The sequence below is a fragment of the Massilia sp. P1_C10 genome (assembly GCF_056406475.1).
Map to the genome: position 1 here is coordinate 342144 of NZ_JBFUAC010000003.1, position 56366 is coordinate 398509.

Below are 56366 nucleotides of genomic sequence, written 5' to 3' on the forward strand. Positions count from 1 at the left end.
AGTGATCCCAAAGTGGGGACGCCTGGTCCCCATCTTTATCTGACCGGTGGCGTTTCCGTGCTTTCGACGCCGCCGCCCGAGGCCTGGGGTCAGGTCCGACGGACCTGACCCCGGGTTGGCGCAGCCGCATGCCTCCCAATCCCATCCCCCCATTCCGGCCGCTTCGGCAATCGCTAACGAATTCACACCGCGATGCGCGTCTCGAACTTGCTGCGGAAGGTGGAGAAGTAAGTTTTCACATTGCGCACGTTGGCGTGGGTGGCGAACATCCGGTGCGCCAGTGCATGGTAGGCCGGCATGTCGGCCACTTGCACCACCAGCACGAAGTCGGGGCCGGGCGCGACCCGATAGCACTGCAAGACCGCGTCTTCGGCGGCGACCAGCGCCTCGAACTGCGCCATCCGCTCGGCCGCCTGGATATCCAGCGAGATCTCGACGATGGCGCACAGGCCGGCGCCCACCTTGGCCGGCGCGACGATGGCGACCTGGCGCTCGATGACCCCGGCCTCGGTCAGGTGCTTGACCCGGCGCAGGCAGGTGGGCGCCGAGACGTGCACAAGTTCCGCCAGCTCGGCGTTGGTGTGCGATGCGTCAAGCTGAAGCGCATTCAGGATGCGACGATCGACATCGTCTAGCTGCGTGGTCAGGTTTTCCATGCCGTTTCTTTCTGTTTCGTTCATTTTGTACGCAAATATGAAACAATATTTCAGTCATATTGCTTCATGAAATAATATAACGAAAAGGCCGTTATTTAGAAAGCTTATTTCATAGTAGTTCATCTAGGATACTTCCATTGCAAATTATTCAAATGAGGCTCCCATGTGCGGCATCGTCGGCGCAGTAGCGCAGCGTAATATCACCCCTATCCTGATCGAAGGACTGAAGCGCCTCGAGTACCGGGGCTACGATTCCTGCGGAGTCGCACTGCACGTGGACGGCCGCCTGCAGCGTTCGCGCAGCACCGCGCGTGTGGCCGAGCTGGAATCGCAGATGGCGACGGCGCACCTGGAAGGCTTCACCGGCATCGCCCACACCCGCTGGGCTACGCACGGCGCGCCGGCTTCGCACAACGCGCACCCGCACTTTTCGCCGACCGAAGAATCGGCGCGCATCGCGCTGGTCCACAACGGCATCATCGAAAACCACGACCAGCTGCGCGCCGAGCTGCAGGCGGCCGGCTACCACTTCACCAGCCAGACCGACACCGAAGTGATCGCCCACCTGGTCGACCAGATGTACAACGGCGACCTGTTCGACACGGTGCAGCAGGCAGTCAAGCGCCTGCACGGCGCCTACGCCATCGCCGTATTCTGCCGCGAGGAGCCGCACCGCGTGGTGGCCGCGCGCCAGGGTTCGCCGCTGATCGTCGGCGTCGGCCAGGGCGAGAATTTCGTCGCCTCGGACGCGATGGCGCTGGCCGGCACCACCGACCAGATCATCTACCTGGAAGAAGGCGACGTGGTCGACCTGCAGCTGGGCCGCTACTGGATCGCCGACGTCGACGGCCGTCCCGTCACGCGCGAAGTCAAGACCGTGCACGCGCACACCGGCGCGGCCGAGCTGGGCCCGTACCGCCACTACATGCAGAAGGAAATCTTCGAGCAGCCGCGCGTGATCGGCGACACGCTCGAAGGCGTCACCGGCATCATGCCGGAGCTGTTCGGCGACAACGCCTATAAAGTATTCAAGCAGATCGACCGCGTGCTGATCCTGGCCTGCGGCACCAGCTACTATGCCGGCCTGACCGCCAAGTACTGGATCGAATCGGTGGCCAAGGTGCCGGTCGCCGTCGAGATCGCCAGCGAATACCGCTACCGCGACAGCGTGCCGCATCCGAACACGCTGGTTGTGACGATCACGCAATCGGGCGAAACGGCCGACACGCTGGCCGCGCTCAAGCACGCGCGCAGCCTCGGCATGCAGCACACCCTGACCATCTGCAACGTGGCCACCAGCGCCATGGTGCGAGAGTGTGCGCTCGCTTACATCACCCGCGCCGGGGTCGAAGTGGGCGTCGCGTCGACCAAGGCCTTCACCACCCAGCTGGCCGCGCTGTTCCTGCTGACCTTGACGCTGGCGCAGGTGAACGAGCGTCTAAGCGACGAGGAAGAGGCGACCTACCTGAAGCAGATGCGCCACCTGCCGGTCGCGCTGGCGGCGGTGCTGGCGCTCGAGCCGCAGATCATGGCCTGGGCCGACGATTTCGCGCGCAAGGAAAACGCGCTGTTCCTGGGCCGCGGCATCCACTACCCGATCGCGCTGGAAGGCGCGTTGAAGCTGAAGGAAATCTCGTACATCCACGCCGAGGCCTATCCGGCGGGCGAGCTGAAACACGGCCCGCTGGCGCTGGTGACCGAAGAGATGCCGGTGGTGACGATCGCGCCGAACGACGCGCTGCTGGAAAAGCTGAAGTCGAACATGCAGGAAGTGCGCGCGCGCGGCGGCCAGCTGTACGTGTTCGCCGACGTCGACTCGCGCATCACCTCGGGCGATGGGCTGCACGTGATCCGCCTGCCGGAGCACTACGGCCTGCTGTCGCCGATCCTGCACGTGGCGGCGCTGCAGCTGCTGGCGTATCACACGGCGCTGGCACGCGGCACCGACGTCGACAAGCCGCGCAACCTGGCGAAGTCGGTAACGGTGGAGTAAATCTCCCTCCAGGCCGCAATGTTGAGCGGATCGCGTGCCAGTTGACGGGCGCGATCCACTCCGACATCTACCGATTCGCCGCTTCTGTCGCCTCCGCAATTACGCTGAGCATTCCTGCGAGGCTGGCGGGCTTCACCATGAACTCATCGAAGCCCGCATCCTTCGCTTTCTGCCGATCCTCTGGCTGGCCATAGCCGGTCAGCGCCACCAGGCAGGAATTGCTGGTTGCCGCCATCTCGCGCATTTCGCGCGCGAGCATGTGGCCGTCCATGTCGGGCAGGCCAATGTCCACGAACAGCACCGTCGGCGACAGCCGCTGTCCCGCCTCGAGCGCTTCCTTGGCCGTATGGGCGACAGCCACCTTGTAGCCTTCCGACTCCAGCAGCATGGCCAGCGTTTGCGCGGCATCGACGTTGTCGTCGACCACCAGCAGCGAGTGCTCCATAGGACGGCGCACGACGTCGGGTTCGACGATATCCGCTACCGGCTCCGTCCGCGCGCGCGGCAAGTCCACGGTGAATGTGCTGCCGAGCCCCTTGCCGGCGCTGGCCGCCGACACGGTTCCGCCGTGCAGTTCGACCAGCCGCTTGACCAGCGACAGCCCGAGACCGAGGCCGCCCTGCGCGCGATCCGGCAACCGTTCGCCCTGCGTAAATAGTTCGAAGATATGCGGCAGCAGCGTCGTGGTGATCCCCGCGCCACTGTCTTGCACCGTCACCTGCACGCGTTCCGCGTTCGCCGCCAGGCGCAACGCGATGGCGCCGCCGTTCGGCGTGTACTTCGCGGCGTTGTTCAGGATGTTGGCGAAAATTTGAATGAGCCTGGTCTTGTCGCCATAGACGATGTAGTCGGCGCCCGCCGTGTCTGCGACGAACACCTGGCCTTTGGTTTCGACCAGCGGGCGGGTCTGCTCGATCGCCTCCTGCAGCACGTCGTTGATGCGCAGGTTTTCGTTGCGCAACGCGATGTGCCCGCGCGTGACGCGCGACACGTCGACCAGGTCTTCCACCAGCTTCGACATGTGGTCGACCTGGCGCGCGATCACCCGGCTGGTTTTCTGCACCAGCGCCGCATTGCCCGACGCGTGCTGCAGCAGTTCCGCGGCGCTGGCGATCGGCGCCAGCGGATTGCGCAACTCGTGGGCGAGCATGGCCAAAAATTCGTCCTTGCGGCGGTCGGCCGCGCGCAGCTTGTCCTGCGCGGTGTGCAAGGGCGTGACATCGGTATTGGTGCCGAACCAGCGCACGATGTCGCCGGCCTCGTCGCGCAAAGGCGCCGCGCGGATGAAGAAGGTGTGATACGCGCCGCTGCGCGCGCGCAGGCGGCCGGTGGCTTCGTACAGTTCGCCCGAGTCGGCCGCAAGCCGCCACAGGCTGGTCAGCGCGTCGACGTCGTCGGGGTGGACAATCGACATCCAGCCGCTCTCCATCATTTCATCGTGCGAGGTGCCGGCGAATTCAAGCCAGCGATCGTTGTACCAATGGACGATGCCGTCGGTCTCGGCCATCCACGCCAGCTGGGGAATGGTGTTGGCCAGCTGGCGCAGGCGCAGCTCGCTGTCGCGCACAGCCTTCTGCGCCCTGACCGCGTCGGTCACGTCGCTGCCTTCGACAAAAATACCGGTCACCTGGCCGCGATGGTCGAAGGTGGGCTGGTAGATGAAGTTGACGAACCTCTCTTCCAATTCCTGGTCCGTGCCGCGCTTCAGCATCACCGGCACCTCATGCCCGAGAAAAGCCTCGCCGGTCTGGTAGACCTTGTCGAGCAGTTCATGGAAGCCCTGGCCCTCCAGCTCGGGGATCGCCTGCCGCACCGTGAGGCCGACGACTTCCGTTTTGCCGAGCAGCGTCAGGTAGGCGTCGTTGGCCAGCTCGAACGTGTGCTCGGGGCCGACCAGCGAGGCGATGATGCCGGGCGCCTGCTGGAACAGGTGGCGCAGTCGCCGGTTTTCTTCGACGCGATGGCGCTCGCCGAGCACTTGGTCGGTCGTTTCCGCAACCGCGCAAAACATGCCGCCGACCGAACCGGTTTCGTCCCGCACCGGCGAATAGGAAAAGGTAAACCACGCTTCTTCGGGCCGGCCGTTGCGTTGTATGGTCAGCGGCATGTTCGTGAAGAAGCTCGATCTGCCCTCCATCGCGTCAGCGACGATTGGTTGAATGTCACTCCAGATCTCCTGCCAGATTTCCTGAAAAAGGCCGCCGGCCGCAGTCGGATGCTTGGCGCCGAGAATCTCCCCGTAGGCATCGTTGTAGAGGAACACCAGTTCCGGGCCCCAGGCGACGAACATCGGAAATTTGGAGCTCAGCATGAGTGCGACCATGGTGCACAAAGGCTGCGGCCAGCTGGCCGGCACGCCGAGCGGCGATGCGGGCCAGTCAAGCGCGCGCAGGATTTCACCTGCCTGTCCTCCACCGGCCAGACACGGAGACATATCACTTGCTTGAACAGTCATCGATTTTCCAAAGTCAGCTACATTTTTCTGCGATTCAAACTAATAGCACGAACACGCGTGCGGTTCCGTTCGAAATCCGACAGATGGGATGACTTCGTGAGAAATAGTTTTGCGCGGCAACAGGCCGCCGGCGCGATCCAGGAACAGCGCCGAGGCAAACAAGGTTCAGACGGTCGCCAGGAAATCCGACAGCATCTTCGGATCGGTGATCATCGGATCGTGGTGCGTGTCGAGCTCGACCCAGTTCCAGCCGGCCTGGCCGCGCAGGGTTTTCTTCACCTCCACCAGCGGCTCGAACGGCGACGCGACGCAATCGACGTAGATGCGCGGCCGGCCGTTGCCCAGCGGATTGGCCAGCACCAGCTTCTCCTCATAGGTGCCGACCGGATGCGGCGTCAGGCGCGCGCTGACCCATTCCAGCGTGGCCTTGTCGCGGATGCCGTAGGAACTCGGCGGCGGCACTGGAATCGCCACGCCCTTGCCGGCGCTGGCGACCTGCTCGAGCCGCTTGCGCGTCACCGCCGCCGGCTGCGCTTCGAACACCGACAGGCCGCTCGCCAGCACCATCGCGTCGACGTACACCATCTGCTTGATCAGGTGCGGAATGCGGTCGGCCACGCCGCTGATCACCACGCCGCCGAAGCCGCTGCCGACCAGGATCACGTCGCTGACGTTTTCGAACAGGATGTGGTTGGTGATGCTGGTGATGAAGGTGGTCAGCGAGATGTCCTTCGACAGCAGGTGCGACTGCTCGCCCAGGCCCGGGCAGGTCGGCGTGGTGACGGCATGGCCTTGCGCGCGCAGCGCCTGCGCCACTTTCTCCCAGCACCAGCCGCCGTACCAGGCGCCGTGCACCAGCACGAAGGTCTTCGGCCTCGCGGGCGCCGGCGACGCGATGGCCGCCGCACCGGCCGGCGCCATCGCGCCCAGCAGCATGCCGAGCGCGGCGGCGTGGAAGGAGCGGCGTTGCAGTTTCGGTGAGTCCATGTCGGTTGCCTCGTTGGGTAAGAGAGTTTCCGTGTGGAAACGACAGTTGCATTGTGGTGAGAATCGGCGCGGCGGTTTTTGATTTTGTGCAGACAAAACAAGTGCTTTCCCGGCAGCTTATCGGCGCGGCAACGCGACCCTTGGTTTTGTGTTGATCCGGGAATATGATTGCGTGTCAACTCAACAAGGGAACAATATGTCCACGAATGAATTCACGCGGGTCACCGGCATCGGTGGGGTCTTTTTCAAGGCGAAAGATCCGGAAAAGCTGCGCGAGTGGTACCGGGTGCACCTGGGCATATCGCTCGAGGTGTGGGGCGGTGCGGTGTTCCGGTGGCAGTCGCCGGCCAATCCGAGCGGCGCCGGCACCACCGTGTGGAGCCCGTTCGAAGCCGACAGCGATCACTTCAAGGGACCGTCGCAATTCATGATCAATTACCGCGTCGCCGACCTCGACGCGCTGCTGGGCGCACTGCGCGCTGAAGGCTGCCAGGTGGACGACAAGACGGACGTGTCGGAGGAAATGGGCAAGTTCGGCTGGGTCACCGATCCGGAGGGCGTGCGCGTGGAGTTGTGGGAGCCGCCGGCCGGCAAATAGCCCGATCGTCGTGCCAGCGAAGGCTGGCACCCATGCTGAGCGAGCCAAAAAGTCAGTGCGTGCTCAGCATGGGTCCCTGCCTTCGCAGGGACGACAGCTATCTTGGCTAAAACTCGTAGCGGGCGGTCATGCGCACCGAGCGCGGCGCCTGGAACGACGTCGGCTGCAGGTAATTCAGGCTGGCCCGCCCTTCCGACTCGCTCGTCGTCGACCGGCTGAAGTCGCCCGTTTCGTTCACTTCGGTCACGCGCTGCTGGTTGAACACGTTGAACACGTCGAGCTGGATCGTCAGCTTGCGCCCGTTGAACTTCGGGATGTAGGCCAGGCTCAAGTCCAGCGACGAAGTCCACGGCGTGCGTCCAAACGTGCCGCGCTGGTGCAGTTCGCTCACGCCTTGCGCGTTGACGCAGTAGAACGACGACGCCACCGAATAGCCGGCTGCATCCGAATAATCCGGCGCGGTGAACGGCACAAAGCCGATGCAGCTCCGCGGCCGGCCCGAGGCGACGGTCGCGTTGAAGCCGATCCGCATCCGGTCGTTGAGCATGTAGTTGCCGTAGGCTTTGATCACGTGGCGCCTGTCGTTGGCCAGGTAGCCGTCGCTGCCCCTTGTGAGCGACGGGAAATCGAAGTCCTGCGACACGCCGGCGTCTTCCTGGTTGATGATCGAGTTCACATACCCCTCGGCCGTGCCCTGGCTCTTCGACAGCACGTACGATGCGCTGAGCCCCCACTTGCCGTCGAACGGGCGCTCCAGCGTGAATTCCAGCGCCTTGTAAGTGCGCCGGTACTTTTCCAGCCCGATGTAGCTGGCGGGCAAAGTGGTCCGGGTCAGCTGGCCATTGTTATCCAGGTCGACATTGAGCGTGACGTCGTTGCCCGGATTGACGATCGCGCACCCCGCCATCGTGCTCGAATCGAAGTTCGGATGGCCGTTGTCCGCGGCCCAGCGTTCGAAGGCCAGGTGCGAGCAGTAGTCGTCCATCCCGTTCCGCAGCTTGCGGTAGATGCCCTTCACCCCGAAGGTCCAGTCTTTTGCAAACGCGCGCTGGAACGCGAGGATGAATTCGTCCTGCGACATCGGCTTCAGGTTGGCGTCGGCGATCTTCTCCGGCTGCGTCACTTCGGCATTGCTGATTACCAGCGCGTCGCCGATTTCGGCGCTCAGCCCCAGCGGCGCGCCGGTGACCGGATCGCGGCTGGTGAAATTGTAGAAGCGGATGTCGGACAGCTCGGCGCGGGTCGAGCGGATGTTGGTGTTCGACGCCACCGGGATGTAATAGCGCCCCGCATTGCCGTACACCTTGGTCGTGGCGTCGCCGCCGACATCCCACGAAAAGCCGAGCCGCGGCGCGCGCAGTCGATCGGCCCTGACGAAGCTGGCGCCGTTGCGGTTCTTGTTGTCGAACGATTCGAAACGCAGGCCGCCATACAGCAGCAGGTTCGTGGTCGCCTGCCAGCTGTCCTCGAGGTACCAGGCCTTGTTCGCCACCTCGTAGGTCCCCGACGTCGTGCGGTTCAGGTTCCGGCTCACATACACGCCGCCGGGCGTGGTGGCGCCGACCACGCCGTTGACCGTGCCTTCCTCGTTCGCCTGTTCGTACAGCCACAGGACATCGCCCGAAAAGGTGCTGCCGGCCGCCGAGGAGGTGAACTTCTGCGAATCGATCCCGGCGCGCAGCGCGTGCGCGCCGAGCACATAGTCGGCGTCGATGCGGAACGCCTTGCGGGCATCCTTGTCGTCGGGCGCCGCCGGATCGCGCGCGCGCGTGCCTTCCTTCCAGCAGCCAAGCCGCGAGAAGTCGACATCGAGGACCATCGGACAGCCAAGCGACGATACCCGCGCGCCGGTGGTCTTCTGCGCCATGTCCTCCACCCGGCCGCCCAGCACCGACAAGGTGAGCCTGTCGGTCAGGTAGCCGGTGTACTTGGCGATCAGCGTGTGGCCGCCCGACGCCAGCGTGCTGCGTTCGGCCGTGCCGACATGGCTGGTCGGGTAGTCGGCGCCGGGCAGCGCAAGGTAGTCGAAGACCTCCGTTTCGCGCTTGTGCGTGATGCCGGTAAATTCCACGCGGTGCTCGCCGGCCGGCGTGAAATCGATCTTCACCATGCCGTTCGGGTGATGCGAACGCGTCGCCACGCTGCCGTTCTGGCCGAAGCGGTCCGACTTGTCGCCGCGGCCCTCGGCCAGCGCGAAGATGAACAGCTTATCCTTGACGACCGGCCCGCCCGCGTACACGTTGTAGCTCAATTCGCGGTCGCGGCTCTCGCGCTCGAACACGGTGTAGGTGCCGACGAATTCCGGGTCGAGGTTGGCGACGTTCTTGCCGCGCGCTTGCAGCGAGGCGGGCGACCAGTACAGCGCGCCGCCGCCCTTCCAGCTGTTGGCGCCGCGCCTGGTGACGATGCTGATCACGCCGCCCAGCGAGCGCCCGAACTCGGCGCCGTAGCCGCCGCTCTTGATCTGCTCGGCGCCGATGGCGTCGAACGGCAGGTTGGCGTACGAGAGGAAGTTGCGGATGTTGGTGACGTCGAAGCCGTTGATGTAGTAGCCGTTTTCCGCTACCGACGCGCCGCCGAAGGCCGGCAGGCCGCCGCCGCCGAGGTCGGGATCGCCCTTCACTGCGCCCGGCGCCAGCAAGGCGATCGCGTTGACGTCGCGCGCCACCGGCAGTGCGGCCATCTGCTCGGCGTTGAACACCGTGTTCGATTCGACACTGGCGACGTCGATGGCGGCGCGCCGCCGCGCGACGCGGACGACGATGGTCTCCGGACCGGCGATCAGCGATACCGCGGTGCCCGAGCCGATCGCGACCTCGACGTCCTGGCTGGCGACGCCGTCGCTGCTCACGCGGTAGGCGCCGGGCGGCAGTTTCGCGGCGCTGAAGGCGCCGTCCGCGCCGACGGTGACCTGGCGCGTGCTGCCGGTGTCGGTGCTGGTGATGGTGACCTTGGCGCCGGGCCTGGCGCGGCCGTAGATCGATCCTTCGGAACTTTGCGCGCAGGCGGCGGAGGAAATCGACAGGCCGAAGGCGACGCCCATGGCGCCGCTTCGCCAGCGCGCGGTGTGGAAATTCATGCGGTGTCCCCCTCTCGGTGAGTGAAGTCGACCCGTGCGCACGCCGAACAATTCATGCGAACCAAATGTCACATTCATTTTTACCGCGAGGGTGCAACCATCGCCACTAGCACTTCTGAGCGTTGACAAAAAAAAGCCACCCGAAGGTGGCTTGAGGAGTCAGGGTCAGGTCCCATGGACCTGACCCCGGTTTTGTCGGCGCCAGTGCTGCAGCCGTGCCGTGACCAGCAACGTGTAAGGTGCAAAACGAGGTCAGGTCCGACGGACCTGACCCCGCCTTCCCGTTAGAAGTTGTAATTCACCCGGGCGTACACGAAGCGTCCGGAACGACCGAACGGCGAGTAGTTCGAAAACATCGCCGCGCCGGTGGTGTTCAGGTTTGGCGGGAAGCGGTCCGGATACACGTCGAACACGTTGTCCGCACCGACCGCCAGCATGGCCTTCGCGTTGAGCGCATAACGCGCCTCGAGGTCGACCAGCGTTTTGGCCGACAGCCACAGGTCGCCGGCGGCGGTGACGCCAGGATTGAGCGCCTCGCCGTAGCGGGTGGCGCGCGCGGTCGCGCCCCACTCGCCCATCTTCCAGTTCAGGTTGGCCGACAGCTTGTTCTTCGGCGTGCCCTTCTCGAACGTCAGCGTGTTGACGCGGCCGAACAGGATCGGCGCCGGCGTGAACCCGGACAGCTCGGCCACGGCCGGCAGCTTGGTCACTTCGGTGCTGTTGATGTTGGCCGCCAGGGTCAGGTCGAACTTGCCCGCGTTGTCAGCATTGAACGGCACGTTGAACACCACGTCGACGCCGTCGGTGGTGGTGTCGACGCCGTTGATGAAGAAGCGTCCGCCGCCCGAGCCGGCGAAGCCGCGCGCCTTGACGAAGTTGTTGATGCCCGGGACGGTCGACTCGATCAGGTTCTCCGACAGCACGATGCGGTCGCGGATCTTGATGCGGTAGGCGTCGACCGTCAGGCTGGCTTTACCGAAGCGCATCACGCCGCCGAGCGACAGGTTGAGCGACTTCTCGGCGTGCAGCGGCTTGGCGCCCAGCACCGCCGCCACCGGGTCGGTCGGACGGAAAGTGGTGATGTCGAACGGGACGCCGCCGATGAAGTTGGTCGACGTCGCCGAGAAGTTCTGCTGCTGCGGCGACGGCGCGCGGAAGCCGTTCTGCACCGAGCCGCGCAGCGCGAACATCGGGCTGAAGTCGAAGCGCCCGCCCAGCTTGCCCGCCAGGCTGTTGCCGTAATCCGAGTAATGCTCGCCGCGCACCGCGAACGATGCCAGCAGCTGCTTGGTCACGTTTGCCTCGAAGTCGGCGAACACGCCCGACGCGGTGCGGTGCGACTTGCTGGCGTCGCTCGGACGGTAGCCCGGGAAGCCCTGCGCGCCGGCCAGGAACACGCCGCCGGCGGACAGCACGCCGCCGTTGCGGTACGAGTCCGGCTCGCCCGCCACCAGCTCATAGCCTTCGCGCCGCACTTCGGCGCCGACCGCCACGTTCAGCGGCGAGGCCAGGCTGTCCACCGCCACCGAGCGCACCGCCGACAGGTTGAACACCAGCTGGTCATACCAGAAGCTGCCGGCGTCGAACGCGGTCTTGCTGGTCGGGCCGATCGAGCGGTTCAGGGTGTTTTCCAGATCGAACTGCATGTCGTTCTTGCCGTAGCCGACCGAGGCGTCGACGTCCCAGTCGCCCATCACGGTGGTGATGCCGCCGGTCGCGGCGTAGTCCTGCACGTTCGGCTTGATGAACGGGATGAAGCCGTCCGGGTAGATCGAGGCGATGTTCTGGTCCTGCACCGCGCGCCGGATGTTGGCCGCCGACTTGGCGTCGCGGTTCTGATAGCTGGCCCAGCCGTAGAGCTTGACTCCGCCGCCCAGCGGATTGGCGGCGTTGGCGAACAGCGTGGCCTGGCGCATTTCCGGTTCGCCGTACCAGGTGTCGAAGCGGTTGAAGGTCGCTTCGCGGCCGTCGAACGCGCCGTTGACCTTGGCGTAGGCCGGGCGCATGTCGTAGCCGCTGCGCTCGGTGTGGGCTTGCAGCTTGTACTCGGCGGCGATGGTCACGAAGCCGCTGTCGCCCCAGGGCAGGCCCTTCCACAGGCTGACCGTGCCGGTCTTGCCGTCGGTCAGCTTGCGCGAGGCGGGCGCGGCGCCGTAGTTGGCGCCGGCAGGCGGCACGTCGGCCGTGACGTCGTAATCGGTGATCCGGGCGCCGTAGGTCACGGAGGCGCCGCCGCCGTCGCGATCGGTGCGCAGGCGCACGTTGATCACGCCCGCGATCGCGTCCGAACCGTACTGCGCCGAGGCGCCGTCGCGCAGCACCTCGATGTTGCGCACGATCGCGGTCGGGATGGTGTTCATATCGACCGAGGCCGAGCCGCGGCCGATGGTGCCGTTGACGTTGACCAGCGCCGACGAGTGGCGCCGCTTCGAGTTCACCAGCACCAGGGTCTGGTCGGGCGCGAGGCCGCGCAGCGTGGCAGGGCGCACGGTGTCGGTGCCGTCGGTCAGGCCGGGACGCGGGAAGTTCAGCGACGGCAGGGCGACCGACAGCGCCTGGTTGATTTCGGTGGTGCCGGCGTTTTTCAACTGGTCGGCGGAGATGACGTCGACCGGAGCGGCGGTGTCGAGCGCGGTGCGGTTGGCCACGCGGGTGCCGGTGACGACGACGGTGGCGCTGGTGTCGGTGGCCGGCGCGGTCTGGGCGAAGGCGCCGCCGGCGAACAGCGACGCGATGGCGACGGCGATTACTTGTTTCCTGGGCACGAACTGATTCTGCATTTGTTATCTTCCCTTGTTGATAATGAATGAAGGAGCCCTCTATTGAACACGGAGCTCTTATAGCGAAAACACGTTCTCAATTGATACTCTTACACGTGTTTACTAAAGTCAATTCATGACAACATTTCTGGGCTTCAATAACAACAATTACAACAGGCGCGTCAGTTCCGCGTAAGGTTGCGCGGAGCCGCGGCCCAACACCTGGGGTCAGGCCCGCCGGAGCGACGGGGACGCCTGGTCCCCGGTGTCAGCGCCGCTTGAAAATCTTCATCGCGATCGTCACCACCAGCAGCGCCGCGGCGCCCGCGATGACGCCGGCCACTCCGTCGATCGCCGCCGGCGTGACGAATCTGAGCACCGGCCCGACGCCGGCCACACTGCCGGCGCCCGCCGCCGCGCTGTCGACGAAGTGGTGCAGCGCCGGCACCCCGTGCATCAGGATGCCGCCGCCCACCATGAACATGGCCGCCGTGCCCACCACCGACAAGGTCTTCATCAGCAGCGGCGCGCCCACCAGCAACGCCTGGCCGATGCGGCGCAGCGCGCCATTGCGCTTCTGCGTCAGGTACAGGCCGGCGTCGTCGAGCTTGACGATGCCCGCCACCAGGCCGTACACGCCGACCGTCATCACCACCGCGATCGCGGCCAGCACGGCGACCTGCTGGCTGAACGGCGCGCCGGCGACCGTGCCCAGCGAAATCACGATGATCTCGGCCGACAGGATGAAATCGGTGCGCACCGCGCCCTTGATCTTGTCCTTCTCCAGCGCCACCAGGTCGACCGAGTCGTCGCACACTGCCTGCACCAGGTCGGCGTGGTGCTGCTTGTCCTCTTCGGGACTGTGCAGGTACTTGTGCGCCAGCTTTTCGAAGCCTTCGTAGCACAGGAAGGTCCCGCCCAGCATCAGCAGCGGCGTGATCGCCCACGGCGCGAAGGCGCTGATCGCCAGCGCGGCCGGCACCAGGATCGCCTTGTTCTTGAGCGAGCCGAGCGCCACCGCGAACACCACCGGCAGCTCGCGGTCGGCGTCGACGCCGGACACCTGCTGCGCGTTGAGCGCCAGGTCGTCGCCCAGCACGCCGGCGGTTTTCTTGGCCGCGACCTTGCTCATCAGCGCGACGTCGTCGAGGATCGCCGCGATGTCGTCGATCAATGCCAGCAAACTGCCTGAAGCCATCTGCCTGCTCCTCATCCATTAAAAAAATACCATCTTACCCGACGTTGCCGCGCGCACCGGCCAGCCGCGAAATCTGCCATTCATTCCCCGAAAACCGCAACTCGTCGCTTTCCGTCCCAGCGCCGCGCCGGGATACGTATAGTTGTCTCACTGGCCCGCTGCGCTACGGCAGCAGGCCACCACCCAGGGGGAACCATGATGAATACCGACTGCCAGCCATCCACTCAAACCGCGCGCCCGGTGCGCCAGGTCAAGCGCAAAACCCGCATCACCATCTACCTCGACGACGAGGTGCTGTCGCAGTTCCGCTCGCTGTCCGAGCAGAGCGGCAAGGGCTACCAGACCCTGATCAACGCGGCGCTGCGCACCCGCCTGGCCAATCCCGCGGCAGCCGCCTGACGCCTTTGAGGGTCAGGTCCGCCGGACCTGACCCTGGTGTTGTCGCCGCTCGTCGATTGGTCGAAATCGCGTCGCAGCGAAGGCGCAAAATCGTCGCGATCCAGTCACAGCCGGGCTTACTTTCGCGTGGTCGTTCGAGAAATTGTTGCACAGAGCAATATTTATGCTAATCTTCCCGCTCTTTCAACTTGGAGGTTAGTTATGAAAAAAGGCGAACTGATTGCAGAATTTGCGAAGCGCACCGAGATGTCCGGCGCCGCAGCCAACAGCGCGATCAACACGGTCATCGATATCATCACCGAGCGTCTGAAAAAGGGCGACACGGTTGGTATCACCGGCTTCGGCACCTTCTCGGTCGCCAAGCGCGCCGCACGCAAGGGCCGCAATCCATCGACCGGCGAAGCGATCAAGATCGCCGCTTCGAAGTCGCCAAAATTCTCGGCTGGCGCGACCCTGAAGGCCGCGGTCAACCCAAAGAAGAAGTAAGCGTCACCCCGGCGGACGCGGCTGGCCTGGCGCCAGACCGCGCCCGCCTTGCCGCGCCACGCGGCGTCCCTTTCCTCCCTGAAGTTCCCCATTCCCTGTCCCCCGCATGACTTTTGCCACCTGGATTACGTTCGTCTTCGCCGGTACGCTGATCGCGATTTCTCCCGGCTCCGGCGCCGTGATGGCGATGTCGCACGGCCTCGCTTACGGCCTGCGCAAGGCCAGCGCCACCGTGCTCGGCCTGCAAATCGGGCTGCTGCTGGTGTTCGCGATCGCCGGCGCCGGCGTCGGCTCGCTGCTGCTGGCCTCCGAGCTGGCCTTCGGCGTGGTCAAGACGGTCGGCGCGCTGTACCTGATCTACTGCGGCGTGAGCCAGTGGCGCGCCGCGCCGCAGCCGCTGTCCGGCCCCGCCGCGAGCGGCCATCCGCCGTTCGGCCGGCGCGTGCTGACCGGCTTCCTGACCAACGCGACCAACCCGAAGGGCATCATCTTCATGGTCGCCGTGCTGCCCCAGTTTATTTCGCAGAACGCGCCGCTGCTGCCGCAGCTGGCGATCCTCGGCGCCACCATGGTCACCATCGATACGCTGGTCATGCACGGCTACGCCGGCCTGGCCGCCGCCATGCAGCGCTACTTCCGCGATCCGCGCGCGGTGAAGAAGCAGAACCGCTTCTTCGGCGCCGTGCTGGTGCTGGTCGGCGCCGCGCTGTTCTTCGTGAAACGTAACGCGGGCTGATGTAATTGCAACGCTTTGTAATTCGTGTGCACAATTTGGGTGCACGCGCGTTTAATTCCAACGACGACCCTCGTCCACTTTTTTGGAGTTCCAAATGACTACTCGCTTCATCAAGGCCGCGGCGCTGGTGGCGTGCGCGATGTTCTCGACGCTGGCGCTGGCCCAGGACGGCCCGCCCGCGCGCGTCGGCCGCATCGCGCTGTCGCAGGGCCAGGTCAGCATCAGCGGCGAGGCCGGCGGCGACGTCAACGCCGCGCTGGTGAACTGGCCGGTGACGTCGCACAACCGGATCGTCACCGCGCCCGGCGCGCGCACCGAGATCCGCATCGGCTCGACCTCGCTGCGCCTTGACGGCGACACGTCGCTCGACGTCGATGAACTCGACGACGAGCGCCTGCGTGTGCGGCTCGACCACGGCAGCATGAACGTCCGCATCCGCAACGCCGAGGCGCTGCCCGGCTTCGAGCTGAGCACCCCGAATGGGCGCGTGCGCATGCAGGAACCGGGACGCATGCGCGTCGACGCCGGCAACCTGAGCGTGGTCAACGTGTTCGACGGCGTCGCGCTGGTCGAGGACCGCGGCTCGCAGCTGATCGTGCGCGCCGGCAAGCGCGCCGAAATCGGCGACGACTCGGTGCGCACCGGCGTCGCGCGCCGCGACGGCTTCGACGACTGGGCCTTCCAGCGCGACCAGTACGACGACCGTTCCACCTCGGCGCGCTACGTGACGAGCGAAATGACCGGCTACGAAGACCTCGACCGCAACGGCGTCTGGCGCGACGATCCAGAGTACGGCCCGCTGTGGACGCCGACCGTCGTGAGCGCCGACTGGGCGCCGTACCGCGACGGCAGCTGGACCTGGATTTCCCCGTGGGGCTGGACCTGGGTCGACAACGCGCCGTGGGGCTACGCGCCGTTCCACTACGGCCGCTGGGTGCAGGTCGGCCAGCGCTGGGCATGGGCGCCGGGCCGCGACATCGGCCGTCCGGTGTGGTCGCCGGCGCTGGTGGGCTGGGTCGGCGGCTCGGGCTGGAACTTCGGCATCGGCCGCAGCGCGCTGCCGTCGCCCAGCTGGTATCCGCTGTCCCCGCGCGAGTCGTACTCGCCTTACTACCGCCTGTCGCAGCAGCACCTGCAGCAGCTGAACCGCCATTCGCGTCCGGACGAGCGCCGTCATGACTGGCGCGACCATCGCAGCGGCGTGACGGAAGTGCCGCACCAGGGGGCCGGTCCGCGCGGCACGATCACCGTGCGCAGCGTGCCGGGCCAGGCGGTACCGCAGATCACGCTGCGCGACCGCCAGCCGCCAGCGCCGCGCCAGGAAGAGCATCGCGGACGCGATCGGATGGACCGCGACGAGATCGAACGCAATCGCCAGCATCGCCCGGAGATGGTCGGCATGCCGGCGCCGCAGGCGGCTCCGGCCCAGCAGCAGGGCCCGTCGCCGTCGCCGTTCTCGCGCCGCGACGGCCGGCCAGGCTTCGAAGAGCAGCGTCCGCGTCCCCAGGCGCCGGTAGCAGCGCCAGCGCCAGCACCGGCCCCGGCCCCGCAGGCGGCAGCGCAGCAGGCGGTCGACCAGGTGCTGCGCGGATCGCGCCACGAAGAACGGCGCCAGCGCGAGCCGGAGCCGATGCAGCAGCCGCGCCAGATGGCGCAGCCGCCGGTATTCCAGCAGCCAGGCGCCCCGGCGCCCGCACCGGCAGCGCCGCCGCCGGCCCGCGAGCGTGCCGCGCCGGCGCCTGCCCCTGCGCCGGTTCGCGAACGCCCTGCTCCTTCGGCCGCCGCCGAACGCAAGCGCGGCAACGAGGTCGAACGCTAGCGGCACACCGGGGTCTGACCCCGCTGGGTCAGACCCTTTCACCCGGCGCCGGCGCTTCCATGCGGCTCGCCCCACCGTTTGAGTAAGTCAGCCCGCGAATTGTGCAGTTCGTCGCATCCCGATGGCGGGTGGCGGGTCAGGACGGTACAGTGATATCACTCCCGCACACGTAGTCGTGCAGGAGGGTGATCTCTCCGTTTTGTCCCGCTACTTCCTTACAATGGAAATAGTTTTGGCCGGCCCCAGCGCCGGCCTCTTTTTTGTCCGCACTGTTCAAAACGCCAACTTTGACTACAATGAGAGCAGGCAAGCCCCGTCGGGCTGAGCCGTTTTGCGTTCACTACAGACTGGATTTGCCATGCAACCGACCCCACCCGTTGATTCCCTGATCGAATACCCGAGCGACTTTCCGATCAAGGTGATGGGTCCCACGCACGAGGATTTCGCCGCGACCATCGTCGACGTCGTGCTCGAGCACGATCCGACCTTCCACATCGGCCGCATGGAAGTGCGTCCTTCGGCCAAGGGCAATTACACCGGCCTGACGGTGATGGTGCGCGCCACCAGCCGCGCCCAGCTCGACGACCTGTACCGCGCGTTGTCGGGACACCACATGGTCAAGATCGTCATGTGAGGCAAAACGGGGCCAGCCAGGCTCCGCCGAGCATCCGAATCGCTGCTGACTTATAATGGCGGGGCTCCATAACCCTGTCAGCGACCGCCTTCCATGTCCCCCAAGCGCCCCGAGCCGGCCATCATCCGCGATCTCGGCCGCGCCGAGTACGAGTCCGTATTTGCCGCGATGCGCGCGTTTACCGACGCGCGCGACACCGATACGCGCGACGAACTGTGGATCGTCGAGCACCCGCCGGTGTACACGCTGGGCCTGGGCGCCGACCGCGGCCACGTGCTGGCGCCGCACGAAATCCCGGTGGTGCAGACCGACCGCGGCGGCGAAGTGACCTACCATGGGCCCGGACAGGTGGTGATCTACCTGCTGATCGACCTGCGCCGCAACAAGCCGGGCGGCAAACTGTATGCGCGCCAGTTCGTCACCAAAATCGAGCAGGCGATCATCGAAGTGCTGGGCGCGTATAATCTTGGCGGTGAGCGCATCGCCGGCGCGCCGGGCATCTACATCGCCGGCGGCGCCAGACAGGGCGCCAAAATCGCCGCGCTGGGACTGAAGGTGCGCGGCAACGGCTGCACTTACCACGGCGTGTCGCTGAACGTGGCGATGGACCTGGCGCCGTTTTCCTGGATCAACCCGTGCGGCTACGCCGGCCTCGAAACGGTCGACATGCGCACCATGGGCGTCGACGCGCCGCTGGCCGATGTCCAGCAGGCGCTGGCGCTCGAACTGGTGCGCCAGCTGGCCACGATGGACCTCGCCGCAACAACCGAACAACCAAACCACAGCCCGATTGGGCTCGCAGCCAAATGACTTCTGACACCGATACCAGCATCGCCCCCGCCTACAACGCCAGCGACAAGCAAAAAGGCGCCAGCAAGACCTCGCGCATTCCGATCAAGATCGTGCCGATCGCCGAAGTCGAGCGCCTGAAGAAGCCGGACTGGATCCGCGTCAAGGCGGCATCGGCGTCGACCCGCTTCTACGAGATCAAGGACATCCTGCGAGCCAACAACCTGGTGACGGTGTGCGAAGAGGCGAGCTGTCCGAACATCGGCGAATGCTTCGGCAAGGGCACCGCGACCTTCATGATCATGGGCGACAAGTGCACGCGCCGCTGCCCGTTCTGCGACGTCGGCCACGGCCGCCCGGACCCGCTGGACGTCAACGAGCCGCGCAACCTGTCGAAGACCATCGCCGACCTGCGCCTGTCCTACGTCGTGATCACCTCGGTGGACCGCGACGACCTGCGTGACGGCGGCGCCGGCCACTTCGTCGAGTGCATCCAGCAGACCCGCGCACTGTCGCCGAAGACGCGCATCGAAGTGCTGGTGCCGGACTTCCGCGGCCGCCTCGAAAAGGCGCTGGCGATCTTCAAGGAGGGCCTGCCGGACGTCATGAACCACAACCTGGAAACGGTGCCGCGCCTGTACAAGGAAGCGCGTCCTGGCGCCGACTACAAGCACTCGCTCGAGTTGCTGCGCGACTTCAAGGCGCTGTACCCAAGCGCGGTGACCAAGTCCGGCATCATGGTCGGCCTGGGGGAGACCGACGAAGAGATCCTGCAAACGATGCGCGACATGCGCGAGCACAACGTCGAGATGCTGACCATCGGCCAGTACCTGGCGCCGTCGAATTCGCACCTGCCGGTGCGCCGCTACGTTCACCCGGACGTCTTCAAGATGTTCGAAGAAGAAGCGTACAAGATGGGCTTCGTGCACGCGGCGGTTGGCGCGATGGTGCGCAGCTCGTACCACGCCGACGAGCAGGCGCACAGCGCCGGCGTCGAGTAAGCCCGCAGTCCGGGGTCTGGTCCTGCTGGGCCTGACCCCATCTTCAATATCCCCTGCGCCCCGTAGCGGCGACTTGCAAATCCTCCAGGCTGATTCCAATAGGCGCTTTGCCGTCGGAAGCGCTGTATAGGTTAGTATATAGCGATGAAAAGCCGTCAATTCCCGGAGATCGTCGTGCGTCCGTTTGCCCGCCACATAGCCACCGCTGTCGCCCTGATCGCAGCGGGCGCCACCGCCAGCGCCGCCGAACTGGTCGTCTCGGCCGCCTCCAGCCTGACAAATGCATTCAACGACATCGCGCGCGGCTACGAAGCGCAGCACGCCGGTACAAAGGTCCTGCTGAACTACGGCGCGTCCGGCGCGCTGCTCCAGCAGATCGCCAAGGGCGCCCCGGCCAACGTCTTCGCCTCGGCCGACCAGGAAACCATGGACCGGGCGGTCGCGCGGAACCTGGTGATCGCCGCGGACCGCCGCAACTTCGTGCAGAACGCCTTGGTGCTGGTGGTGCCGATGGACGCCAAGGTGAGCGTCGCCCAGCTTTCCGATCTCGCCGCCGCCCCGGTCGCTCGCGTCGCCATCGGCATGCCGGCCAGCGTCCCGGTCGGGCGCTACACCAGGCACGCTCTCGAAGCGGCCAGGCTATGGCCGGCCGTCGAGCCGAAAGCCATCTACACGCAGAACGTGCGCCAAGCGCTCGATTACGTCGCGCGCGGCGAGGTCGACGCCGGCTTCGTCTACACTACCGATGCCGCCCTCATGAAAGGCAAAGTGAAAGTCGCCTTCACGGTGCCGCTCGACGTGCCGATCGCTTACCCGATCGCCCGCACCAGGGTCGGCGCCAACGCTGCCGAGGCGCAGCGCTTTGTCGACTACGTGTTGTCGCCAGCCGGGCAGGCGATCCTCGCCAAATACGGCTTTCTGAAGCCCTGACATGACGCCCGCCTGGACCGCCCTCCTGCTTTCGCTGAAAGTGGCCGGCTGCGCCACCTTGCTCAATTTGTTCTTCGGCGTGGGCACCGGTTTCGTGCTGGCGCGCCTGCGCTTCGCCGGCCGCGACCTGCTCGACAGCGTGCTGACCCTGCCGATGGTGATGCCGCCCACGGTGCTCGGCTACTATCTGCTGGTGCTGCTGGGACGGCGCGGTGCGCTCGGCGCCTGGCTGCAGGACACCTTCGGTTTCTCCTTCATCTTCACATGGCAGGGCGCCGTGATCGCGTCCGCCATCGCGTCCTTTCCGCTGGTGTTCAAGCCTGCCCGCGCCGCGTTCGAGTCGGTCGACAGCCAGCTCGAACAGGCGTCGCGCGTGCTCGGCGTGTCCGGCGTCGCGCTGTTCCTGCGCGTGACGCTGCCGCTGGCGTGGCGCGGCGTGCTGGCCGGCCTGCTGCTCGCCTTCGCGCGCGCAATGGGCGAATTCGGCGCCACGCTGATGGTCGCCGGCAGCATCCCGGGCAAAACGCAGACCCTGTCCATCGCGGTGTATGAAGCGGTGCAAGCCGGCCAGGACGACACCGCCAACGCGCTGGTGGTGCTGACTTCCCTGGTCTGCATCACCGTGCTGCTGTTGGCCGGGCGGCTGTCGCCAGCGCGCGTGGCACGGGACTGACGATCATGGAACTCGAATTCGACATTCGCAAGACGCTCCGCTCCGGCAAGCGGACCTTCGAACTGGACGTGGCGATGCGCGCCAGCGGCCAGCGCATCGTGCTGCTCGGGCCTTCGGGGGCAGGCAAGAGCCTCACGCTGAAAGCGATCGCCGGCCTGATCGAGCCCGACGCCGGTGTCATCCGCCTGAACGGCCGCACGCTGTTCGATGCACACGCCCGGATCGATGTCGCCCCGCAGGACCGCAACGTCGCCTACGTGTTCCAGGAATACGCGCTGTTCCCGCATCTGAACGTGCGCCAGAACGTCGGCTTCGGCCTGCGCCGCGGCTGGTTGAATCCCGCGCGCACCGGTCGCAGCGAGGCGGTCGATTACTGGCTGGACGCGTTGGAGCTGACACCGATGGCGCACCAGCTGCCGACCGAGCTGTCCGGCGGCCAGCGACAGCGCACGGCGATGGCGCGCGCGCTGGTGTCGCAGCCGTCCGCGCTGCTGCTCGACGAGCCATTCAGCGCCCTCGATCACACGCTGCGCGCGGCCATGCGCGTCGAACTCGACGGCCTGCAGCGCCGCCTGAACATCCCGATGATCCTGATCACGCACGATCCGGCCGACGCCGCGATGTTCGGCGATGTCGTGCTGCGCATGGACGAAGGCTCGGTCGCGAAGGAGCCGGCGTGAGCGATTCGCTCGAACTGCACGGCCAGGTCTGGCTGACCCTGCGTGAGCAGAATTTCGGCAGTCCGGCGCGCATCGCGCTGCTTGCGAAGATCGCCGAATGCGGATCCATCACCGCCGCGGCCAAGGCGGCCGGCATGAGCTACAAGGCGGCGTGGGACGCGATCGACGCGATGAACAATCTGTCGGGCGAGCCGCTGGTCGAGCGCCTGGCCGGCGGCAAAGGCGGCGGCGGCACCCGGCTCACCGCGCGCGGCCAGAAGTTGGTGGATAATTTTCACGTGATCGAACGCGAACACCGGCAGTTCATCGAGCAGCTGAACCGGCAGGCCGGCAGCATCGCAGACGATCTGTTATTGATCAGGAGGATCGGCATGAAAACCAGCGCACGCAACCAGTTCTTCGCCCGCGTAGTCCAGGTAAAGCCCGGCGCCGTCAACGACGAGATCGATCTGGAGATGGCCGGCGGCCAGAAGCTCTCCGCCATCGTCACCCACGAAAGCACCGGAACCCTGGGCCTCGCCCCTGGGGCCGAAACGTTCGCGCTGGTGAAGGCGTCGTCGGTAATGCTGGTCACCGAGCCAGGCGACGCCAAATTCTCGGCGCGCAACCAGCTTGCGGGCACCGTGTCGCGCGTGTCGCCCGGCGCGGTCAACACCGAAGTGATCCTCGACCTTTCGGGCGGCGCCTCGGTGGTGGCAATCATCACCAACGAAAGCTGCACGGAGATGGGCCTGGCGCCCGGCGTCGACGCGACCGCCATGTTCAAGGCGTCCTGCGTCATACTCTGCATGCAGGCCTAGCCGGCATCGCCACTCTCCAATCAAACAGGGCAAACATGCATCCGACTTCCGACGACGACAACGACGACACCATCCTCTCCGCTGAACTGGACAAGGTCGGCGCGCGCCTGGTCAAGATGGAGGGGCGCGTGTTCGTGCGCTTTTCTGGCGTGGTCAGGTTCGAAGATTTGCGCGTGCCATGGCAGCTGGTGCCGGCGCAGGGCGTGCTTGCCAAACCGAGCAAGTGGCGCAAGATGGATCCGGAAGCGCAGCGCGCGCTGGTGCTGGAACGCGCCAGTGCGCCGGCGGTGGCGGAGCTGACCGCAAGCGTGGCGAAGTTCGTCCAGGAGATATCGGAGCTGGCCGACGATTGCGAATTCGACGCGATGACTTTCCTCGGCACGCTGGCCGATCTGGAAACTTCGGATCCGGCAGAGTATGTGTTCGACCGCATCCGCCAGCGCATCATCCACGCCGTCGAGCGCGAGCAGGAAGAGCGCTACGCCGCCCGCACCAAGGAAAGCATCAACCTGGCCGAGTATCCGCAGTCGTTCGAAGCGGCGCGCATGCCGCGCAAGTTCATCGCTCTGCTCGGGCCGACCAACTCCGGCAAGACCCACCGCGCGATGGAAGCGCTGATGAAGGCGCCCAGCGGCATTTACCTGGCGCCGCTGCGCCTGTTGGCGCTGGAGAACTTCGAGCGCATGCAGGCCGCGCGCCCGCAGGGCAAGGAGCTCAAGGTCAGCCTGGTCACCGGCGAAGAGCGCCGGCTGGCCGAAGGCGCCACCCACGTCGCCAGCACTGTCGAAATGCTCGACACCCGCACGCGCGTCGACGTGGCGGTGATCGACGAGATCCAGATGCTGTCCGACCGCGACCGCGGCTCTGCCTGGACCGCGGCCGTGTGCGGCGCGCCGGCGTCGGTGGTCTACCTGGTCGGCGCGCCGGAAGCGCGGCGCGCGATCGAGGCGCTGGCCGAACGCCTCGAATGCCCACTCGAGGTGCATGTGCTCAAGCGCATGGCGCCGCTGGCGATGGAGCCGTCGCCGGTGCGCAAGCTGCGCGGCCTGCGCCGCGGCGACGCCGTGATCGCTTTCTCGCGCCGCGAGGTGCTGAAGTGGCGCGACATGATCACCGAGATCGGCCTGTCGGTGGCCACCGTGTACGGCAACCTGTCGCCCGAAGTGCGGCGCGCGCAGGCCGAGCGCTTCCGCGACGGTTCGGCCGACATCGTGGTCGGCACCGACGCGCTGGCGATGGGGCTGAACATGCCGATCGCGCGCATCGTGATGACCACGGCGGTGAAATACAACGGCGTCGAGGAAGAGGAAATTTCGGCGGCGCTGGCCCGGCAGATTGCCGGCCGGGCCGGCCGCTACGGCGTTCACGAAGAAGGCTGGGTGGCCGGCTACGACGACGACACCCACGAAGTCATGCGCGCGCTGCTGAAGGAAAAGCTGGCCGCGATTCCATCGAGCGGCTTCGCGGTCGCACCGTCGATCGAGCAGCTGCACCGCATCGCCGCCGTCACCCACGAGACCTCGCTGGTCAAGCTGCTCAAGCGCTTCGTGCACAACATCGACGTGCCGGACGGCTTCTTCTACCCGCGCATCACCGAGGACCAGTCCGAGCGCGCTATCTGGCTCGACACGCTGCAGTTGACGGTCGCCGAAAAATTCATGCTGTCGCTTGTGCCGATTTCGAGCAAGGTGCCATCGCTGCAGAACGCCTGGGAATATTGGGCCACGTGCCTGGCGAAGAAAAAGGTCTGCGCGCTCGAACCGGAAGGCCGTTCGCTGCGCTGGCTGAACCTTCAGGAGGTGGAGGACGCATGCCGGCGCTATTCGGCGTATGCGTGGATCGCCTACCGCGAGCCGGACATTTTCCCCAGCGTCGAACTGGCGCAGGAGCTGTCGCGCGAGGCGTCCGAACGGGTCGACTCCATCCTGCAGCAGCAGAATGCGGCGGCGCGCCAGCGCGGTGGCAGCGCCAGGCGCCGCTGATCAGGCCACGCTGAGCATGAGGATCAGCAGCAGGTAGAGGATCATGACCAGCAGCGACGACAGCACCAGGAAGGCGGTGCGCCACAGTGTGCCGCGCAGGCCGAGGCCATAGGCGCCGCGCAGCTGGACGAACATGTGGATGGGCGGAACGACAAACAGCATCGCCACCACCAGCGGCTTCATGCCGGCCATTTTCAGCAGCGACAGCACCACCACCAGCAGCGCCATGAACGACAGCGAATACAGCGAGAACACGGCGTGATCGTACATCGTCACGCCGCGCTTCCAGAAGAACATCAGCCACAGGAACGGCAGCGAAATCGGCACCAGCAGGAATGAATATTTGGATGCGGCGTTCTTCAGTTTGTAGATCGTGAGTTCCGGATTTTTTACAGCGTGCCGGATCGCTTCATCCATTTTTGGAAAGCCGGTATCGACGCTGAATTCGTCGCTTCCCGATTGCGAGACGACCGATCCGATCTTGTCGGTCCCCTTGTTCACAAGCTTGAGCGCCTCTTCTTCTTCCTCAAGGCTGGTACGCGCGGCCTCGACGCCGGCCTCCGCGGCTTCGACATCCTTGCCGCTCGCGCGTGCTGCGGCGAGGCTCGCTTCGGCCGCGGCCAGCGTGGTTTTCGTCGTTGCGATTTCTTTTTCGAGGCCGCTGGCGGGCGCCGAGATCGAACCCTTGATCTTCGCGCCCTCGAAACCGGTTTTGCTCACGCTCGAAACGACGAAGAACATGAAGAACACCATGAACAGGAACAGCGCCAGCGGCGAAACGTAGCGCGTGCGCTTGCCGTCGATGTAGTCGCGCGTCAGCTTGCCGGGCTTTGCGATCAGCAGCGGCAAGGTGCGCCAGCCCTTGGCGTCGAAGTGCAGCAGGCCATGCGCCAGCTCTTCGCCGAAGTGCAGCAGCGAGCGGTGCACGTGCGCGCGCTGGCCGCAGGTGTGGCAGAAGCTGCCGGCCAGCGGCGTCTGGCAATTGGCGCAGTTGCCGTGATGGGCATCCCGGTGGTCGGTTTCACGGTCGATTTCGCTCGCGACGATCGATGCGTTGGCCAATTCGGCGGCGGATCCGAGTTCGAGGTTCATAGGCAAATGATACACTTTTCGATGTTGCTGTAAATAAATAGTATCATTATTTTACTGGCGATGAAACGTCGGCCGCGGCCGACCTGTACTTTTGTGGCGCCATCGCGGTAAATGTCATCGACACCCTTCACGTCCCGGGGCGAATTCCCCTAAGATGACAGGTTCAGAACACGGAACGCACAAGGAATTTGCATCATGAGCGCAAGAGAAACGACGGCCGAACAGTTGAACAGCATCGGCGAGGGCCATTTTCCGGGATACCTCGGGATTGAAATCACGCGCGTGGAAAACGGCGAAGTGTCGGCGCGCATGGCCGTGCAGCCGCACCACCTGGCGCCGAACGGATTCCTGCACGCCGGCAGCGTGGTGACGCTGGCCGATACCGCGTGCGGCTACGCTTGCCGCGTCAACCTGCCCGACGGGGCCGAGAACTTCACGACGATCGAGCTCAAATCGAACCACCTCGGCACCGCGCGCGAAGGCGGCATCGAGGTGGTCGCCAAGCCCGCGCACCTGGGCCGCACCACGCAGGTGTGGGACGCCGTCGTCACCAACGCCGCCAACGGCAAAACCATCGCGATCTTCCGCTGCACGCAGATGATCCTGTACCCGAAAACGAACTGAAAACCATGCACATGAAATCCATCGCCGCCGCTGCATTGCTGGCGCTTGCCTCCATCGCCCCGGTCCACGCGTCCGACGACGCCACCTACGTCGGCCTCGGCGGCCAGCAGGGCATCAAGAACATCGTGGCGACGTTCGTTCCGCTGGTGCTGGCAGACCCGCGCATCAGGGACTCGTTTGCCGATTCGGACATGAAGCACGTCGGCATGCGGCTGGAAGAGCAGTTCTGCATGCTGGCCGGCGGTCCGTGCGAGTACAAGGGCGAACCGATGAAGGAACTTCACGGCGGCCTGAAGATCACCAACGCGCAGTTCAACGCGCTGGCGGAAGACCTGCAGCTCGCGATGGAGCGCAACGGCGTGGCGTCGCATGTGCAAAACAAGCTGGTGGCCAAGCTGGCGCCGATGCAGCGCGAGATCGTCACCAAGTAAGCGACCCGTGCAAATCCGGTGTCAGGTCCGCCGGACCTGACACCCCTGAACCATCACAGGCGCATCCACGGGCCCTTGTAGACGATTGGGCCGGTCGGTCCGTTCGGGTCCGGCGAGCCGCCCTTCGGCTCGAGCGTCACCGCAAGCAGCGCGACGTCGGCGCCGATCGCCTTGTCGGTCAGCGGGAAGCTGCCGCGATTGCCGGCCAAAACGCCGAGCGAGCGCGGACGGCCGGACTTCGGCACCGCCCACAGGTGCAGGCTCTTGTCCGCCGCGACCGGCGCATCCGACAGCAAGCGCACTTCGAGCTCGCGATGGCGCGCGTCGGCGGTGACCAGCATCGCGGTCTGCGACTTCTCGTCGGCCAGCGTGGCCACGTACGAAATGGCCGGCACGTCGGCGGTCCGGGTCAGCACGACCACCAACAGCATCGCCGCCAGGCCGGTCGAGACCATGCCCAGGCTGCGCCAGAACGCCAGGTTCTCGTTCAGCCAGAACTTCCAGGCGCTGGCGCGTTGATTCAATCCGAGCCGCCGTTCGATGGCGGACCAGACGCTGCGCGGCGGCGTGACGGCGCCGGCGAATTCGGCCATCGGCGCGAGCCGCTGCTGCCACTCGGCGACGATGTTGCGCAGGTCTGCATCCTGGTGCAGCCAGCCTTCGAAGCGCCGGCGCGCGCCTCCGCGCAAGGTGCCCAGCGCGTATTCCGCAGCCAGCTTCTGGCGCAGCACGAGGTTGTGGCGGATATTCATGCCTGCTCCTTTCGCGCCAGGCAGGTGCGCAGTTTTTCGAGGCTGCGGCGGATCCAGGTCTTGACCGTCCCGATCGGCAGCGTCATGCGTTCCGCCACCTCGCTGTGCGACAGGTCGTGGTAATAGGCCAGCGCCACCACCTGGCGATGCGCGCCTTCGAGCGCAGACATGCACCACGCGAGCGCTTTGGCGTCACCACTCATTTGCAGCGCCTCGATGGGCGTGGCTTGCGGGTCCTGTAGGGCATTCATCACTTCGCGATCGAATTGTTCGGCGTCGATTTCGACCGCGGCGTCGGTGCGCCGCAAATGGTCGAAAGCCTTGTTCCGGACAATCGTCGCCATCCAGGTCATCGGCGCCGCGAGATGGCTCTGGTAGTTGGCGGCATTGTTCCAGATCGCGACGAAGCTCTCCTGCAGCACTTCTTCGGCGAGTTCGCGCTTGTGCAATATACGCAGCGCAAAGCCGAACAGTTTCGACGAACTGGCGTCGTACAGCGCGCGAAAGGCCGCGGCGTCGTGCTGGGCGGCCGCCGTCAGCCAGGCTTTCAGTTGCTGCGGGTCGGGTTGTCGGGCGTCGATGGACACTGCGGGCCTTGGTTGAGGTGGTGGCGAGTTGGCGTGTTCATAATACCCAAATACAACACAGGATAGCCAAAATTAACAAAAAGCAGCGCATCGGAGACACAGCCCTTGTCTTGGACATCTTGGCGGTCGGCAATTTGTATAAAATCACCGATTACCCTCAGGAGATGTCATGCAATTCAGAATTAGTCACGCAAGCGGGCGCCTCGCGCTGCTGCTGGCAGCGATCATGGGCAGCGGCGCCGCGCTCGCGCAAGTGCCCGACATGGGCAAGCTGACCGCCACCGGCGGCGTCAGCACGGTCGAAGGCGCGGGCGGCGGCGGCCTGGCGCCGTGGGCGCTGATCACCGGCTACGGCACGCGCGACAGCTGGGGCGCCAACGCCCACGTCACCCGCGTGGCGACCCAGGACTACTCGCTCGACACCTACGGCGTCGCGGTGGGCGTGGCCGACCGCGTCGAAGTGTCGCTGGCGACCCAGGACTTTCGCGGCAGCCTTGCGCCGCTGAACGACCTGCGCATCAAGCAGGACATCGTCGGCCTGAAGGTCAAGCTGCTCGGCGACGCCGTGTACGACCAGGACCGCATGCTGCCGCAGGTCGCGGTGGGCGTGATGGCGAAGCGGAACAAGGGCATCGGCGGCCTCGGCGCGCTGGGAGTGACCAAGGTAACGCAGCTGGGCGCCAAGGACGAAAACGGGATCGACTACTACGTCGCGGCGACCAAGATCCTGCTGGACCAGAGCCTGCTGCTCAATGGGACGGTGCGCGCCACGAAGGCCAATCAAATGGGCCTGCTCGGCTTCGGCGGCGACAAGGGCGACAGCTACCAGGCCAGGCTGGAAGTGTCGGCGGCCTACCTGATCACCCGCAAGCTGGTGGCGGGCGTGGAGTACCGCATGAAGCCGCGCAACCTCGGTGTGGACAACGAGAAGGACTACTACGACGCGTTCATCGCGTGGTTCCCGACCAAGAACGTGTCGGTGACGGCGGCTTATGCGGTGCTGGGGGATATCACGGTGTTCAACCCGACCAGGCAGCGCGGCGCTTACCTGTCGGTGCAGGCAGGCTTTTAACGCTTGTCGTGCCTAAGAGGCCGACAAGGCCTTCTGCAGCAGCGCGTGCAGTTCGCCGAACTCCGGCTCGCCGACGTAGCGCTTGAGGATCTTGCCGTCCTTGCCGATCACGAAAGTGGTCGGCGTCAGCGACACGTCGCCGAAGGACCTGGCCACGTCGCCGCCCGAATCGAGGGCCACCGTGAACGGCAGCTTGCGCGTCTCGGTGTAGTTGATGACGTAGTTGGGCGGATCGTACTTCATCGCCACGGCGACGAATTCCAGCCCCTGGCCCTTGAACTTGTTGTACGTCTCGACCATCTGCGGCATCTCCTTGACGCAGGTGGCGCAGGACGTCGCCCAGAAATTGACCATCACGACCTTGCCGCGCAGGCTTTGCGTGCTGACCCTCTCGCCGGCGAGGCTGATGAAGGTGACGTCGGGAGCGGGCGTGCCGCGGCCGAGCATCGCATAGGTAGCGACGCCGGCCAGCAGCAGCGCGCACACGGCGGCCGGCTTGATCCAGGAGCGGGACGAAGGCGCGGTCATGATCGGCCGATTACAGGCCCGGCTTCGGCGGGTCGATCGCGCGCAGCTCGTCTTCGGTGATGTAATCGAAGATCTTGACGACGCGCTGGACGCCCGAGACACCGCGCGCCACGTCGGCTGCGACCTGGCCCTCGCGCTGCGTCACGCGGCCCATCATGTAGACGGTGCCGTTTTCGGTGACGACCTTGAACGAGGTGGCCGAAATGGTCTTCATGTCGACCAGGCTGGCCTTGACCTTGGTGGTAATCAGCGCATCCGACGAGCGCGAGGTGTAGCTCGACGGGCCGGCAATCTGGATTTCGTTGGCGACCGACTGCACGCCTTCGATGGAGCGCACTTCGCGCTCGACCGCGGCCTTGGCCGCTTCGTCGCGCACTTCACCGGTCAGCAGCACCTTGCGGTTGAAACTGGCGATGTTCACGTGCGCATCCGGGCCGGCGATCTTCGGCACGCGCAGTTCGGCCTTGACGGTGATCGTTTTGTCTTCGGTCTGCGCGCCCAGGGTGCGGCGGTCCGCGCCGGCGACTGCGCCCATCACGGCGCCACCGACCATCATTTCGACGCAACCGGAAAGACTGGTCAGCATGGCTGCGCACAGGATCGCTTTCGCGAGCGGACGCATAAGGGGCTGGCCGGTTTTAATCATTCACATCTCCTCCAAACAGGGCGACGTCGATGCCGTCGCAGATACAGTGGATCGTCACCAGGTGAACTTCCTGGATGCGGGCGGTACGGGTGTGCGGTACGCAGATGTGGACGTCGGCGTCGGTGAGCATCTTGCCGAGCTCTCCGCCGTCCTTGCCGGTCAGCGCGACGACGCGCATCTCGCGCTCGAGCGCCGCTTCCACGGCCGCCAGCACGTTGGCGGAGTTACCGGAGGTCGACAGCGCCAGCAGCACGTCGCCGGCCTGGCCGAAAGCCTGCACCTGTTTCGAGAAGATCTCGCGGTAGCTGTAGTCGTTGCCGACCGCGGTCATGATCGACGTGTCCGTGGTCAGCGCCAGCGCCGGCAGCGGGAAACGCTCGCGCTCGAAACGGCCGACCAGCTCCGCGGCGAAATGCTGGCAGTCGGCGGCCGATCCGCCATTGCCGCAGGCGAGGATCTTGTTGCCGTTCGAGAGCGCGCCGAACATCAGGTCGATGGCTTCGGAGATGGGTTGGGACAGGACGGTGGCCGACTTGAGCTTCAGGTCGGCGCTTTCCTGGAAGTGAGCGAGGATGCGTTGAGTATTCATAGTGTGGCGATTATAGTGCAGCCGCCGCCGGGACCGGGCAAGCGGTGTTAAAAATGCTTACACTTCGATCACGTTGCGCAGCCATTCGAGCCGGCCGGCGTCGATCGCGACCACGTCGAACCGGCATTCCGGCAGGGCGTCGAAGCGCAGCAGGTAGACCTGGGCGGCGCGCACCAGGCGCCGTATCTTGGCCGGCCCGATGCTGGCGGCTGCCCCGCCGTGCGCCATGTCCTGGCGCTTGCGCACTTCGACGAACACCAGGGCGGGCCCGTCGCGCATGACCAGGTCGATCTCGCCGCCCCTGCAGCTGAAATTGGCCTCGACCAGCACCAGTCCATGCCCCTGCAGGTGGGCCAGCGCGGCATGCTCGCCGGCCTGGCCCTGCTGCTGCTTCTCGCTGAGGCGCTTGCCCCACATGGTCAGCGCCCGGCCGGCACCAGCGTGAATACGCCGCCGTTGTACACCGATGCCGGCTGCACCCGCTCGAAGCGCGCCGGCCCGTTGCCGAAGCCGATCGACAGCCTGCCGGTGACGCCGTCGACCTCGATGTCGGCGCCCGGATGCAGCGTGATCTCGCGCGCGACACGGAAGGCGTCGATGCCGAGCGCGTACAGGCGGTCCATGTCGAGCGTGCGGGCGCCGCCGGTCCAGCGCGGGTAGGCCATCACCGCCTGGTGCGCCGGCTGCACTTCCCAAGGCATGTCGAGCATGCGCACGCCATCGAGGTCGGCGATCGCCGCATTCGGGTCGGCGCCCGGGTTGACCGACGAGGTGCCGTAGAACGGCAGCCCCGCGCCGATCGCGCCGCGGACCTGGCCGGCCTGGCTCGGATCGAGCGCGGTGAACACCAGCGCCGGCTGGGCGCTGTCGACCTGGGAGCGCAGCTGGCCCAGCGCCGCTTCGCTCAGGTAGCCGTTGGTATCGGACAGCACCAGCAGCTGCGACTCGTGGCCCAGCTGCTTCCAGCGCGCGGCGAAGCTGCTGGCGATGCGGCGCTGCCAGGCGCCCGAGCCGGAGATGATCATCGCCGAGCCGCCCGGATGTTCGGCGCCGGCCCATTCGGCGACCTGGCGCGCCTCGTCCTCGATCGACAGGCCGATCGCCAGCATCTGCGGCGGCAGGGGCGCGCGGCTGCCCGACTCGGGCCGGTTCAGCGCGATGGTCGGCTTTTGCACCAGGCTGCTGGCGGCGAGCGCGCCGACCGCGGAGCGCGCCAGCGGGCCGACGATGACGTCGTTCTGCTCCAGCGCGGCGGCATAGGCGTCCAGCGTGTCCTGCGGGCTGTCGCCGGTTTCGATCAGGTTGACGGTGAAGCCGTCGCGGTCGCGTTCGTAGGCCGCCATGAAGCCGGCGCGCAGCGCCTCCGCGGGAGCGCCCAGGGCTGCGGAGCGCAGCGGCAGCATCAGGCCGATGCGGGTGACGCTCATGCGCGGCGCGAGGCCCGGCGCGTCGATCGGCAACGTCTTCAGTTCGGAAGGAGGTTCGGCGCGCGGAGCAATGGGCTCGACCGCTTGCTGGGGTGGCGGTGCTGGCGGCTGGCCGCGCGTGTACCATGCCGGCAGCGTGCTTGTATTTGAGTCGTTAGGCGCGCACAATCGCCCCGGCGCGTCGCAGGGCGTGCTGCAGCCGGCCAGCGCGAGCATCGCGGCGCCGGCGATTGCCGCAAGCAGGCCATTCAGACTATTAATCGGCATCACATTTCCTATGACAGAAATCCAGTCCAGCCAGATCGCGCAGCTTCCCGTTGTCGGAGAAACGGCCCACCAGTCCTATCCTACCGCAACCCTGTACATTGTCGCCACACCCATCGGCAACGTGACCGACATCACCCTGCGCGCGCTGCAGGTGCTGGCGCTGGTTGACGCGGTGGCTTGCGAGGACACCCGCAATACCGGCAACCTTCTGACGCGCTTCGGGCTGTCCAAGCCGATGATCGCGGCGCACCAGCACAACGAGCGCGAAGTGGCCGAGAAGCTGATAACGCGCCTGCTGGGCGGCGAGCGCATCGCGCTGGTGTCGGACGCCGGCACGCCGGGCGTGTCCGACCCGGGCGCACGGATCGTCGACGCGGTGCGCGCGGCCGGCATTCGCGTGCTGCCGTTGCCGGGCGCCTCGGCGGCGGTGACGGCGCTGTCGGCCAGTGGACTGGTCAATGACCGCTTTTACTTTGTCGGCTTCCTGCCGGCCAAGGCGAAGCAGCGCGAAAGCGCCCTGCGGGAGCTGCTTGCGGTGCCGGCCACGCTGGTATTCTACGAAGCGCCGCACCGCATCGTCGATTGTGTCGAAGCGCTTGCCGCGGTATTCGAACCGGGGCGGCAAATTGTGTTCGCGCGCGAGCTGACCAAGCTGTTCGAAGAAATTCACCGCTGCCCTTTGGACGAGGCGCTGGCATGGGTCAAGGCCGACCCGCACCGGGAAAAAGGCGAGTTCGTCGTGCTGGTCGAAGGCGCGGCGGCGGGCGCGGATGCCGATGATGTCGAAGCTGAACGCATTCTCAACATTCTGCTGGCCGAGTGCTCGGTCAAGCAGGCGGCCAGCTTGGCGGCGCAGATCACGGGCCGCAAGAAAAATGCGCTGTACGAGCGCGCGCTGGCGATCAAGGGCGAGCAGGCCTGATGCCATCTACCATTTGCAGCCGCTGTCCTTCTTGTCCATCATGAGATAGAGAGGCGCCAGCAGGCCGCCCGGAATGCCATCCTTGCAGTCGCGCCGCTTGGCCTGCGAGATCGCGCGCGCCGCCCTGGTTTCGGTCTCCAGCGGCTTCGCGGGAAATTGCGCCAGCGCCGTGTCGGCCTTCGCGGGGTCCGGCTCATTGGCCACCTTGCGTGCGGTCCTGCGCGCCGCCTCCAGGTCGAAATGCGGCGCTTCCGGCTGCGGCGGCTCGACGCTGAAGGCATCGGGCCGCACCTGTTCGCGGGCGGGCAGCGCGATCACGTTGGCCGGCAGATGGCGCCGAGGCGCGGCACGCACTGTTTTTGCCGACGACGACGGCGGCGTTGCGGGCGCCGGCTCGACTTTTGGCGGCGGCGGTGGACGCAGCCGCACCGCGATCGACGCCGGCGCGGGCACATCGGGCGCGCGCGCCGACTGGCGCCATGCCAGCAGCAGCGCCGCGTGCAAGGCAATGGAGACGGCAACTGCCGTCATCAGGCGTGTCGGGCGTGGTTCTGTCGTCAAGATTGCGTTCATGAAGGCGCCCATGGTCGCACAACTTAGGAGATTGATAAGCTCCGATCCCGGATGTTCATAAAAATCTCCCGCCGACCCTTGACCGTTCGGATCCCAGCCGTTATAGTTCTGGTCCTCGGAGTGTGGCGCAGTCCGGTAGCGCACCTGGTTTGGGACCAGGGGGTCCAAGGTTCGAATCCTTGTACTCCGACCAGCATTAAATGAAAAAGCCGACGAATTCGTTCGTCGGCTTTTTCATTTCCGCGATGATTTTCTATCGCGTCAAACCCGGGGACTCGGCGTCCCCGTCGCTCCGGCGGACCAGACCCCAAGCCTTAGCCGGCGCGTTTCGCGGCAATCGCGTTGCCCGCGCGGCTCACCGCCTTGCGGCCCAGGTGCTGCGAGATGAATTGTCCCGCGTCGACCACCAGGTCGAGGTCGATGCCGGTGTCGATGCCAAGCCCATTCAACATGTAGACCACGTCTTCGGTCGCGATATTCCCGGTCGCGCCCTTCGCGTACGGGCAGCCGCCCAGCCCCGCCACCGACGAATGGAAAATCGCCACGCCGACTTCCAGGCTGGCGTAGATGTTCGCCAGCGCCTGGCCGTAGGTGTCGTGGAAGTGGCCGGCGATGCCGTCGACGCGGAATTCGCCGGCAGCGCGCAGCATCACCGCCTGGGTCTTGCGCGGCGTCGATACGCCGATGGTGTCGGCGATGTCGATCTCGTCGCAGCCCAGGTCGCGCATACGGCCCACAACGTCGGCCACGGCGTCCAGCGGCACTTCGCCCTGGTACGGGCAGCCGAACGCGCAGCTGATCGACGCGCGCAGGCGCAGGCCGTTGGCTTTGGCCGCTTTCGCAACCGGTTCGAAGCGCGCGATCGATTCGGCGATCGAGCAGTTGATGTTCTTTTGCGAGAACGCTTCCGACGCCGATCCGAAGATCACCACTTCATCGGCTTTGGCGGCCAGCGCGGCCTCGAAGCCCTGCATGTTCGGCGTCAGCGCAGAATAGATGGTGCCCCCGCGGCGCGCGATCTGCGCCATCACCTCGGCGCTGGTAGCCATCTGCGGCACCCATTTCGGCGAGACGAACGACGCCGCTTCGATGTTGAGGAAACCGGCCCGCGACAGGCGGTCGACCAGCTCGATCTTGACCGACGCCGGCACCGATTCCTTCTCGTTTTGCAGGCCGTCGCGCGGACCGACTTCGACGATTTTGACCTTGCGCGGCAAATCAGCTTGTGTGTTCATGTCAGTACCCCAGGGTGCGGTCGACGACGTCAGCCACCGGCTCGCCCCGTTCCAATGCGTTGATCTTCCCGGCGATCTGGCGAACGCTGTCGTGCCGGACGGTGAGTGCCGAAATATGCGGCGTCATGGTGATGCGCGGCTCTTCCCAGAACGGATGGGGCGCCGGCAGCGGTTCGTTGCGGAATACGTCGAGCGTGGCGCCGGCAAGGTGGCCGCTGCGGATCAGCGTGAGCAGGTCCGGCTCGGCCACGTGGGCGCCGCGCGCCACGTTGATCAGGTAGGCGCCCTGCGGCAGCAGCGACAGCGTGGCGCGGTCCAGCAGGTTAGCCGTATCGGGCGTCAGCGGCAGCATGCACACCAGCACCCGGGTGCCGGCCAGGAACTCGGCCAGCGATTCGGCGCCCGAATAGCAGGCGACGCCTGGCAGCTGCTTCGGCATGCGGCTCCAGCCGCGCAGCGGAAAACCGAAATGCGCCATCGTGTCGATCACGCGCCGGCCCAGCATGCCCATGCCCAGCACGCCGATGGTGAATTCGCTCTTGTCTGGCAGCGCGAGCGGCGTCCAGATGCCGCGCCGCGCCTGCTTTTCGTACTCGTCGAAACGGCGGAAGTAGCGCAGCACCGCGTGCGCCACGTATTCGGCCATCTGCACGCCCATGCCGGCGTCGCCGAGGCGGATGATAGGCACGTCCGGCAAGGCGTCGCCAAACTTGAGAACCGCATCGACGCCGGCGCCGGCCAGGAAGATCGCCTTCACGTTGGTCAGCTGGCCGAGCAGCGCGGCGGGTGCTCCCCACAGGACTGCGTAGTCGCACACTGCCTCTGGGGCGCCTTCCTGCCACACCACCATCGCGGCGCCGGGAAGCGCTTCGGCAAAATCGTGCACCCAGGGCTCGGTGTTGCCATCGGCGCGGTACAGGAGTATTCGCATGCGGGTCTCCTCGTGCTGTTTTTTACGCGGCGGCGAAAGCGAGCAGCGGCGCGCCGTCCGTCACCTGGTCGCCGACCTGGTACAGGATTTCCTCGACCTGTCCATCGCTCGGCGCGGCGATCGTGTGCTCCATCTTCATCGCTTCCATGATCACCAGCGGATCGCCCTTCTTGACCTGCTGGCCTTTCGAGGCGAGCACCGCGACCACCTTGCCGGGCATCGGCGCGGTCAGGCGCCCGCCCGCAGCTTCCGCTTCGCCGGCGTGCGCCATCGGGTCGTTGTAGGCCAGGACGAAATGGCGGCCACCGGTGAACACGTGGAAGCTGTCGCCGTCGCAGCGCACCGCGCCGTGCATCGACGTGGCGCCCAGGTTGATCGACAGCTCGGCGCCGTCCCGCTTGAGCAGCGACACGGGCGCTTCCATGCCGCCGAAGTCGAGCTCCCAGCCATGCGGGTGGTACGTCACGCCGACCTGATAGGCCTTGGTGTCGGTGCCGGCGCTGTAGTCGTCGGCGAACGAGAACTGGCGCTTGTAGGCGCCGTTCAGGCGCCAGCCGAGCGCATTGCCGAACGGGTCGGCACTGTTCTTCGACACCGCCGCCGAAGCATCCTTCTCGGCCTCGATCAGCGCAACCACCGCGAATGCGAGCGCGCCGGCCGGGACCGCGCGCGGCGCCGGGAACAGCGTCTCGGAATTGCGCTCGATCAGGCCGGTGTCCAGGTCCGCATTCGAGAACGCGCCGCCTTCGACCAGACGCTTGAGGAAGGCGATGTTGGTGGCCAGGCCGACGATGCGGAACTCGGCCAGCGCCTGCGACATGCGCGCCAGCGCCTGCGTGCGGTCCGCGCCCCAGACGATCAGCTTGGCGATCATCGGGTCGTAGTAAGGCGAAATCGCGTCCCCTTCGCGCACGCCGGAGTCGATGCGCACCGGCGCCGGGTCGCCGTTGGCGCCCGCACCGAGCTCGAAGCTCACCGCGGCGGGCGTATCCATGTGGCGCAGCGTGCCGATCGATGGCAGGAAGCCCTTCTCCGGATTTTCGGCGTAGATGCGTGCCTCGATCGAATGGCCGTGGATAGCCAGCTCTTCCTGCTTTTTCGGCAGCGGTTCGCCGAACGCGACGCGCAGCTGCCATTCGACCAGGTCGGTCCCGGTGATCATTTCGGTGACCGGGTGCTCGACCTGCAGGCGGGTGTTCATCTCCATGAAGTAGAACGAACCGTCCTGATTGGCGATGAATTCCACCGTGCCGGCGCCGACGTAGCCGACCGCCTTGGCGGCGTTGACCGCGGCGGTGCCCATCGCGGCGCGGCGCTCAGGCGGCATGCCAGGCGCCGGCGCTTCCTCCAGCACCTTCTGGTGGCGGCGCTGCACCGAACAGTCGCGCTCATGCAGGTAGACGCAGTTGCCGTGGGTGTCGGCGAACACCTGGATCTCGATGTGGCGCGGGCGCTGCAGGTATTTCTCGGCCAGCACCTTGTCGTCGCCGAAGGAGCTGATCGCCTCGCGTTTGCACGATTCCAGCGCGGCCTTGAAGTCTTCCGACTTCTCGATCACGCGCATGCCCTTGCCGCCGCCGCCGGCCGACGCCTTCAGAAGCACGGGATAGCCGATGCGGTCGCCCTGCTCCTGCAGGAAGTCGGCGTCCTGGTTGTCCCCGTGGTAGCCGGGCACCAGCGGCACGTCGGCGCTTTCCATTAGCGACTTGGCGGCGGACTTGGAGCCCATCGCGCGCATCGACGACGCCGGCGGGCCGATGAATACCAGGCCGGCCTGCTCGCACGCGTCGGCGAAGTCGGCGTTCTCGGACAGGAAACCGTAGCCCGGGTGGATCGCCTGGGCGCCGGTGGCCAGCGCGAAGGCGATGATCTTGTCGCCGCACAGGTAGCTTTCCTTGGCCGGCGCGGGCCCGATCAGCACCGCCTCATCGCACACCGCCACATGCTTCGAGCTTTCGTCTGCTTCCGAATACACCGCGACGGTCTTGATGCCCATGCGGCGCGCAGTGGCGGCTACACGGCAAGCGATTTCGCCACGGTTGGCGATGAGGATTTTCTTGAACATTCGTCAGTTTCCGAATCGGTAGGTGATCAGGTTAATCGGGTTATCAGCAGCCGCAGCGCTCTTTCGGCGCCGAGTCGAGCGTCGCGGCGCGCGTCTTCAGGCCGAGTTTTTCCAGCATCGCGCGGTCGTCGTTCGCTTCCGGGTTGTCGGTCGTCAGCAGCTTGTCGCCGTAGAAGATCGAGTTGGCGCCGGCCAGGAAGCACATTGCCTGCACCGCTTCGCCCATCTGGCGGCGGCCGGCCGACAGGCGCACGCGCGCCTTCGGCATCGTGATGCGCGCGACCGCGATGGTACGCACGAATTCGAGCGGGTCGAGCGGGTCGATGCCATGCAGCGGCGTGCCTTCGACCTGCACCAGGTGGTTGACCGGCACCGATTCCGGATACGGGTTCAGGTTCGCCAGCTGGGCAATCAGCCCGGCGCGCTGCAGGCGCGATTCGCCCATGCCGACGATGCCGCCGCAGCAGACCTTCAGGCCGGCGCTGCGCACCTTGCCCAGGGTGTCGAGGCGGTCCTGGTATTCGCGGGTCGAAATGACGTTGTTGTAGAACTCCGGCGCGGTGTCGAGGTTATGGTTGTAGTAATCGAGGCCGGCGTTCTTCAGGCGATCGGCCTGGCCTTCTTCCAGCATGCCGAGGGTGGCGCAGGTTTCCATGCCGAGCGCCTTCACTTCGCGCACCATCTCTTCGACCTTTTCCATGTCGCGGTCTTTCGGGCCGCGCCATGCGGCGCCCATGCAGAAGCGGGTCGCGCCGTTGGCCTTGGCCTGGCGTGCGGCGTCGAGCACGGTGTCGATGTCGAGGATCTTCTTGGCTTCGACGCCGGTGTCGTAGCGCGCGGCCTGCGGGCAGTAGCCGCAGTCTTCCTCGCAGCCGCCGGTCTTGATCGACAGCAGGGTCGCCAGTTCGACGTCGCCGTCGGGGAAGTTGGCGCGGTGCGCGGCCTGCGCCTGGAACATCAGCTCGTTGAACGGCAGCTCGAACAGCGCCATGACATCGGCCAGCGGCCAGGTAGCCGCTTCCGGCAGCGTGATCGCGGCGGCTGGCTTGTGGAACGAAACTTCGGTGATGTTCGACATGTGATTCCTTTTGCTATTTGATTCAGTCCCGCGCGGGCGGCCATCCAGGCAGTCCGGCGAGGTCGATAAATTCGGCCGCCTTGGCGGCGGTCGGGTTGTTCATGAAGGGCACGCGGCCCAGCAGCGGCGCCGGGATCCGCTGCAGCAGCGCTTCGACGTTTTCGTCGGCGAACTGCATGTCCGGATCGATCTCGTTGACGACCCAGCCGGCCAGCACCAGGTCGCGCGAGACGATAGCTTCGATCGTCAAGAGGCTATGGCTGATGCAGCCGAGGCGCAGGCCGACCACCAGGATGACCGGCAGGTTCAGTTGCGCGGCCAGGTCGGCGGTATCGAAATCGTCCGACAGCGGCACGCGGAAGCCGCCGACGCCTTCGACCACCACCGCGTCGGAGGCGGCGGCGATTTCGGCGTAGGCGGCGATGATCGGCACCGCCTGGATCGACACGCCTTCGAGCGCGGCGGCGATGTGCGGCGCCGCCGCGGCGCGCAGCATGTAGGGCGTCGTCAGGTTGGACGGCAGGTGCACGTTGCCGGCTGCGATCAGCATGTCGGCGTCTTCGTTGTGCAGTTCGCCGTCGACCATCTCGGCGCCGGCTGCGATCGGCTTCATGCCGCAGGCGCGCACGCCGCCGGCCACCAGCTTGTGCAGGATCGCCGACGACACCAGCGTCTTGCCGATTTCGGTGTCGGTGCCGGTGACGAAGCAGGCGAAGCGCGACGGCAGGCCGCCGTTGGCCTGCGCCTTCGGTTCGGTTTCAAGCACCGGCGCGGCGGCGGTGGCCGGCGCCAGCACGGGATCGATCGGATCGTTGAGGCTCATCTCAAGTCCCTTCCAACTGGTTGAGCGCAGCGACAAGCTGCGCGACATCTTCGTGAGTATGCGCCGCCGACAGGGTGACGCGCAGGCGCGCGGTCCCGACGGGGACGGTCGGCGGACGAATCGCCGGCACCCATAGTCCCTGGCCATACAGCCCGGCGCCGACGCGCAGCGCTTCGTCGTTGGCGCCGATGAGGATAGGCTGGATCGCCGTATCCGAAGCGGGATGCTGCCAGCGCTGCAGGCGCAGGCCGTCGCGGAATTGCGCGATCAGCGCGTGCAAATGGGCGCGGCGCGACGCGCCTTCTTCGCCGCCGATGATGTCCAGGCTGGCCAGCAGCGCGTGCGCCAGCGCGGGCGGCGCGGCGGTGGTGTAGATGTACGGGCGGGCGCGCTGGATCATCAGTTCGATCACGCTGGCGTGCGCCGCCACGAAGGCGCCGCCGACGCCGGCGGCCTTGCCCAGCGTTCCCATGTAGATCATGTTGGGCGAGCGCAGGCCGAAGTGTTCGAGCGCGCCGCGGCCATGTGCGCCCAGCGTGCCGAAGCCGTGCGCGTCGTCGATCACCAGCCAGGCGCCGTGGCGTTCGCATGCGGCCAGCAGCTCCGGCAGCGGCGCGAGGTCGCCGTCCATGCTGAACACGCTGTCGGTGACGACGATCCTGGTCTGCGCGGTGCTGGCCGACAGCAGCGCGTCCAGCGCGTCGACGTCGGCATGCGGATACAGCTTGACCTGCGCGCGTGCCAGCCGGGCGCCGTCGATCAGCGATGCGTGGTTCAGCTGTTCCGAGAAAATCTCGGCGCCGGCATCCGAACCGAGCGCGGTCAGGATCGCCAGGTTGGCCATGTAGCCGGTGCAGAAGCTCAGGGCGCGCGCGTTGTCGAGGTGCGGGCTTTCGAATTCGGCCAGGCGGTCCTCAAGCAGCGCGTGGGCGCGGCTATGGCCGCTGATCAGGTGCGAGGCGCCGCTGCCCGCGCCGTACATCGTGGCGCCTTCGCGCAGCGCGGCGACGACCGCAGGATGCGCGGCCAGGCCCAGGTAGTCGTTGCTGCAGAACGCGAGCATCGGCCGGCCTTCGATGACCAGCCGCGGCGCGCACGGCGTGTCGACCGTGCGGCGGCGCCGGGTCAGGCTGCGCTCGTCGAGGTCGCGCAGCTGGCGGTCGAGGTTGGCGATCATGTCCATCAGGAGCCCATCACCTGGTCGAACACCTTGCGGGTGCGGGCGGCCAGCAGCACCGTCTCGTCGTCGCTCAGGATGTACGGCGGCATCAGGTAGACCGTGGTGCCGATCGGGCGCAGCAGCAGTTCGTTGTCCAGCGCGGCGGCGAAGAAGCGGCGCGAGAAGGTGGCGGCGCGCGCGGCATCCGGCTCGATCGCATCGAAGGCCCAGATCATGCCGCGCTGGCGGAAGTGGCGCACGCGCTCGTCCCCGGCCAACGGCGCCAGCGCCGCGGTCAGGCGCTGGGCGCGCACCTTGTTCTTGTTCAGCACATCGTCTTCGCGGAAGATCGCCAGCGTCGCCAGCGCGGCGCGGCAGGCCAGCGGATTGCCCGTGTACGAGTGCGAATGCAGGAAGCCGCGCGTGACGTCGGCGCTGTAGAACGCCTGGTAGATCTCGTCGCGCGTGAGCACCAGCGACAGCGGCAGGTAACCGCCGCTGATGCCCTTCGACAGGCACAGGAAATCCGGCCAGATGCCGGCCTGCTCGCAGGCGAAGAAGGTGCCGGTGCGGCCGCAGCCGACGGCGATTTCGTCGACGATCATGTGGACCTGGTAGCGGTCGCACAGTTCGCGCACAAGTTTCAGGTACAGCGGATCGTGCATCGCCATGCCGGTCGCGCATTGCACCAGCGGCTCGATGATGATGGCGGCGATTTTATCGGCGCGCTCGGCGAACAGCGTTTCCACATCGAGCGCGGCGCGGCGCGCGACATCGGCGGCGGTCTCGCCTTCCTGTGCGTTGCGCGCATCGGGCGATGCGACAACCCGGGCGGCGCGCAGCAGCGGGCCGTAGGCATCCTTGAACAGCGCGACATCGGTCACGGCCAGCGCGCCGATCGTTTCGCCGTGATAGCTGCCCTTGAGGCAGACGAATTCCTGCTTGTTCGAGCGGCCGGCGTTTCGCCACGCGTGGAAGCTCATTTTCAGCGCGATCTCGACGGCCGACGCGCCGTCCGACGCGTAGAACGCATGGCCCAGTACATTGCCGGTCATGTCGGACAGCTGTTCCGACAGGCGGATCACCGGCTCGTGCGTGAAGCCGGCCAGCATCGCATGCTCCAGCTGGTCGAGCTGGTCGCGCAGTTCCGCGTTGATGCGCGGGTTGGCGTGGCCGAACAGGTTCACCCACCACGAACTGATCGCATCGAGGTAGCGCTTGTTGTCGTGGTCGAACAGCCAGGCGCCGCGGCCATGGCTGACCGGAATCAGCCGCACGGTCTCGTGGTGCTGCATCTGCGTGCACGGGTGCCAGACGCTGCGCAGGCTGCGCGCGACCCAGTCGGCGGATGTCTTATCGGCTTGCACGGCGCCTCAGTTCAGCCACGACGGCTTGCGTTTTTCGAGGAAGGAGGCAACGCCGTCGCGTCCTTCGCTCGAGGCGCGGATGGCGGCGATGCGCTGGGCGCTGTCGGCCAGCAGCGCGTCGTCGACCTGGCGGCCAGCGACGTCGCGCACCAGCACCTTGGCTTCGCGCACGGCGTTCGGGCTGTTGGTAACAAGCGCCTTGACGATGGAGGCGACGGACGCGTCGAGCGCTTCGGCAGCCACCAGTTCGTGCACGAAGCCGATGCGGTGCGCTTCCTTCGCCGAAAAGCGTTCGGCGGTCAGGAAATAGCGGCGCGCGGCGTTCTCGCCCATCGCCTTGATCACGTACGGCGAGATGGTGGCGGGGATCAGGCCGAGCTTCACTTCGCTCAGGCAGAAGTTGGCTTCTTCGACGCACACCGCCACGTCGCACGCTGCGACCAGGCCCATGCCGCCGGCATAGCAGTCGCCCTGGATCTTCGCGACCACCGGTTTCGGGCACAGGTAAATCGTGCGCAGCATGTCCGCCAATTTACTTGCGTCGTCAAGGTTCTCGGCGTCGGAGTAGCCCGCCATCTTCTTCATCCAGTTCAGGTCACCGCCGGCGCAGAACGCCGGGCCGTTCGCGGCCAGCACGATGGCGCGCACGTCGTCGTTGCGACCCAGTTCATCGAAGGCCAGCGCGAGTTCGGCGATGGCCGCTTCGTTGAACGCGTTGCGCACGTCCGGGCGGTTCAGCGTGACGGTGGCCACGCGGGCGGCGATGGAAATCTCGATAGTCTGATGGTTCATGTCCGCTCCTTACATCCGGAAGACGCCGAACTTCGTCTCGCCGATCTCCGCGTTAAGCGCGGCCGACAGGCCCAAGCCCAGCACCATGCGGGTGTCGGCCGGGTCGATCACGCCGTCGTCCCACAGGCGCGCGGTGGCGTAGTACGGGTGGCCCTGGTGCTCGTACTGCTCCTTGATCGGCTGCTTGAACGCGGCTTCCTCGTCGGCGCTCCACTGGCCGCCCTTGCCCTCGATGCCGTCGCGCTTGACCGTGGCCAGCACGCTCGCGGCCTGGTCGCCGCCCATCACCGAGATGCGCGCGTTCGGCCACATCCACAGGAAGCGCGGCGAGAAGGCGCGGCCGCACATGCCGTAGTTGCCGGCGCCGAAACTGCCGCCGATGATGACGGTGAACTTCGGGACGGAGGCGGTGGCGACCGCAGTGACCATCTTGGCCCCGTTGCGGGCGATGCCTTCGTTTTCGTATTTGCGGCCGACCATGAAGCCGGTGATATTTTGCAGGAACACCAGCGGGATCTTGCGCTGGCAGCACAGCTCGATGAAGTGGGTGCCCTTCAGCGCCGACTCCGAGAACAGGATGCCGTTGTTGGCGATGATGCCGACCTTGACGCCGTAGATGTGGGCGAAGCCGCAGATCAGGGTGGTGCCGTAGCGCGCCTTGAATTCGTCGAATTCGCTGCCGTCGACCACGCGCGCGATCACTTCGCGCACGTCGAAAGGCTTGCGGGTGTCGACCGGGATCACGCCGTGCAGTTCTTTCGCGGGATACTTTGGCTCGACGGATTCGCGCAGGTCCATCTGCTGCGGCTTGGTGCGGTTCAGGTTCGACACGATGGTACGCGCCAGCGACAGCGCGTGCAGGTCGTTCTGCGCCAGGTGGTCGACCACGCCGGACAGGCGCGTGTGGACGTCGCCGCCGCCGAGGTCTTCCGCGCTGACGACTTCACCGGTGGCCGCTTTTACCAGCGGCGGGCCGCCGAGGAAAATCGTGCCCTGCTCCTTGACGATGATCGACTCGTCGCTCATGGCCGGCACGTAGGCGCCGCCGGCGGTGCAGGAGCCCATGACGACGGCGATCTGCGGGATGCCCTTGGCCGACAGGTTGGCCTGGTTGAAGAAGATGCGGCCGAAGTGGTCGCGGTCGGGGAACACGTCGTCCTGGTTCGGCAGGTTGGCGCCGCCCGAGTCGACCAGGTAGATGCACGGCAGGTTGTTCTGGTCGGCGATCTCCTGCGCGCGCAGGTGCTTCTTGAGCGTCATCGGGTAGTAGGTGCCGCCCTTGACGGTAGCATCATTACAGACGATGACGCACTCCTGGCCGGAGACGCGACCGATGCCGGTGATGATGCCGGCGGCCGGCGCGGCGCCGTCGTACATTTCGTAGGCGGCCAGCTGGGACAGTTCGAGGAAGGGCGTGCCTGGATCGAGCAGCATCTGGACGCGGTCGCGCGGCAGCAGCTTGCCGCGGGCGACGTGCTTGGCCGATGCCGCCACGCCGCCGCCGGCCGCGACTGCGGTGACTTTGGCGTGCAGGTCGTCGACGATCGCTTGCATGGCGGCCGCGTTGGCCTTGAAGTCGTCGCTGCGGGAATTGAGCTTGCTATCGATGAGAGGCATTCCTGTCCTTCTTGTTTGCAATTCTTAGTCGGGGAAGCTGCCGTCCAGGTAGAACCAGCGACCGTCCTCGCGCACGAAGCGGCTGACTTCATGGAGACGGTGGGTGCGCCCGGCGATCTTGTAGCGGGCGACAAATTCCACGGTATCGCGGTCTGGGTTTTCTGGCAAATTTGCTTTACGTTGACGTAAACGTAAAGCAGATTTTACCTCAAGTCCGAGCCACTGGCATCTTTCATCGGGCTCGACCAGGGGGCCGGCCGGCAGGGTCGTCGGGTGCCAGGTTGCGCGCAGATAGGCTTCGTCGGCCCGGGTGAAGGCCGAGTAGCGCGAGCGCATCAGCTGTTCAGCCGTTTGCGCGATCGCGGCGCCGGCCAGGTAAGGGCCGCAGCAGGTGTCGAAACTGGGGCCGCCGCATGGGCACGATGGAGATGGCATGGTGGTTCGCTGCGAGGTAATCGTGCATTATCCGCCATTTTCGGCGGTTGCGAGTCCGTTAGAACCGGGCTAGAGTCTGCCCTGCGAGCATGTCGATACAATCCCGTCCAAGGAACTTTAGTGCTGAATGAAATTGAGAAGAAAAAGATCGACAAGGTGGTCGGCGGATTCGTAGACAGTCGGCGCCCGCCGTTGTCGATGCGAGCGCAAGTTGACCTTGCCTACCGGCTGACGGGCCAGAGCGTCGAGCTTTTCGAGATTCGGCCGGTGTGGCAGGGGAACGGGGAGACGCGGGAAGACCCAATCGCCAAAGCGACCTTCGTGAGAACCCGCGGGATCTGGCAACTGTATTGGCAGCGTGCCGACTTGAAATGGCATTCCTATGAGCCATTGCCGCGAGCAAGGACGCTCGAAGAAATCCTCGCGGAAATCGATGCAGATCCGAACTGCTGTTTTTGGGGATAGAGCTGCTGCAGGGTGTCTGGTCCTGCTGACCTGACACCGCCTTTGTTGGCGACGCATGCGTTTCGACGATGCGGACGCGAACGGCGCCAATACCCCGCTATACACCGCTCAATTGACAGCAATCAACGGTTTTGTATATTGGCGGCAAAATCGCAGGGGATGCGCGTACGATCGACCGCTTGATGATTATTTGCAAGCTTGGTTCGAATCGGAGGCAGCATGCACGAGATGGCGCGAGCCCTTCATGATCTCATCGCGAATCGCCAGCACAATCGGATATTGCGACTCTCTTTTCCTCGCAACGATGCGCCGCGCGCCCAGTTCCTTGTAAACCGGCTGGATGCCGATGAGGCGATGTCGCGGGATTTCGAATTCACTGTCGAACTGTTGTCGAGCGATCCGAATGTCCCGCTGAAGGACATGCAAGGCAAGCTGCTGACAGTGGAGTTGGTACAGCAACGCGGGTCGCTTCGCTACTTTTCGGGTTACGTTTTCAGCTTTCGAAAAAAGAAATCCGACGGGGGCGTGACATTTTACGAGGCCAAACTTGGGCCCTGGCTCAAATATCTCAGTTTGCGGCGCAACTGCTATCTATTCCATGAAAAGTCGCTGCGCGAGCAGACCGATCACATCTTCCGCTGCTACCAGGTTTACGCTGACTGGGCCTGGTTCGTAAGTAGCGCCGACGCCATGACGGAGGCCTGTCAGTTCCAGGAGTCGGATTTCAATTACCTTAGCCGGCGATGGGAGGACGCGGGAATACTGTATTGGTACGAGCACTCCGCAACTGGGCATCAGTTGGTGCTGTCCGACCATTCGATTCGCGCCAAACCTGTCGATGGAGAGTCCGCAATCCGGTTTCAACGCGACGGTGGCAGCGCCGACGAGGACGCGATCGATCAATGGTCGCCCGTTCGACATGCGGCGCCGACCAGCACCGTCGTGATCGGATTCGACTTCAAGTCGCCGCGCCCGATCGAAATCGGCGTACCGACAATAAACAATCAAGGAGTTCTTCCGGCCATCGAATCGTGCGAATACCTTGGCGCCTACGGGTGCAAGAATTCGCAAGACGGCGACCGAATCAGCCGGCTGCGGATGGAGGAAATGGAGGCGGCGGGCCGGTATTTCGAGGGCGAGGGCAATAACCGTTCGATGCTCCCCGGCCGCAGTTTCTTCCTGACCGACCATTTCGCCGGGTCGCGCTTCAGTCGCGGCCGGCCGGACCAAAAGGACGAATACCTGATACTGACCTTGCGCCACACCGCTTCAAATAATTACTTGCAGCGGGATGCGTCGGTGCCGCTGTATCGGAACAGTTTTTCGTGCATTCGCAAAATGATCCCGTGGCGGCCCGGTCGCGGATTCAACAGTACAGCAACCAAAATTCTCGCACCCCAAACAGCGACGGTTGTAGGCATGCCGGGACAGGACAGCATTCTTACCGACGAGTTTGGGCGAATCCGTGTTCAGTTTCATTGGGACCGGATCGGCAAGAACGACCAAGCGAGCTCGGCTTGGGTGCGGGTAGCGAGCGGCTGGGCCGGCGCACAACTCGGCGCGGCTGCGATTCCTCGCGTTGGCGCCGAGGTAATCGTACAGTGGCTGGATGGTAATCCGGACCGCCCGATCGTCACGGGCAGCGTGTACAACGCCCGCAACCTGCCTCCATGGCAATTGCCGCATCAGCGTGCATTGACTGGTTTGCGCAGCAGGGAATTGAAGCCAGGCGAAGGCAATTATGCAAGCGGCCGCAGCAATCATCTCATCCTGGATGACACCTACCAGCGGATTCAAGCGCAGCTCAAAAGCGATCACCAGCAAAGTCAGCTCAGCCTCGGTTTTATCAATCGCATCGAAGGCAATTCCGGCCGGCAGCAAGCGGCAGGCGAAGGCTGGGAAATCGCCACAAGCGCTTGGGGAGTAGCCCGCGCCGGAATGGGGATGTTGCTGACGACCGAGCCCATTTCAAGCGCGGCGTCCGAAGCGAAGGACATGGGAAGTGCATTGCAGCGCCTCGTCACAGCACAAGACCAACACGCTGCGTTGGCCGGCATGGCGGAAAACGCCAAGGCTCAGGAAGCGGGGCAGCAGGCCGCGATTGCGTCCGCGATCGAGCAACAAAACAATTCCATTCGGGGCGGCACGGGAGATTTCCCTGAGCTGTCGGAGCCGCAGATTGTAGTGGCTAGCCCATCTGGAATCGCCCTCAGTTCGGCCGGAAATCTGCACGTCGCGAGCGCATCCAGCATTGCGGTCACGACCAGGAAGGGCTTGTCGATTGCCGGCGCGAATCTGTATGCGAGCTTCGCGAATACTTTTCGCTTGTTCGTCCACAAGGCTGGAATGAAGTTGATAGCAGCATCGGGAAAGGTAGAGATTCAGGCGCAGCGCGATGACCTGGAGATGTTGGCAAACAAAGTGCTCACCTTGATCAGCGAGACAGATTGGGTCGATATCAAGGGGAAGAAAGGTGTGCGCCTGCATGGCGCGGACTGCATGATCGAGATAGGCGAAAAGGTACAGGTTTTTACATCCTCACCGACGCTGTTTCATGGGAACTTGCAAACGCTCGCGCCGAAAACCATTTCGCAGCACTATAACGAGCGGCCAAGCAGCCGCTTCGATCAGGAAGTGAACCTTGTGGGCACGGATAAGAAGCCGGTCAAAGACATCGAATACGAGATCCATCGGGAAGATGGCAGCGTATTCGATGGGAAGACCGTGGCGAGCGGGACGACCGGTGTGCAGAAGAGCACAGGTATGGATAGCTACACGATTCGCTATAAAGGTGAACTTCCATGAGCGACGCGAATAGCCTTAACGAAAATGGCAATCATGAAGGTGAGTGGACGCTGGGTGTCGGAGGGTGGGCGGAGTACACGGTCCACATGACGGAGACGACCGACACCATCCGCCACGATGTCGTCGCACCGCCCGATAAAGTCATTCCCGTGATCTTTCTGCCCGGGGTCATGGGCAGCAATCTTCGCATGAGCAAGACGCGTCAGAAAAAACTCAAGCGCGATGACAACCGTGCGTGGCGGCCTGACGATATCAGCAAGACCGATGTCGTGCGTGGAGAGGGATTCGGCGGCTGGTTCAAAAACGCTTCTCCCGCGCAGCGCCAGCTGGACTTCGACCCTAACGAAACCGAGGTGGAGTACTACCACTACACGGAAAGCAAAGGGCGTTTCGATCCGCAAGGCGCGGAGACGCTAGCGTCCGACGCGCGGCACAAGAATGTCCCCGACGGACTCGCACCAATTCCTCCGCTGATGGGCCATGTCACCAGCTTTGCAGCAGACCCCGGAGCCGACGCACTTAACAAGCAGCGAAAATTTGCAACAGTTGCTCAAGTGGCGCGCTGGCGCGGTTGGAGCGAAGTCTTTTTTGCCGGATCGTATGGAACGATGTTGAAGACAGCTGAAAAGTATCTCAATAACATCGTCAAGAAGGGCGAAATCGGACCATTGTGGAAGGAGCGGCCCAGCGACGCGTTGCCAGGCGCAGCAAAAGGAGGAGGCGAGCTTACGGAACTGTTAATGCAGGATCCAAAGAAGTTCGGCGCATCGTCGGGAGCGCCAATCTCTGCCGCTGATTTGAAGCAGATTGCACCCTGCTGGTATCCAGTGCATGCGATGGGCTATAACTTTATCAAGAGCAATGCTGATTCGGCAGGCGTCATCGCTAAGCGCATTCGCGGGCTAGTCAAGGGATATCAAAAACGTGGACTCAAGTGCGATGAAGTCATCATTGTGACGCACAGTATGGGAGGCCTGTTAGCGCGCGCAATAATCCACCCTCAGCACGGAAATCTTCTCAATGATAAGGAGGTGAATGTACTGGGCATTTACCACAGTGTGATGCCGACGATGGGTGCTGCCGGCGCCTATAAACGAATGCGCTTCGGCTTTCGTGAAAATGACAATCCAACTCTTCCAGGGTATGTCGATGGGCTGGCGGCGCAGGTGCTCGGAGCAGATGGACCGAACGCGACGGCGATTCTTGCCAATGCACCGGCGCCGCTGGAAATGATGCCCGGGGCAGCCTACGGAAAGGAGTGGCTTAAAGTAATCAACGAGAGCGGGAAGGTCTTGTGCAGCTGGCCGCGCGGATCTGACACCGCGCTCGACAGTATTTACCTGCAGCCGCCGCAGGCGTGGTGGCGACTGATCAATCCGGACTGGATCAATCCGGGTAACGTGAGCGACAAGAAAGGTGGTGGTTTGAAAAACGTTTATCAGCGTTTGCGAGACGCGTATCAGTTTCTGGGATCGATTGAAAAGACGTTTCACCCGGTCACCTATGCAAGCTATTGCGCATCCACTAAGCAGGCAAGTTACGGAGAGATCGTGTTCAAGGCCGAATTTTCCGGACCGATCGACTTCGATAGAGATGGAAGGCCCACTCCATTTCCACCACCGCACACTTGGAAACTGCTATCGGATGACGGGAAAGGAATGCTGGTGGTGAAAGCCGGCCTGCGCGACATTGCGTTGCGCCTACAACCTGCTGCGGAATCTGGTGATCAAACGGTCCCGTCCGAACGTTCGGCCTGTCGCATCAACGGAAATGTGTTTGAACATGGCAAAGAAGGAAAAGGCTATGAGCATCAAGGCAGCTATGCTGATTCGCAAGTGCTGGCGTCGTTGCTGTTTTCCATCGTGCAGATCGCTAAAACCGCTAAGTGGGCGAAAAAATGAGAAAACTTTTTCCCGTTTCTTATTGTTCCTACAGGCACATTGCAATTCTTGCCGTCGCTTTGCTGCACGCCTGTGCGCCGAAATATTCCTATCAGGAGGATGCCATGCCCAACCCGGTGGAGTTTAGCAAACGTCTTCAAACGATGTTCGCGAAAACAAAACTCGTATGCTTCGGTAGATATGCGCTCGAAGTTCCTCAAGAAGCCGAAGTAATACCTGGAAGTATCTCGATTCCCGACGACTTTGAAATCAGTTCGGGCGGGGTGGAAGCGAACCGACAGCGGATCGCACTCGAGCTAGCCGAGATCAAACAAAAGGCGAAAACGGCTGAGATAACTTATAGCGGCGACGGACCAGTGTCTGAAAGCTGGCAAATTCGATACTTTAAAGACCACTGGGCAAAAGACGATGGGATGTTGTTTTTCTCAACTTTTTTGAGCATCGGAGACCTGAATTTTTTTGTTGGCGATTCGGTGGGCGATGGCGAAACGGAAGCGCTGGTAGCAGACAGGCAAAGCGCGCTCGTTCAGGCGATACGCCTTCGCGCGCCGGACGAGGTGCCTGACGAGCCAGGGTTTTGTGCAGAGGGCAGCTTTGTTTCTCAGGCGGTTTACGATCGGCAAGAGACTGTCAACGCGGGTATTCATTTTCCGAGCCTTCCGGATGTTACCTTTTCGGTTAGTTCGAACAAGAATGCCTATATGGACTATCCGAAAGAGGAATTTGAAAAAGTGTGGCGGACCAAGCTGTCTCTGTTGGGGAGGATCGCTGCGGCTAAAGCGGAACAGCCCGGTACCTACCCGAGCCGCAACGTGCTGCGCGAAGGGAAGCGCATCGTTCAGCACTGGCACGGCGAGGAGTCCCTGTTCAAACGTGGAGATGGCACGCACGATTTCGAGTGGGCATTTGTCGGCACACCAAAAGACGTCGCGAATCCATCAGAATTCAACGCCGTCATGTACACGAAAGTGGAACATAACACTGTCGGTGCGGCCAAGGCAGCCTCGCTCACCGATGACGAAGCAGTCGCCTTGTTCGACAAGCTCCTGTCGGGCTTGAAATTCCGCGTCAAGGTTCCAGGGGCGCCCGAGGGATCCTACTATCTACTAGGAGGCAAACCCTTGCAGGCGGCGTCCAAATGAAACACGAAGGACGCGGCGTGATTCGTTTGAATGATTCGACCACCCACGGCGGCAAGGTGATCTCCGCCTCAGGTTCCATTGTGATGGGGATTCCCGCTGCGCTTGAAGGCGATATGACGCATTGCCCGCAGTGCAAAGGGGACTTCCCCATCAAGCCTGACGGCGCAGGCGCCAAGCACGGTGATCGGCCTTTCGCATACCATGATGATTTCACGGCTTGCGGCGCGAAATTGATCACCTCTAAAGAGTGACGCCTGCTATTTTGCGGGCGGTAGCGGAAAGATGGGTCAGGTCCGCAGGACCAGACCCCTACCCCCGGAGGCGGTTAGCGCAGCGTCAGGCCGTCGAGGGGGAACGGTGGCGCGTCGCCCTTGAGCGCGCCGGCCAGCAGCTTGGCCGAGCCGCAGGCGAAGGTGAAGCCGAGCGGCCCCTGGCCCACGTTCAGCCACAGGTTCGGATACTGCGTGGCGCCGATGATCGGGGCGCTGTCTGGCGTCGCGGGACGCAATCCAGCCCACGGCGAGATGCGGTCGTAGTCGGCCGCATTCGGCATCGTTTCGCGCACTTGGCGCGTCAGCGCGGCGATGCGCTTGGGGTCGAGCGAGGCGTCTTCGCCGACCATGTCGACCATCGCCGCCACCCGCAGCGACTCGCCGATGCGCGCGTACAGCACCTTGCGCTCGAAGTCCGTCACCGAGATCTCCGGCGCCACGTCGGTGGCGCGGATCGGCGCCGTCAGGCTGTAACCCTTGAGCGGATACAGCGGCAGCGCAATGTCGGCGGTCGCGGCCAGGTCGCGGCTCTGGATGCCGGCGGCCAGCACGTAGTTGTCGGCCCACAGCATCCCGGCCGTGGTATCGAGGCCCGTCACACGGCCGTTGTTGACGGCGATGCGGCGCGCTTCGCCATGCAACACGCCGCGAAAACGGGGATGATCTTTCAGGCGCGCGGCCAGCACTTCGCAGAACGCGTGGCAGTCGGCCACCGCTTCGCCTTCGTTGAAGATGCCGCCCGACAGCAGCGGCAGCGCGGCGGCCAGCGCCGGCTCGCGCGCGACGCATTCGGCCGGCGACAGCACCTGGCCGGCGCCGCTGGTCTTGGCCACCGCGGCGTCGAACGCTTTCTTGCTCCGGTAGACCACCAGCTTGCCGGCGTCGCGCCAGGCGAACTGGTCGAGCGGCACCGCGACTTCGAGTTCGCCCATCGCACGGCGCGACAGTTCTCCCAGCTCGAGCAGCTTGGAGGTGGTCCTGCGGTTATCGGCGGCGTTGCAGTTGGCGAGGAACTTGGCCAGCCAGGACCACTGGCGCAGGTCGGCCTCGGGCTTGAAGCGCAGCGGCCCGCTGTCCTGGAACATCCATTCGAGCGCCTTGAGCGGCACGCCCTGGTCGGCCAGCGGCGAGACGTAGCGGTAGCTGAGCTGCCCGCCATTGCGGTAGCTGGCGCCGTGGCCCACTTCCGGTTCGCGCTCAAGCAGGGTGACGCCATAGCCGGCCTCCAGCAGCCACCAGGCCGATGTCAATCCAATTACGCCGCCGCCAATTACGATTACTTCCTGCATGCCGTTTCACGATTCTTCTTGTAGATAGCTGGCCAGCTTAGGCGCTGCCCATCTATCGGGCTAATGAATGTGCATCACCCGGTTATAACTAACATTCATGTATGACGGGATCGTCAATTCTAGTTGCTTCAGCCCAATATTGCACGGCGGTACAAAGCGGTGAGGATGCGTTCCTCGAAGCGCGCCATCGACGAGTGGGCGCCGCGCCGGGTTTCCGGGTCGGCCGCGGTGCCGCCGACCAGCACCACCATGCCGTTCTTGGCGACCGGATCGAACACGAAGGTCGACACCAGGCCGTACGCGTCGCCGTGGTGGCCGATGCCGGCGAAGCCGCCGCCGTCGACCAGCGCGATGCCGGCCTTGTCGGGAAACTGCTGGTTGCCCAGGCCCCAGCAGTTGAACAGGCCGCGGTAGGTGTCGCCGTTCTTGCCGTCGAAGGTCCACTGGCGCTCGAACATAGCCGCCAGCGTCGCCGGCTTGAGGATGCGGCGGCCGTCGATGCTGCCGCCGTTCATCATCATCTGCATCACGCGGCCCATGTCCCGGGCCGAGATGCGCAGGCCGCCGGTCGGGCTGAACGCCGTCGCGTTGGTGCCGGGCACGTAGCGCTCGATGCCGGCCGGCGGCTTCGGCGCGCGCTCGCTGTAGTCGTCGACCTGGGCGATCCATGGGCCGGCGCCGTCCCACACCTCGGTGTCGGTGGTGCGCTTGCGGTAGATGGTGGCGACGTTGGCCAGGTCTTCCGCCGAGAACTCGGACGGGTTGTACCCGCCGTGCAGGCCCATCGGGTCGAGCAGCAGACGCTTCATCAGGCGGTCGAAGCGTTCGCCGGTGACCCGCTCCATCAGGGTGCCGATCACGCCCCAGTTCAGGTTGCAGTAGGTGAAGAATTCGCCCGGCCCGGCATTCTTCGCCCAGGCGCCCGGCGTGATGGCGGCGGACAGCGCGGTGTCGAGCGGCCAGAAGTAGCCGGCTTCGTCGCGCAGCGAGGAGGTGTGCGACAGCAAGGTGCGCAAGGTCACCGGCTTGGCGGGGAAGTTGGGATTGCGCAGCGTGAAGCCTAAGTAAGCACTCACATCGGTGTCCAGTGCGACCTTGCCGTCTTCGACCAGCCGCATCAGGCCGAGCGTGGTCATCATCTTCGAGATCGAGGCGATCCGGTACATGGTGCGCGCATCGGCCGGCCGGCCCGGCGCCGCGGCGGTGGCCAGGAAGCGCTGGCCGAACTGGCGCTCGTAGACCGGCTTGCCGGCGCGGATCGCGAGCACCGACAGGCTGGCCATCTGGCAGCCGGGGTCGCCGGCGATGTCCGACAGTTCGCGGTCGAGCTCGGCGTACGGATTGCCCGCCAGCGGCGCGGCGCGCAGCAGGTGGCTCATCCCGCCCATCAGGGCGAGGCCCAGCAAAGTGCGCCTGGTGTGTTTCATTCTCTCTTGCTCCTGTATCTCGCCCGCAACAGACGAGGTTTTTTGTTGCAGGATACGGCCTCGGTTGGCCCCAATCCAATGAATTGAAGTAAAGGGTGCATAACTTTTTGATATGCTTGAAAAGCCTGCCGCCCGATCAGACCAATGCGGCTAAAATATGCGGCAAAGCGCGTCCCGCCAAGGCGTCCACCGATCGAAAGAGAATGAATGAGCAATACCAGTACCGATTTCCGCGCCGATTCGAACGATAATTCCCCGCTGTACATGCAGGTCGCCCGCAAGCTGATCGCCGACGTGCGCGAAGGCCGCTACCAGGTCGACCAGGCGCTGCCGTCCGAGCGCCTGCTGTCCGAGCAGCTCGACGTCTCGCGCGTCACCGCGCGCAAGGCAATCGACCAGCTGGTCGGCCAGGGACTGGTGGTGCGCCGGCGCGGCTCGGGCAACTACATCGCGCCGCGCATCGAGCAGCCGCTGTCGAACCTGTCGAGCTTTTCCGAGCAGCTGATGCAGCGCGGCTACCGCCCCAGCTCGCAGTGGCTCAAGCGCGCCATCGTGGTGGCCGCCGCCGACGAGCAGCTCAGCCTGGGCCTGTCGCCGCACACCCGGGTCGCGCGCCTCGAGCGCCTGCGCCTGGCCGACGACGTGGTGATGGCCTACGAAATCAGCGTGATCCCCGCGGCCGTGCTGCCGCGTCCGGAAATGGTCGGCGGCTCGCTGTACGAACACCTGGGCCAGTCTGGCCACCTGCCGGTGCGCGCGCTGCAGCACATCCGCGCGATGAACGCGCCGGCGCTGCTGGCCAGCCAGCTCGGCATCCCGGAAGGCCAGGCGGTGCTGTTCATCACCCGCATCGGCTACCTGGAATCGGGCCAGGCGGTGGAGCTGACCCATTCGTATTGCCGAAGCGACCATTATGACTTTGTGGCGGAAATGCGACGCGCTTCATAACCTTGCGGAATGGCTTGACCTGATCCTTTCATGGGATTGCCCGTAGGGTTGGTATTACACTGGTAGCATCCAATCCATGTCAGACGGCGATGTTAAAAACTGAAACCCCTTCCCAGGACCACGCGCAGCTCGACCAGTATCCGACCGTGGAGCTGATCAACGCGCTGGTGGACGACCAGATGAATGCCGTGAACGCGGTGCGCGCCGCCTCGCCGCGCCTCGCCGCCGCCGTCACCGCGGCGCTGCCGCGCATCGAAGCGGGCGGACGCCTGATCTACGTCGGCGCCGGCACCTCGGGCCGCCTCGGCCTGCTCGACAGCGTGGAACTGTACCCGACCTTCTCGTGGCCGCAAGAGCGCGCGCTGGCGCTGCTGGCCGGCGGCAGCAAGGCGCTGTACGTCGCCGTAGAGGGCGCCGAGGACGACCTGGAGCAAGGCGCGGCCGACCTGCG

The 56366-nt window shown here is 65.0% G+C and carries 53 protein-coding genes and 1 tRNA gene (2 of these 54 cut by a window edge); 27 read left to right on the forward strand and 27 right to left on the reverse strand.

What is annotated here, in order from left to right; all coding sequences use genetic code 11:
• Window positions 1–5, forward strand: partial view of a bifunctional UDP-N-acetylglucosamine diphosphorylase/glucosamine-1-phosphate N-acetyltransferase GlmU gene (gene glmU, locus AC1D02_RS09210; protein WP_477315957.1) — the 3' end only. 1372 nt of this gene lie to the left of the window's left edge; 5 of the gene's 1377 nt are visible here — the last part of the coding sequence; the start codon falls outside the window, past its left edge; the stop codon is at window positions 3–5.
• A gap of 177 nt (window positions 6–182) precedes the next feature.
• Here the strand turns inward: glmU and AC1D02_RS09215 are convergent, their stop codons facing one another.
• A complete protein-coding gene (locus AC1D02_RS09215) occupies window positions 183–656 on the reverse strand; it encodes an Lrp/AsnC family transcriptional regulator (protein ID WP_477315959.1) in 474 nt (157 codons plus the stop codon).
• Window positions 657–819: 163 nt separating this feature from the next.
• On the opposite strand from AC1D02_RS09215, the gene glmS reads away from it, so the two are divergent.
• Window positions 820–2649 carry a glutamine--fructose-6-phosphate transaminase (isomerizing) gene (gene glmS / locus AC1D02_RS09220; RefSeq protein WP_477315961.1) on the forward strand — a complete coding sequence of 610 codons (1830 nt, stop codon included), beginning with the start codon at window positions 820–822 and terminating at the stop codon, window positions 2647–2649.
• 67 nt (window positions 2650–2716) lie between these two features.
• Here the strand turns inward: glmS and AC1D02_RS09225 are convergent, their stop codons facing one another.
• On the reverse strand, window positions 2717–5083 hold the full coding sequence (locus tag AC1D02_RS09225) for a hybrid sensor histidine kinase/response regulator (protein ID WP_477315963.1): 2367 nt from the start codon (window positions 5081–5083) through the stop codon (window positions 2717–2719).
• 186 nt (window positions 5084–5269) lie between these two features.
• Window positions 5270–6091, reverse strand: coding sequence for an alpha/beta fold hydrolase (locus AC1D02_RS09230; protein WP_477315965.1), 822 nt, complete (start codon window positions 6089–6091; stop codon window positions 5270–5272).
• A gap of 196 nt (window positions 6092–6287) precedes the next feature.
• On the opposite strand from AC1D02_RS09230, the gene AC1D02_RS09235 reads away from it, so the two are divergent.
• Window positions 6288–6689, forward strand: coding sequence for a VOC family protein (locus tag AC1D02_RS09235; RefSeq protein WP_477315967.1), 402 nt, complete (start codon window positions 6288–6290; stop codon window positions 6687–6689).
• A gap of 106 nt (window positions 6690–6795) precedes the next feature.
• Here the strand turns inward: AC1D02_RS09235 and AC1D02_RS09240 are convergent, their stop codons facing one another.
• The 3 genes from AC1D02_RS09240 to AC1D02_RS09250 all read right to left on the reverse strand — a co-directional run bounded on the left by AC1D02_RS09240 (window position 6796) and on the right by AC1D02_RS09250 (window position 13725).
• Window positions 6796–9768: a TonB-dependent receptor gene (locus tag AC1D02_RS09240; protein WP_477315969.1), complete on the reverse strand. Its 2973-nt coding sequence runs from the start codon at window positions 9766–9768 to the stop codon at window positions 6796–6798.
• 284 nt (window positions 9769–10052) lie between these two features.
• Window positions 10053–12533 carry a TonB-dependent receptor plug domain-containing protein gene (locus AC1D02_RS09245; protein ID WP_477315972.1) on the reverse strand — a complete coding sequence of 827 codons (2481 nt, stop codon included), beginning with the start codon at window positions 12531–12533 and terminating at the stop codon, window positions 10053–10055.
• 262 nt (window positions 12534–12795) lie between these two features.
• The gene (locus AC1D02_RS09250) at window positions 12796–13725 is read right to left on the reverse strand and encodes a DUF808 domain-containing protein (RefSeq protein WP_477315974.1); all 930 of its coding nucleotides are present in this window, start codon (window positions 13723–13725) and stop codon (window positions 12796–12798) included.
• A gap of 195 nt (window positions 13726–13920) precedes the next feature.
• Here AC1D02_RS09250 and AC1D02_RS09255 point away from each other — a divergent pair, with 195 nt between their 5' ends.
• From AC1D02_RS09255 to AC1D02_RS09310, 12 genes are all read left to right on the forward strand, one after another.
• Window positions 13921–14124, forward strand: a complete 204-nt coding sequence (locus AC1D02_RS09255) for a BrnA antitoxin family protein (RefSeq protein WP_477315976.1) — start codon at window positions 13921–13923, stop codon at window positions 14122–14124.
• Between the two features lie 201 nt (window positions 14125–14325).
• Window positions 14326–14610, forward strand: coding sequence for an HU family DNA-binding protein (locus AC1D02_RS09260; protein ID WP_305507289.1), 285 nt, complete (start codon window positions 14326–14328; stop codon window positions 14608–14610).
• A 106-nt stretch (window positions 14611–14716) separates the two neighbouring features.
• Complete coding sequence (locus tag AC1D02_RS09265; RefSeq protein WP_477315979.1) at window positions 14717–15346, forward strand: LysE family transporter; 630 nt, start codon at window positions 14717–14719, stop codon at window positions 15344–15346.
• A gap of 94 nt (window positions 15347–15440) precedes the next feature.
• A complete protein-coding gene (locus AC1D02_RS09270) occupies window positions 15441–17165 on the forward strand; it encodes a DUF6600 domain-containing protein (RefSeq protein WP_477315981.1) in 1725 nt (574 codons plus the stop codon).
• Window positions 17166–17523: 358 nt separating this feature from the next.
• Window positions 17524–17799, forward strand: a complete 276-nt coding sequence (locus AC1D02_RS09275) for a DUF493 family protein (RefSeq protein ID WP_305507292.1) — start codon at window positions 17524–17526, stop codon at window positions 17797–17799.
• A gap of 93 nt (window positions 17800–17892) precedes the next feature.
• On the forward strand, window positions 17893–18609 hold the full coding sequence (gene lipB, locus AC1D02_RS09280) for a lipoyl(octanoyl) transferase LipB (RefSeq protein WP_477315983.1): 717 nt from the start codon (window positions 17893–17895) through the stop codon (window positions 18607–18609).
• Window positions 18606–19589 carry a lipoyl synthase gene (gene lipA, locus AC1D02_RS09285; protein WP_477315985.1) on the forward strand — a complete coding sequence of 328 codons (984 nt, stop codon included), beginning with the start codon at window positions 18606–18608 and terminating at the stop codon, window positions 19587–19589. Before lipB ends, lipA begins: the two co-directional genes overlap by 4 nt.
• 144 nt (window positions 19590–19733) lie before the next feature.
• Window positions 19734–20519 carry a molybdate ABC transporter substrate-binding protein gene (gene modA, locus AC1D02_RS09290; protein ID WP_477315987.1) on the forward strand — a complete coding sequence of 262 codons (786 nt, stop codon included), beginning with the start codon at window positions 19734–19736 and terminating at the stop codon, window positions 20517–20519.
• A 1-nt stretch (window position 20520) separates the two neighbouring features.
• Window positions 20521–21192 carry a molybdate ABC transporter permease subunit gene (modB, locus tag AC1D02_RS09295; protein ID WP_477315989.1) on the forward strand — a complete coding sequence of 224 codons (672 nt, stop codon included), beginning with the start codon at window positions 20521–20523 and terminating at the stop codon, window positions 21190–21192.
• A 5-nt stretch (window positions 21193–21197) separates the two neighbouring features.
• Window positions 21198–21872, forward strand: coding sequence for an ABC transporter ATP-binding protein (locus AC1D02_RS09300; RefSeq protein ID WP_477315991.1), 675 nt, complete (start codon window positions 21198–21200; stop codon window positions 21870–21872).
• Window positions 21869–22672: a TOBE domain-containing protein gene (locus AC1D02_RS09305; RefSeq protein ID WP_477315993.1), complete on the forward strand. Its 804-nt coding sequence runs from the start codon at window positions 21869–21871 to the stop codon at window positions 22670–22672. Before AC1D02_RS09300 ends, AC1D02_RS09305 begins: the two co-directional genes overlap by 4 nt.
• A 35-nt stretch (window positions 22673–22707) precedes the next feature.
• Complete coding sequence (locus tag AC1D02_RS09310; RefSeq protein ID WP_477315995.1) at window positions 22708–24654, forward strand: helicase-related protein; 1947 nt, start codon at window positions 22708–22710, stop codon at window positions 24652–24654.
• Here the strand turns inward: AC1D02_RS09310 and AC1D02_RS09315 are convergent, their stop codons facing one another.
• Window positions 24655–25746, reverse strand: coding sequence for a DUF3667 domain-containing protein (locus AC1D02_RS09315; RefSeq protein WP_477315997.1), 1092 nt, complete (start codon window positions 25744–25746; stop codon window positions 24655–24657).
• 195 nt (window positions 25747–25941) lie between these two features.
• Here AC1D02_RS09315 and AC1D02_RS09320 point away from each other — a divergent pair, with 195 nt between their 5' ends.
• Window positions 25942–26370, forward strand: coding sequence for a PaaI family thioesterase (locus AC1D02_RS09320; RefSeq protein WP_477315999.1), 429 nt, complete (start codon window positions 25942–25944; stop codon window positions 26368–26370).
• A 5-nt stretch (window positions 26371–26375) separates the two neighbouring features.
• Window positions 26376–26801, forward strand: coding sequence for a group I truncated hemoglobin (locus tag AC1D02_RS09325; RefSeq protein ID WP_477316001.1), 426 nt, complete (start codon window positions 26376–26378; stop codon window positions 26799–26801).
• A gap of 53 nt (window positions 26802–26854) precedes the next feature.
• Here AC1D02_RS09325 and AC1D02_RS09330 read toward each other — a convergent pair whose 3' ends face one another.
• Together AC1D02_RS09330 and AC1D02_RS09335 are read right to left on the reverse strand one after the other, a co-directional pair.
• Window positions 26855–27553, reverse strand: a complete 699-nt coding sequence (locus AC1D02_RS09330) for an anti-sigma factor (RefSeq protein ID WP_477316003.1) — start codon at window positions 27551–27553, stop codon at window positions 26855–26857.
• Window positions 27550–28140: a sigma-70 family RNA polymerase sigma factor gene (locus AC1D02_RS09335; protein ID WP_477316005.1), complete on the reverse strand. Its 591-nt coding sequence runs from the start codon at window positions 28138–28140 to the stop codon at window positions 27550–27552. The genes AC1D02_RS09330 and AC1D02_RS09335 overlap by 4 nt, the downstream gene beginning before the upstream one ends.
• 226 nt (window positions 28141–28366) lie before the next feature.
• Between AC1D02_RS09335 and AC1D02_RS09340 the strand changes: the two genes are divergently transcribed.
• Entirely contained in the window at window positions 28367–29212 is an 846-nt protein-coding gene (locus AC1D02_RS09340) for a DUF3034 family protein (protein ID WP_477316265.1), read from the forward strand.
• Between the two features lie 12 nt (window positions 29213–29224).
• On the opposite strand, the gene AC1D02_RS09345 is transcribed toward AC1D02_RS09340, so the two are convergent.
• From AC1D02_RS09345 to AC1D02_RS09365, 5 genes are read right to left on the reverse strand one after another with little or no spacing between them, the layout of a single operon-like run.
• Complete coding sequence (locus AC1D02_RS09345) at window positions 29225–29740, reverse strand: TlpA family protein disulfide reductase (protein WP_477316007.1); 516 nt, start codon at window positions 29738–29740, stop codon at window positions 29225–29227.
• A gap of 10 nt (window positions 29741–29750) precedes the next feature.
• A complete protein-coding gene (locus tag AC1D02_RS09350) occupies window positions 29751–30386 on the reverse strand; it encodes a BON domain-containing protein (protein ID WP_477316009.1) in 636 nt (211 codons plus the stop codon).
• The gene (locus AC1D02_RS09355; protein ID WP_477316011.1) at window positions 30379–30975 is read right to left on the reverse strand and encodes a phosphoheptose isomerase; all 597 of its coding nucleotides are present in this window, start codon (window positions 30973–30975) and stop codon (window positions 30379–30381) included. The genes AC1D02_RS09350 and AC1D02_RS09355 overlap by 8 nt, the downstream gene beginning before the upstream one ends.
• A gap of 57 nt (window positions 30976–31032) precedes the next feature.
• Window positions 31033–31392 (reverse strand): YraN family protein, encoded by a 360-nt coding sequence (locus AC1D02_RS09360; protein WP_477316013.1) that lies wholly within the window; start codon window positions 31390–31392, stop codon window positions 31033–31035.
• Between the two features lie 2 nt (window positions 31393–31394).
• Window positions 31395–32669, reverse strand: coding sequence for a penicillin-binding protein activator (locus AC1D02_RS09365; protein WP_477316015.1), 1275 nt, complete (start codon window positions 32667–32669; stop codon window positions 31395–31397).
• A 10-nt stretch (window positions 32670–32679) separates the two neighbouring features.
• Here AC1D02_RS09365 and rsmI point away from each other — a divergent pair, with 10 nt between their 5' ends.
• Entirely contained in the window at window positions 32680–33591 is a 912-nt protein-coding gene (rsmI, locus tag AC1D02_RS09370; RefSeq protein WP_477316017.1) for a 16S rRNA (cytidine(1402)-2'-O)-methyltransferase, read from the forward strand.
• A gap of 6 nt (window positions 33592–33597) precedes the next feature.
• Here rsmI and AC1D02_RS09375 read toward each other — a convergent pair whose 3' ends face one another.
• Complete coding sequence (locus AC1D02_RS09375; protein ID WP_477316019.1) at window positions 33598–34164, reverse strand: hypothetical protein; 567 nt, start codon at window positions 34162–34164, stop codon at window positions 33598–33600.
• 116 nt (window positions 34165–34280) lie between these two features.
• Here AC1D02_RS09375 and AC1D02_RS09380 point away from each other — a divergent pair.
• A tRNA-Pro gene (locus AC1D02_RS09380) sits at window positions 34281–34357 on the forward strand.
• 121 nt (window positions 34358–34478) lie between these two features.
• On the opposite strand, the gene AC1D02_RS09385 is transcribed toward AC1D02_RS09380, so the two are convergent.
• The 10 genes from AC1D02_RS09385 to AC1D02_RS09430 are packed head-to-tail and all read right to left on the reverse strand — an operon-like array spanning window position 34479 to window position 45666.
• Complete coding sequence (locus tag AC1D02_RS09385) at window positions 34479–35399, reverse strand: hydroxymethylglutaryl-CoA lyase (RefSeq protein ID WP_477316021.1); 921 nt, start codon at window positions 35397–35399, stop codon at window positions 34479–34481.
• A gap of 1 nt (window position 35400) precedes the next feature.
• Window positions 35401–36330 carry a 2-hydroxyacid dehydrogenase gene (locus AC1D02_RS09390; protein WP_477316023.1) on the reverse strand — a complete coding sequence of 310 codons (930 nt, stop codon included), beginning with the start codon at window positions 36328–36330 and terminating at the stop codon, window positions 35401–35403.
• 22 nt (window positions 36331–36352) lie between these two features.
• Window positions 36353–38395 (reverse strand): acetyl/propionyl/methylcrotonyl-CoA carboxylase subunit alpha, encoded by a 2043-nt coding sequence (locus tag AC1D02_RS09395; protein ID WP_477316025.1) that lies wholly within the window; start codon window positions 38393–38395, stop codon window positions 36353–36355.
• A gap of 43 nt (window positions 38396–38438) precedes the next feature.
• On the reverse strand, window positions 38439–39473 hold the full coding sequence (bioB, locus tag AC1D02_RS09400) for a biotin synthase BioB (RefSeq protein ID WP_477316027.1): 1035 nt from the start codon (window positions 39471–39473) through the stop codon (window positions 38439–38441).
• Window positions 39474–39495: 22 nt separating this feature from the next.
• A complete protein-coding gene (gene bioD, locus AC1D02_RS09405; protein ID WP_477316029.1) occupies window positions 39496–40296 on the reverse strand; it encodes a dethiobiotin synthase in 801 nt (266 codons plus the stop codon).
• Between the two features lies 1 nt (window position 40297).
• Complete coding sequence (gene bioF, locus AC1D02_RS09410; protein WP_477316031.1) at window positions 40298–41479, reverse strand: 8-amino-7-oxononanoate synthase; 1182 nt, start codon at window positions 41477–41479, stop codon at window positions 40298–40300.
• The gene (bioA, locus tag AC1D02_RS09415; protein WP_477316032.1) at window positions 41479–42822 is read right to left on the reverse strand and encodes an adenosylmethionine--8-amino-7-oxononanoate transaminase; all 1344 of its coding nucleotides are present in this window, start codon (window positions 42820–42822) and stop codon (window positions 41479–41481) included. The genes bioF and bioA overlap by 1 nt, the downstream gene beginning before the upstream one ends.
• A gap of 6 nt (window positions 42823–42828) precedes the next feature.
• Window positions 42829–43614 carry an enoyl-CoA hydratase/isomerase family protein gene (locus AC1D02_RS09420; RefSeq protein ID WP_477316033.1) on the reverse strand — a complete coding sequence of 262 codons (786 nt, stop codon included), beginning with the start codon at window positions 43612–43614 and terminating at the stop codon, window positions 42829–42831.
• Between the two features lie 9 nt (window positions 43615–43623).
• A complete protein-coding gene (locus AC1D02_RS09425; protein WP_477316035.1) occupies window positions 43624–45231 on the reverse strand; it encodes a carboxyl transferase domain-containing protein in 1608 nt (535 codons plus the stop codon).
• 24 nt (window positions 45232–45255) lie between these two features.
• A complete protein-coding gene (locus AC1D02_RS09430) occupies window positions 45256–45666 on the reverse strand; it encodes a YchJ family protein (RefSeq protein ID WP_477316037.1) in 411 nt (136 codons plus the stop codon).
• A 120-nt stretch (window positions 45667–45786) separates the two neighbouring features.
• Here AC1D02_RS09430 and AC1D02_RS09435 point away from each other — a divergent pair, with 120 nt between their 5' ends.
• The 5 genes from AC1D02_RS09435 to AC1D02_RS09455 all read left to right on the forward strand — a co-directional run bounded on the left by AC1D02_RS09435 (window position 45787) and on the right by AC1D02_RS09455 (window position 52230).
• On the forward strand, window positions 45787–46131 hold the full coding sequence (locus AC1D02_RS09435; protein WP_477316039.1) for a DUF3024 domain-containing protein: 345 nt from the start codon (window positions 45787–45789) through the stop codon (window positions 46129–46131).
• A gap of 219 nt (window positions 46132–46350) precedes the next feature.
• Window positions 46351–48936, forward strand: a complete 2586-nt coding sequence (locus AC1D02_RS09440; protein WP_477316041.1) for a type VI secretion system Vgr family protein — start codon at window positions 46351–46353, stop codon at window positions 48934–48936.
• Window positions 48933–50837: an esterase/lipase family protein gene (locus tag AC1D02_RS09445; protein ID WP_477316043.1), complete on the forward strand. Its 1905-nt coding sequence runs from the start codon at window positions 48933–48935 to the stop codon at window positions 50835–50837. Before AC1D02_RS09440 ends, AC1D02_RS09445 begins: the two co-directional genes overlap by 4 nt.
• Window positions 50834–51979 carry a T6SS immunity protein Tli4 family protein gene (locus AC1D02_RS09450; RefSeq protein ID WP_477316045.1) on the forward strand — a complete coding sequence of 382 codons (1146 nt, stop codon included), beginning with the start codon at window positions 50834–50836 and terminating at the stop codon, window positions 51977–51979. Before AC1D02_RS09445 ends, AC1D02_RS09450 begins: the two co-directional genes overlap by 4 nt.
• A complete protein-coding gene (locus AC1D02_RS09455; RefSeq protein ID WP_477316047.1) occupies window positions 51976–52230 on the forward strand; it encodes a PAAR domain-containing protein in 255 nt (84 codons plus the stop codon). Before AC1D02_RS09450 ends, AC1D02_RS09455 begins: the two co-directional genes overlap by 4 nt.
• A gap of 74 nt (window positions 52231–52304) precedes the next feature.
• Here the strand turns inward: AC1D02_RS09455 and AC1D02_RS09460 are convergent, their stop codons facing one another.
• Both AC1D02_RS09460 and AC1D02_RS09465 read right to left on the reverse strand, forming a co-directional pair.
• Entirely contained in the window at window positions 52305–53540 is a 1236-nt protein-coding gene (locus tag AC1D02_RS09460; protein WP_477316049.1) for a D-amino acid dehydrogenase, read from the reverse strand.
• Between the two features lie 128 nt (window positions 53541–53668).
• A complete protein-coding gene (locus tag AC1D02_RS09465; RefSeq protein WP_477316051.1) occupies window positions 53669–54967 on the reverse strand; it encodes a serine hydrolase domain-containing protein in 1299 nt (432 codons plus the stop codon).
• A gap of 207 nt (window positions 54968–55174) precedes the next feature.
• On the opposite strand from AC1D02_RS09465, the gene AC1D02_RS09470 reads away from it, so the two are divergent.
• Window positions 55175–55915: a GntR family transcriptional regulator gene (locus AC1D02_RS09470; RefSeq protein ID WP_477316053.1), complete on the forward strand. Its 741-nt coding sequence runs from the start codon at window positions 55175–55177 to the stop codon at window positions 55913–55915.
• A gap of 89 nt (window positions 55916–56004) precedes the next feature.
• Window positions 56005–56366, forward strand: the start of a protein-coding gene (locus AC1D02_RS09475) for an N-acetylmuramic acid 6-phosphate etherase (RefSeq protein WP_477316055.1). It continues 520 nt past the right edge of the window; only the first 362 of its 882 coding nucleotides appear in the window; the start codon lies at window positions 56005–56007; its stop codon lies beyond the right edge, outside the window.

Bases quoted from the DNA above. Each gene is read 5' to 3' on its own strand.
- AC1D02_RS09215 (WP_477315959.1), bottom strand. From the start codon at position 656: ATGGAAAACCTGACCACGCAGCTAGACGATGTCGATCGTCGCATCCTG.
- glmS (WP_477315961.1), top strand. From the start codon at position 820: ATGTGCGGCATCGTCGGCGCAGTAGCGCAGCGTAATATCACCCCTATC.
- AC1D02_RS09225 (WP_477315963.1), bottom strand. From the start codon at position 5,083: ATGTCTCCGTGTCTGGCCGGTGGAGGACAGGCAGGTGAAATCCTGCGC.
- AC1D02_RS09230 (WP_477315965.1), bottom strand. From the start codon at position 6,091: ATGGACTCACCGAAACTGCAACGCCGCTCCTTCCACGCCGCCGCGCTC.
- AC1D02_RS09235 (WP_477315967.1), top strand. From the start codon at position 6,288: ATGTCCACGAATGAATTCACGCGGGTCACCGGCATCGGTGGGGTCTTT.
- AC1D02_RS09240 (WP_477315969.1), bottom strand. From the start codon at position 9,768: ATGAATTTCCACACCGCGCGCTGGCGAAGCGGCGCCATGGGCGTCGCC.
- AC1D02_RS09250 (WP_477315974.1), bottom strand. From the start codon at position 13,725: ATGGCTTCAGGCAGTTTGCTGGCATTGATCGACGACATCGCGGCGATC.
- AC1D02_RS09255 (WP_477315976.1), top strand. From the start codon at position 13,921: ATGATGAATACCGACTGCCAGCCATCCACTCAAACCGCGCGCCCGGTG.
- AC1D02_RS09260 (WP_305507289.1), top strand. From the start codon at position 14,326: ATGAAAAAAGGCGAACTGATTGCAGAATTTGCGAAGCGCACCGAGATG.
- AC1D02_RS09265 (WP_477315979.1), top strand. From the start codon at position 14,717: ATGACTTTTGCCACCTGGATTACGTTCGTCTTCGCCGGTACGCTGATC.
- AC1D02_RS09270 (WP_477315981.1), top strand. From the start codon at position 15,441: ATGACTACTCGCTTCATCAAGGCCGCGGCGCTGGTGGCGTGCGCGATG.
- AC1D02_RS09275 (WP_305507292.1), top strand. From the start codon at position 17,524: ATGCAACCGACCCCACCCGTTGATTCCCTGATCGAATACCCGAGCGAC.
- lipB (WP_477315983.1), top strand. From the start codon at position 17,893: ATGTCCCCCAAGCGCCCCGAGCCGGCCATCATCCGCGATCTCGGCCGC.
- lipA (WP_477315985.1), top strand. From the start codon at position 18,606: ATGACTTCTGACACCGATACCAGCATCGCCCCCGCCTACAACGCCAGC.
- modA (WP_477315987.1), top strand. From the start codon at position 19,734: ATGAAAAGCCGTCAATTCCCGGAGATCGTCGTGCGTCCGTTTGCCCGC.
- modB (WP_477315989.1), top strand. From the start codon at position 20,521: ATGACGCCCGCCTGGACCGCCCTCCTGCTTTCGCTGAAAGTGGCCGGC.
- AC1D02_RS09300 (WP_477315991.1), top strand. From the start codon at position 21,198: ATGGAACTCGAATTCGACATTCGCAAGACGCTCCGCTCCGGCAAGCGG.
- AC1D02_RS09310 (WP_477315995.1), top strand. From the start codon at position 22,708: ATGCATCCGACTTCCGACGACGACAACGACGACACCATCCTCTCCGCT.
- AC1D02_RS09315 (WP_477315997.1), bottom strand. From the start codon at position 25,746: ATGAACCTCGAACTCGGATCCGCCGCCGAATTGGCCAACGCATCGATC.
- AC1D02_RS09320 (WP_477315999.1), top strand. From the start codon at position 25,942: ATGAGCGCAAGAGAAACGACGGCCGAACAGTTGAACAGCATCGGCGAG.
- AC1D02_RS09325 (WP_477316001.1), top strand. From the start codon at position 26,376: ATGCACATGAAATCCATCGCCGCCGCTGCATTGCTGGCGCTTGCCTCC.
- AC1D02_RS09330 (WP_477316003.1), bottom strand. From the start codon at position 27,553: ATGAATATCCGCCACAACCTCGTGCTGCGCCAGAAGCTGGCTGCGGAA.
- AC1D02_RS09340 (WP_477316265.1), top strand. From the start codon at position 28,367: ATGGGCAGCGGCGCCGCGCTCGCGCAAGTGCCCGACATGGGCAAGCTG.
- AC1D02_RS09345 (WP_477316007.1), bottom strand. From the start codon at position 29,740: ATGACCGCGCCTTCGTCCCGCTCCTGGATCAAGCCGGCCGCCGTGTGC.
- AC1D02_RS09350 (WP_477316009.1), bottom strand. From the start codon at position 30,386: ATGATTAAAACCGGCCAGCCCCTTATGCGTCCGCTCGCGAAAGCGATC.
- AC1D02_RS09355 (WP_477316011.1), bottom strand. From the start codon at position 30,975: ATGAATACTCAACGCATCCTCGCTCACTTCCAGGAAAGCGCCGACCTG.
- AC1D02_RS09360 (WP_477316013.1), bottom strand. From the start codon at position 31,392: ATGTGGGGCAAGCGCCTCAGCGAGAAGCAGCAGCAGGGCCAGGCCGGC.
- AC1D02_RS09365 (WP_477316015.1), bottom strand. From the start codon at position 32,669: ATGCCGATTAATAGTCTGAATGGCCTGCTTGCGGCAATCGCCGGCGCC.
- rsmI (WP_477316017.1), top strand. From the start codon at position 32,680: ATGACAGAAATCCAGTCCAGCCAGATCGCGCAGCTTCCCGTTGTCGGA.
- AC1D02_RS09375 (WP_477316019.1), bottom strand. From the start codon at position 34,164: ATGAACGCAATCTTGACGACAGAACCACGCCCGACACGCCTGATGACG.
- AC1D02_RS09385 (WP_477316021.1), bottom strand. From the start codon at position 35,399: ATGAACACACAAGCTGATTTGCCGCGCAAGGTCAAAATCGTCGAAGTC.
- AC1D02_RS09390 (WP_477316023.1), bottom strand. From the start codon at position 36,330: ATGCGAATACTCCTGTACCGCGCCGATGGCAACACCGAGCCCTGGGTG.
- AC1D02_RS09395 (WP_477316025.1), bottom strand. From the start codon at position 38,395: ATGTTCAAGAAAATCCTCATCGCCAACCGTGGCGAAATCGCTTGCCGT.
- bioB (WP_477316027.1), bottom strand. From the start codon at position 39,473: ATGTCGAACATCACCGAAGTTTCGTTCCACAAGCCAGCCGCCGCGATC.
- bioD (WP_477316029.1), bottom strand. From the start codon at position 40,296: ATGAGCCTCAACGATCCGATCGATCCCGTGCTGGCGCCGGCCACCGCC.
- bioF (WP_477316031.1), bottom strand. From the start codon at position 41,479: ATGGACATGATCGCCAACCTCGACCGCCAGCTGCGCGACCTCGACGAG.
- AC1D02_RS09420 (WP_477316033.1), bottom strand. From the start codon at position 43,614: ATGAACCATCAGACTATCGAGATTTCCATCGCCGCCCGCGTGGCCACC.
- AC1D02_RS09425 (WP_477316035.1), bottom strand. From the start codon at position 45,231: ATGCCTCTCATCGATAGCAAGCTCAATTCCCGCAGCGACGACTTCAAG.
- AC1D02_RS09430 (WP_477316037.1), bottom strand. From the start codon at position 45,666: ATGCCATCTCCATCGTGCCCATGCGGCGGCCCCAGTTTCGACACCTGC.
- AC1D02_RS09440 (WP_477316041.1), top strand. From the start codon at position 46,351: ATGCACGAGATGGCGCGAGCCCTTCATGATCTCATCGCGAATCGCCAG.
- AC1D02_RS09445 (WP_477316043.1), top strand. From the start codon at position 48,933: ATGAGCGACGCGAATAGCCTTAACGAAAATGGCAATCATGAAGGTGAG.
- AC1D02_RS09450 (WP_477316045.1), top strand. From the start codon at position 50,834: ATGAGAAAACTTTTTCCCGTTTCTTATTGTTCCTACAGGCACATTGCA.
- AC1D02_RS09455 (WP_477316047.1), top strand. From the start codon at position 51,976: ATGAAACACGAAGGACGCGGCGTGATTCGTTTGAATGATTCGACCACC.
- AC1D02_RS09460 (WP_477316049.1), bottom strand. From the start codon at position 53,540: ATGCAGGAAGTAATCGTAATTGGCGGCGGCGTAATTGGATTGACATCG.
- AC1D02_RS09465 (WP_477316051.1), bottom strand. From the start codon at position 54,967: ATGAAACACACCAGGCGCACTTTGCTGGGCCTCGCCCTGATGGGCGGG.
- AC1D02_RS09470 (WP_477316053.1), top strand. From the start codon at position 55,175: ATGAGCAATACCAGTACCGATTTCCGCGCCGATTCGAACGATAATTCC.